This window comes from Pseudomonas sp. GW821-FHT11D10 (assembly GCF_058808435.1).
On sequence record NZ_JBXARR010000004.1, the window covers coordinates 367,259 to 422,148 of the forward strand.

The 54,890-nt window shown below is 61.3% G+C and carries 57 protein-coding genes and 1 pseudogene (1 of these 58 cut by a window edge); 33 read left to right on the forward strand and 25 right to left on the reverse strand.

The features are described 5' to 3' along the window. Positions 1-130: 130 nt before the first annotated feature. Positions 131-349, forward strand: a complete 219-nt coding sequence (locus AC1RT4_RS15350; protein WP_007953193.1) for a bacterioferritin-associated ferredoxin — start codon at positions 131-133, stop codon at positions 347-349. Positions 350-548: 199 nt separating this feature from the next. After that, complete coding sequence (gene bfr / locus AC1RT4_RS15355) at positions 549-1,025, forward strand: bacterioferritin (protein ID WP_007953192.1); 477 nt, start codon at positions 549-551, stop codon at positions 1,023-1,025. A gap of 105 nt (positions 1,026-1,130) precedes the next feature. On the opposite strand, the gene grxD is transcribed toward bfr, so the two are convergent. From grxD to plzR, 3 genes are all read right to left on the reverse strand, one after another. Continuing rightward, positions 1,131-1,472: a Grx4 family monothiol glutaredoxin gene (gene grxD, locus AC1RT4_RS15360; protein WP_003227729.1), complete on the reverse strand. Its 342-nt coding sequence runs from the start codon at positions 1,470-1,472 to the stop codon at positions 1,131-1,133. Between the two features lie 97 nt (positions 1,473-1,569). Continuing rightward, positions 1,570-3,675 (reverse strand): molybdopterin oxidoreductase family protein, encoded by a 2,106-nt coding sequence (locus AC1RT4_RS15365; RefSeq protein WP_493086056.1) that lies wholly within the window; start codon positions 3,673-3,675, stop codon positions 1,570-1,572. Between the two features lie 129 nt (positions 3,676-3,804). Beyond that, entirely contained in the window at positions 3,805-4,095 is a 291-nt protein-coding gene (gene plzR / locus AC1RT4_RS15370) for a PlzR type 4 pili assembly inhibitor (protein WP_007953190.1), read from the reverse strand. Positions 4,096-4,501: 406 nt separating this feature from the next. Between plzR and argF the strand changes: the two genes are divergently transcribed. Both argF and AC1RT4_RS15380 read left to right on the forward strand, forming a co-directional pair. Next, positions 4,502-5,422 carry an ornithine carbamoyltransferase gene (gene argF / locus AC1RT4_RS15375; protein ID WP_115079058.1) on the forward strand — a complete coding sequence of 307 codons (921 nt, stop codon included), beginning with the start codon at positions 4,502-4,504 and terminating at the stop codon, positions 5,420-5,422. Further along, the gene (locus tag AC1RT4_RS15380; RefSeq protein ID WP_179693896.1) at positions 5,419-6,528 is read left to right on the forward strand and encodes an ABC transporter ATP-binding protein; all 1,110 of its coding nucleotides are present in this window, start codon (positions 5,419-5,421) and stop codon (positions 6,526-6,528) included. Before argF ends, AC1RT4_RS15380 begins: the two co-directional genes overlap by 4 nt. Positions 6,529-6,578: 50 nt before the next feature. On the opposite strand, the gene AC1RT4_RS15385 is transcribed toward AC1RT4_RS15380, so the two are convergent. From AC1RT4_RS15385 to AC1RT4_RS15400, 4 genes are all read right to left on the reverse strand, one after another. Continuing rightward, the gene (locus AC1RT4_RS15385; protein WP_493086059.1) at positions 6,579-7,784 is read right to left on the reverse strand and encodes an ISL3 family transposase; all 1,206 of its coding nucleotides are present in this window, start codon (positions 7,782-7,784) and stop codon (positions 6,579-6,581) included. A gap of 112 nt (positions 7,785-7,896) precedes the next feature. Then, a complete protein-coding gene (locus tag AC1RT4_RS15390) occupies positions 7,897-8,103 on the reverse strand; it encodes a hypothetical protein (protein WP_007951563.1) in 207 nt (68 codons plus the stop codon). Between the two features lie 12 nt (positions 8,104-8,115). Further along, the gene (locus tag AC1RT4_RS15395; protein WP_207983335.1) at positions 8,116-8,322 is read right to left on the reverse strand and encodes a DUF6021 family protein; all 207 of its coding nucleotides are present in this window, start codon (positions 8,320-8,322) and stop codon (positions 8,116-8,118) included. 91 nt (positions 8,323-8,413) lie between these two features. Beyond that, positions 8,414-9,085: a peptidase C39 family protein gene (locus AC1RT4_RS15400; RefSeq protein ID WP_480393662.1), complete on the reverse strand. Its 672-nt coding sequence runs from the start codon at positions 9,083-9,085 to the stop codon at positions 8,414-8,416. 231 nt (positions 9,086-9,316) lie between these two features. On the opposite strand from AC1RT4_RS15400, the gene AC1RT4_RS15405 reads away from it, so the two are divergent. Beyond that, positions 9,317-9,484: a hypothetical protein gene (locus tag AC1RT4_RS15405; RefSeq protein ID WP_493086062.1), complete on the forward strand. Its 168-nt coding sequence runs from the start codon at positions 9,317-9,319 to the stop codon at positions 9,482-9,484. 74 nt (positions 9,485-9,558) lie between these two features. Here AC1RT4_RS15405 and AC1RT4_RS15410 read toward each other — a convergent pair whose 3' ends face one another. Further along, entirely contained in the window at positions 9,559-10,308 is a 750-nt protein-coding gene (locus AC1RT4_RS15410) for a TerC family protein (protein WP_085608320.1), read from the reverse strand. A 29-nt stretch (positions 10,309-10,337) separates the two neighbouring features. After that, entirely contained in the window at positions 10,338-10,577 is a 240-nt protein-coding gene (locus tag AC1RT4_RS15415; protein ID WP_007951568.1) for a hypothetical protein, read from the reverse strand. Between the two features lie 146 nt (positions 10,578-10,723). Here AC1RT4_RS15415 and nhaR point away from each other — a divergent pair, with 146 nt between their 5' ends. Next, positions 10,724-11,623 (forward strand): transcriptional activator NhaR, encoded by a 900-nt coding sequence (gene nhaR / locus AC1RT4_RS15420; protein ID WP_007951569.1) that lies wholly within the window; start codon positions 10,724-10,726, stop codon positions 11,621-11,623. On the opposite strand, the gene AC1RT4_RS15425 is transcribed toward nhaR, so the two are convergent. Then, positions 11,620-12,780: an MFS transporter gene (locus AC1RT4_RS15425; protein WP_007951570.1), complete on the reverse strand. Its 1,161-nt coding sequence runs from the start codon at positions 12,778-12,780 to the stop codon at positions 11,620-11,622. The genes nhaR and AC1RT4_RS15425 overlap by 4 nt on opposite strands. Positions 12,781-13,118: 338 nt before the next feature. Here AC1RT4_RS15425 and sstT point away from each other — a divergent pair, with 338 nt between their 5' ends. Further along, on the forward strand, positions 13,119-14,351 hold the full coding sequence (sstT, locus tag AC1RT4_RS15430; protein ID WP_493086066.1) for a serine/threonine transporter SstT: 1,233 nt from the start codon (positions 13,119-13,121) through the stop codon (positions 14,349-14,351). A 65-nt stretch (positions 14,352-14,416) separates the two neighbouring features. On the opposite strand, the gene AC1RT4_RS15435 is transcribed toward sstT, so the two are convergent. Beyond that, positions 14,417-14,926, reverse strand: coding sequence for a DUF1993 domain-containing protein (locus AC1RT4_RS15435; protein ID WP_007951572.1), 510 nt, complete (start codon positions 14,924-14,926; stop codon positions 14,417-14,419). A 126-nt stretch (positions 14,927-15,052) separates the two neighbouring features. Between AC1RT4_RS15435 and AC1RT4_RS15440 the strand changes: the two genes are divergently transcribed. Beyond that, positions 15,053-15,703, forward strand: a complete 651-nt coding sequence (locus AC1RT4_RS15440) for a YceH family protein (protein WP_493086068.1) — start codon at positions 15,053-15,055, stop codon at positions 15,701-15,703. A gap of 16 nt (positions 15,704-15,719) precedes the next feature. On the opposite strand, the gene AC1RT4_RS15445 is transcribed toward AC1RT4_RS15440, so the two are convergent. Together AC1RT4_RS15445 and AC1RT4_RS15450 are read right to left on the reverse strand one after the other, a co-directional pair. After that, entirely contained in the window at positions 15,720-16,238 is a 519-nt protein-coding gene (locus AC1RT4_RS15445; protein ID WP_493086070.1) for a cupin domain-containing protein, read from the reverse strand. A 97-nt stretch (positions 16,239-16,335) separates the two neighbouring features. After that, positions 16,336-17,154, reverse strand: a complete 819-nt coding sequence (locus AC1RT4_RS15450) for a shikimate 5-dehydrogenase (protein ID WP_493086072.1) — start codon at positions 17,152-17,154, stop codon at positions 16,336-16,338. Positions 17,155-17,408: 254 nt separating this feature from the next. On the opposite strand from AC1RT4_RS15450, the gene AC1RT4_RS15455 reads away from it, so the two are divergent. The 3 genes from AC1RT4_RS15455 (at position 17,409) to AC1RT4_RS15465 (ending at position 18,483) form a co-directional block, all read left to right on the forward strand. Then, positions 17,409-17,759, forward strand: a complete 351-nt coding sequence (locus AC1RT4_RS15455; protein ID WP_007951578.1) for a hypothetical protein — start codon at positions 17,409-17,411, stop codon at positions 17,757-17,759. Positions 17,760-18,003: 244 nt separating this feature from the next. After that, a complete protein-coding gene (locus AC1RT4_RS15460) occupies positions 18,004-18,198 on the forward strand; it encodes a hypothetical protein (RefSeq protein WP_007951579.1) in 195 nt (64 codons plus the stop codon). A gap of 102 nt (positions 18,199-18,300) precedes the next feature. Next, positions 18,301-18,483, forward strand: a complete 183-nt coding sequence (locus AC1RT4_RS15465) for a hypothetical protein (RefSeq protein WP_493086075.1) — start codon at positions 18,301-18,303, stop codon at positions 18,481-18,483. Here AC1RT4_RS15465 and AC1RT4_RS15470 read toward each other — a convergent pair. Beyond that, positions 18,480-19,541 carry an AI-2E family transporter gene (locus AC1RT4_RS15470; protein ID WP_493086077.1) on the reverse strand — a complete coding sequence of 354 codons (1,062 nt, stop codon included), beginning with the start codon at positions 19,539-19,541 and terminating at the stop codon, positions 18,480-18,482. The two genes, AC1RT4_RS15465 and AC1RT4_RS15470, sit on opposite strands and share 4 nt — an antisense overlap. A 156-nt stretch (positions 19,542-19,697) precedes the next feature. On the opposite strand from AC1RT4_RS15470, the gene trhP reads away from it, so the two are divergent. Next, positions 19,698-21,026, forward strand: a complete 1,329-nt coding sequence (trhP, locus tag AC1RT4_RS15475) for a prephenate-dependent tRNA uridine(34) hydroxylase TrhP (RefSeq protein ID WP_493086079.1) — start codon at positions 19,698-19,700, stop codon at positions 21,024-21,026. Between the two features lie 6 nt (positions 21,027-21,032). Here the strand turns inward: trhP and AC1RT4_RS15480 are convergent, their stop codons facing one another. After that, positions 21,033-21,896, reverse strand: coding sequence for a LysR family transcriptional regulator (locus AC1RT4_RS15480; protein ID WP_085608313.1), 864 nt, complete (start codon positions 21,894-21,896; stop codon positions 21,033-21,035). Between the two features lie 102 nt (positions 21,897-21,998). On the opposite strand from AC1RT4_RS15480, the gene AC1RT4_RS15485 reads away from it, so the two are divergent. Continuing rightward, a complete protein-coding gene (locus AC1RT4_RS15485; protein ID WP_493086081.1) occupies positions 21,999-22,892 on the forward strand; it encodes a DMT family transporter in 894 nt (297 codons plus the stop codon). A gap of 12 nt (positions 22,893-22,904) precedes the next feature. On the opposite strand, the gene AC1RT4_RS15490 is transcribed toward AC1RT4_RS15485, so the two are convergent. Beyond that, positions 22,905-23,621, reverse strand: coding sequence for a FadR/GntR family transcriptional regulator (locus tag AC1RT4_RS15490; protein WP_221533189.1), 717 nt, complete (start codon positions 23,619-23,621; stop codon positions 22,905-22,907). A 364-nt stretch (positions 23,622-23,985) separates the two neighbouring features. Between AC1RT4_RS15490 and AC1RT4_RS15495 the strand changes: the two genes are divergently transcribed. Next, complete coding sequence (locus AC1RT4_RS15495) at positions 23,986-25,332, forward strand: MFS transporter (protein ID WP_127798849.1); 1,347 nt, start codon at positions 23,986-23,988, stop codon at positions 25,330-25,332. Between the two features lie 14 nt (positions 25,333-25,346). Next, complete coding sequence (gudD, locus tag AC1RT4_RS15500; RefSeq protein WP_493086084.1) at positions 25,347-26,690, forward strand: glucarate dehydratase; 1,344 nt, start codon at positions 25,347-25,349, stop codon at positions 26,688-26,690. Here gudD and AC1RT4_RS15505 read toward each other — a convergent pair. Further along, positions 26,687-27,562 carry a LysR family transcriptional regulator gene (locus AC1RT4_RS15505; protein WP_039767644.1) on the reverse strand — a complete coding sequence of 292 codons (876 nt, stop codon included), beginning with the start codon at positions 27,560-27,562 and terminating at the stop codon, positions 26,687-26,689. The two genes, gudD and AC1RT4_RS15505, sit on opposite strands and share 4 nt — an antisense overlap. A gap of 160 nt (positions 27,563-27,722) precedes the next feature. Between AC1RT4_RS15505 and ampC the strand changes: the two genes are divergently transcribed. Beyond that, positions 27,723-28,889 (forward strand): class C beta-lactamase, encoded by a 1,167-nt coding sequence (ampC, locus tag AC1RT4_RS15510; RefSeq protein WP_493086086.1) that lies wholly within the window; start codon positions 27,723-27,725, stop codon positions 28,887-28,889. Positions 28,890-28,962: 73 nt separating this feature from the next. Here ampC and AC1RT4_RS15515 read toward each other — a convergent pair whose 3' ends face one another. Continuing rightward, the gene (locus AC1RT4_RS15515; protein WP_007951594.1) at positions 28,963-29,529 is read right to left on the reverse strand and encodes a DUF4174 domain-containing protein; all 567 of its coding nucleotides are present in this window, start codon (positions 29,527-29,529) and stop codon (positions 28,963-28,965) included. Between the two features lie 210 nt (positions 29,530-29,739). Between AC1RT4_RS15515 and AC1RT4_RS15520 the strand changes: the two genes are divergently transcribed. Then, positions 29,740-30,204, forward strand: a complete 465-nt coding sequence (locus tag AC1RT4_RS15520) for a GNAT family N-acetyltransferase (RefSeq protein ID WP_493086090.1) — start codon at positions 29,740-29,742, stop codon at positions 30,202-30,204. A 4-nt stretch (positions 30,205-30,208) separates the two neighbouring features. On the opposite strand, the gene AC1RT4_RS15525 is transcribed toward AC1RT4_RS15520, so the two are convergent. The 4 genes and pseudogenes from AC1RT4_RS15525 to AC1RT4_RS15540 all read right to left on the reverse strand — a co-directional run bounded on the left by AC1RT4_RS15525 (position 30,209) and on the right by AC1RT4_RS15540 (position 33,484). Then, the gene (locus AC1RT4_RS15525) at positions 30,209-30,535 is read right to left on the reverse strand and encodes a hypothetical protein (protein ID WP_493086095.1); all 327 of its coding nucleotides are present in this window, start codon (positions 30,533-30,535) and stop codon (positions 30,209-30,211) included. A gap of 13 nt (positions 30,536-30,548) precedes the next feature. Further along, positions 30,549-31,334, reverse strand: coding sequence for a sulfite exporter TauE/SafE family protein (locus tag AC1RT4_RS15530; protein ID WP_007951595.1), 786 nt, complete (start codon positions 31,332-31,334; stop codon positions 30,549-30,551). 105 nt (positions 31,335-31,439) lie between these two features. Then, positions 31,440-32,653 (reverse strand): annotated as a pseudogene (locus AC1RT4_RS15535) (MFS transporter). 81 nt (positions 32,654-32,734) lie between these two features. Next, positions 32,735-33,484, reverse strand: coding sequence for a hypothetical protein (locus tag AC1RT4_RS15540; RefSeq protein ID WP_493086100.1), 750 nt, complete (start codon positions 33,482-33,484; stop codon positions 32,735-32,737). Positions 33,485-33,731: 247 nt separating this feature from the next. On the opposite strand from AC1RT4_RS15540, the gene AC1RT4_RS15545 reads away from it, so the two are divergent. From AC1RT4_RS15545 to AC1RT4_RS15555, 3 genes are all read left to right on the forward strand, one after another. After that, positions 33,732-34,880: an aldose epimerase family protein gene (locus AC1RT4_RS15545; protein ID WP_493086102.1), complete on the forward strand. Its 1,149-nt coding sequence runs from the start codon at positions 33,732-33,734 to the stop codon at positions 34,878-34,880. Positions 34,881-34,970: 90 nt separating this feature from the next. Continuing rightward, positions 34,971-35,792 carry an aldo/keto reductase gene (locus AC1RT4_RS15550; protein ID WP_493086104.1) on the forward strand — a complete coding sequence of 274 codons (822 nt, stop codon included), beginning with the start codon at positions 34,971-34,973 and terminating at the stop codon, positions 35,790-35,792. Positions 35,793-35,822: 30 nt separating this feature from the next. Further along, complete coding sequence (locus AC1RT4_RS15555) at positions 35,823-36,293, forward strand: DUF1810 domain-containing protein (protein ID WP_493086106.1); 471 nt, start codon at positions 35,823-35,825, stop codon at positions 36,291-36,293. Here AC1RT4_RS15555 and AC1RT4_RS15560 read toward each other — a convergent pair. Next, the gene (locus AC1RT4_RS15560; RefSeq protein ID WP_493086108.1) at positions 36,258-38,618 is read right to left on the reverse strand and encodes a DNA polymerase II; all 2,361 of its coding nucleotides are present in this window, start codon (positions 38,616-38,618) and stop codon (positions 36,258-36,260) included. The two genes, AC1RT4_RS15555 and AC1RT4_RS15560, sit on opposite strands and share 36 nt — an antisense overlap. 189 nt (positions 38,619-38,807) lie before the next feature. On the opposite strand from AC1RT4_RS15560, the gene AC1RT4_RS15565 reads away from it, so the two are divergent. Then, entirely contained in the window at positions 38,808-39,248 is a 441-nt protein-coding gene (locus AC1RT4_RS15565) for a CBS domain-containing protein (protein ID WP_007959054.1), read from the forward strand. Here AC1RT4_RS15565 and AC1RT4_RS15570 read toward each other — a convergent pair whose 3' ends face one another. Continuing rightward, the gene (locus AC1RT4_RS15570; protein ID WP_493086110.1) at positions 39,249-39,872 is read right to left on the reverse strand and encodes a glutathione S-transferase N-terminal domain-containing protein; all 624 of its coding nucleotides are present in this window, start codon (positions 39,870-39,872) and stop codon (positions 39,249-39,251) included. A gap of 1,090 nt (positions 39,873-40,962) precedes the next feature. On the opposite strand from AC1RT4_RS15570, the gene AC1RT4_RS15575 reads away from it, so the two are divergent. The 12 genes from AC1RT4_RS15575 (at position 40,963) to AC1RT4_RS15630 (ending at position 54,022) form a co-directional block, all read left to right on the forward strand. Further along, the gene (locus AC1RT4_RS15575; RefSeq protein ID WP_493086112.1) at positions 40,963-41,781 is read left to right on the forward strand and encodes an energy transducer TonB; all 819 of its coding nucleotides are present in this window, start codon (positions 40,963-40,965) and stop codon (positions 41,779-41,781) included. Between the two features lie 61 nt (positions 41,782-41,842). Continuing rightward, positions 41,843-42,547 (forward strand): MotA/TolQ/ExbB proton channel family protein, encoded by a 705-nt coding sequence (locus AC1RT4_RS15580; RefSeq protein WP_007959058.1) that lies wholly within the window; start codon positions 41,843-41,845, stop codon positions 42,545-42,547. Then, on the forward strand, positions 42,547-42,948 hold the full coding sequence (locus tag AC1RT4_RS15585) for an ExbD/TolR family protein (protein ID WP_007959059.1): 402 nt from the start codon (positions 42,547-42,549) through the stop codon (positions 42,946-42,948). The genes AC1RT4_RS15580 and AC1RT4_RS15585 overlap by 1 nt, the downstream gene beginning before the upstream one ends. A 208-nt stretch (positions 42,949-43,156) precedes the next feature. Further along, positions 43,157-45,862 carry a TonB-dependent receptor gene (locus AC1RT4_RS15590; protein ID WP_493086114.1) on the forward strand — a complete coding sequence of 902 codons (2,706 nt, stop codon included), beginning with the start codon at positions 43,157-43,159 and terminating at the stop codon, positions 45,860-45,862. Positions 45,863-45,972: 110 nt separating this feature from the next. Continuing rightward, positions 45,973-47,844, forward strand: coding sequence for an extracellular solute-binding protein (locus AC1RT4_RS15595; RefSeq protein ID WP_493086117.1), 1,872 nt, complete (start codon positions 45,973-45,975; stop codon positions 47,842-47,844). A 1-nt stretch (position 47,845) separates the two neighbouring features. Next, on the forward strand, positions 47,846-48,910 hold the full coding sequence (locus tag AC1RT4_RS15600; RefSeq protein WP_493086120.1) for a microcin C ABC transporter permease YejB: 1,065 nt from the start codon (positions 47,846-47,848) through the stop codon (positions 48,908-48,910). Continuing rightward, positions 48,910-49,932 carry an ABC transporter permease gene (locus AC1RT4_RS15605; protein ID WP_493086122.1) on the forward strand — a complete coding sequence of 341 codons (1,023 nt, stop codon included), beginning with the start codon at positions 48,910-48,912 and terminating at the stop codon, positions 49,930-49,932. Before AC1RT4_RS15600 ends, AC1RT4_RS15605 begins: the two co-directional genes overlap by 1 nt. A gap of 14 nt (positions 49,933-49,946) precedes the next feature. Beyond that, positions 49,947-51,560 (forward strand): ABC transporter ATP-binding protein, encoded by a 1,614-nt coding sequence (locus AC1RT4_RS15610; RefSeq protein WP_493086124.1) that lies wholly within the window; start codon positions 49,947-49,949, stop codon positions 51,558-51,560. Between the two features lie 118 nt (positions 51,561-51,678). Then, the gene (locus AC1RT4_RS15615) at positions 51,679-52,200 is read left to right on the forward strand and encodes a DUF3455 domain-containing protein (RefSeq protein ID WP_085686629.1); all 522 of its coding nucleotides are present in this window, start codon (positions 51,679-51,681) and stop codon (positions 52,198-52,200) included. Positions 52,201-52,242: 42 nt separating this feature from the next. Beyond that, a complete protein-coding gene (locus AC1RT4_RS15620) occupies positions 52,243-52,776 on the forward strand; it encodes a sigma-70 family RNA polymerase sigma factor (protein ID WP_493086126.1) in 534 nt (177 codons plus the stop codon). Next, a complete protein-coding gene (locus AC1RT4_RS15625; RefSeq protein ID WP_493086128.1) occupies positions 52,773-53,468 on the forward strand; it encodes an anti-sigma factor in 696 nt (231 codons plus the stop codon). The genes AC1RT4_RS15620 and AC1RT4_RS15625 overlap by 4 nt, the downstream gene beginning before the upstream one ends. A gap of 113 nt (positions 53,469-53,581) precedes the next feature. Next, the gene (locus AC1RT4_RS15630) at positions 53,582-54,022 is read left to right on the forward strand and encodes a hypothetical protein (protein WP_011335081.1); all 441 of its coding nucleotides are present in this window, start codon (positions 53,582-53,584) and stop codon (positions 54,020-54,022) included. A gap of 78 nt (positions 54,023-54,100) precedes the next feature. Here the strand turns inward: AC1RT4_RS15630 and AC1RT4_RS15635 are convergent, their stop codons facing one another. Beyond that, a protein-coding gene (locus AC1RT4_RS15635) for a DUF1615 domain-containing protein (protein WP_493086131.1) crosses the window boundary here: on the reverse strand, positions 54,101-54,890 show its 3' portion. Its footprint extends 299 nt past the window's final position; 790 of the gene's 1,089 nt are visible here — the last part of the coding sequence; the start codon falls outside the window, past its right edge — the gene reads right to left on this strand; its stop codon occupies positions 54,101-54,103.

Consider the following 54,890-nt stretch of genomic DNA (forward strand, 5'->3'; position numbering starts at 1 on the left):
CAGCCATGCACCACCGTTCGTCAGTCACAGGCGTTGGTGATGAAAACCACTGGGAAAGCACTTTGACAATCATTCTCGTTAACATTAAGATCCATCGCAATTGAGTCACAACCAGCGACGGTTCTCACTTATGTATGTTTGCCTCTGCACTGGCGTCACCGACGGACAGATCCGCGAAGCGATCTATGAAGGTTGCTGCAGCTATAAAGAAGTCCGTCAGGCCACCGGCGTAGCCAGCCAATGCGGCAAATGTGCGTGCCTGGCGAAGGAAGTGGTTCGCGAAACCCTGACCAAGCTGCAAACCGCCCAGGCAGCGATCCCCTACCCGGCAGAATTTACCGCCGCGTAATTATCCCGAATTCGAAGAGCCGGACTTATGTCCGGTTTTTTTATGCCTGAAAATCAACTGCTTAGCGTCTAGACGCGGAACACAAACATTCTTATTCCGATTAATTTTCATTTATTATTCAATAACTTAGGTTTGACACTTATAAATACCAAGCTCAAACTCTGCCTTATATACCGCTACTTAGGGCAGGACTCCCATCATGAAAGGCGACGTAACAGTCATCCAGCATCTCAACAAGATCCTTGCCAATGAGCTGGTCGCGATCAATCAGTACTTCCTGCATGCGCGCATGTATGAAGATTGGGGCCTGAACAAGCTCGGCAAGCACGAGTACAAAGAATCCATCGACGAGATGAAGCACGCGGACAAGCTGATCAAGCGCATCCTGTTCCTCGAAGGCCTGCCGAACGTGCAGGACCTGGGCAAGCTGCACATCGGCGAGCACACCAAGGAAATGCTGGAGTGCGACCTGCGTATCGAGAAGACCGGCCATGCCGACCTCAAGGTCGCCATCGCCCACTGCGAATCCGTCGGTGACTTCGGCAGCCGCGAACTGCTCGAAGACATTCTGGAATCCGAAGAAGAACATATCGACTGGCTGGAAACCCAACTGGGCCTGATCGATAAAGTCGGTCTTGAGAACTATCTGCAATCGCAGATGGGCGAAGACGAGTAATTAGCCAGCGCTAAACTCGAGACACTAAAAAGCCCCGCCCTCTTTCGAGAGGCGGGGCTTTTTATTGCCCGGACTTCAGCTCGCCGAAATCCGGGCAGAAGCCAATCAGGCTTCGGACTTGGCCGCAGCAGCCTTGGCGGATGCTTCCTTGACCAGAGTCTGCAGCTCACCGTTGGCGAACATTTCAGCCATGATGTCGCTGCCGCCGACCAGTTCACCGCCGACCCACAGTTGCGGGAAAGTCGGCCAGTTGGCGTACTTCGGCAGGTTGGCGCGGATTTCCGGGTTCTGCAGGATGTCGACGTAGGCGAACTTCTCGCCACAGCCCATCACAGCCTGCGCAGCTTTCGCGGAGAAGCCACACTGCGGGGCATTCGGCGAGCCTTTCATGTAAAGCAGAATGGTGTTGTTGGCAATCTGCTCTTTAATCGTTTCGATGATATCCATGGAGCACCTCGGCTGAACTTTCCGACTCATGGGTCGGCACGGTGGCGCATTGTAACGGAATCCCGAGCGCGCTGCTCGGTCTCCCCGACAGACTTGCTTACGCCGCCGCCACCGTCACCGGCACGCCGTTGAGCGCCGCGTTGCCCGAGAGCTCGTCGAGCTGGCACTCATCGGTCAGGTCATTGGCACTGGAGCCCGGTTGGCCGCTGGCAATCGCCATCTGCACACCCGGCCGGGCATGACCCCATCCATGCGGCAGGCTGACCACGCCCTTCATCATGTCCGCACTGCCCAGTACTTCGACCTCGATCTGGCCGACCCGTGAACTCACGCGCACAAGCTGACCGTCACTGAGCCCGCGACTGGCGAGATCGTCCGGGTTCATCAGCAGCTGATGACGTGGCTTGCCCTTCACCAGCCGATGGTAATTGTGCATCCACGAATTGTTGCTGCGCACATGACGGCGGCCGATCATCAATAGCTCATCGGCGGCGGGTGCCTGCAACGCGGCGAACCGCGCCAGGTCAGCCAGGATTTCCGGCGGCGCCGCCTGAACTCGTTGATTGGCGGTCTTCAATCGCGATGTCAGGTTGGGTTTGAGAGCTCCCAGATCAACACCGTGCGGATGATCGAACAGCGTCGCAAGCGACAATCTTTGCTCGGATGCATCGCCATACAGGCCCATGCGTAATCCCATGTCGATCATCTTCGCCGGCGCCATCGTCGGCTTCAGTTCCTTGCCGGTCTTCGCGGCGAAGGCCTTGGCCAGGCCGACGAAGATTTCCCAGTCGTGCAGCGCCCCTTCGGGTTTGGCAAGGATCGCCCGGTTGAACCGGGTGACGTTGCGCACCGCGAACAGGTTGAAGGTGGTGTCGTAGTGATCGTTCTCCAGCGCCGAGGTCGACGGCAGGATCAGGTCGGCATAGCGCGTGGTTTCGTTGATGTACAGATCGACGCTGACCATGAACTCCAGCCCGTCCAGCGCCTGCTCCAGTTGCCGGCCGTTGGGCGTGGACAGGACCGGATTGCCGGCCACGGTAATCAGCGCGCGGATCTGTCCCTCGCCTTCGGTGAGCATTTCTTCAGCCAGCGCCGAGACCGGTAGCTCACCGCCGTACTCGGGACGTCCGGACACGCGGCTCTGCCATTTGTTGAAGTGCCCGCCCGAAGTGGACGCCACCAGATCCACCGCAGGCTCGGTGCACAAGGCACCGCCGACGCGGTCCAGGTTGCCGGTGACCAGATTGATCAACTGCACGACCCAATGACACAGCGTGCCGAAGGCCTGAGTGGATACACCCATCCGGCCGTAGCAAACGGCACTTGGTGCAGCGGCGAAGTCCCGGGCCAGCTGGCGGATCTGTTCGGCGGAAACGGCGCACAACGGGCTCATGGCTTCGGCAGTGAACCCCGCCACCGCTGCGCGCACTTCGTCCAGACCGTCCACCGGCAAATGACTGTCAGACGTCAGCCCTTCGCTGAACAGTGTGTTGAGCACACCAAACAATAACGCTGCATCGCCACCGGGACGCACGAACAAATGCTGGTCGGCCATCGCCGCCGTCTCGCTGCGCCGTGGATCGACCACCACCACTTTACCGCCTCGGGCCTGGATCGCCTTCAGACGCTTCTCGACATCCGGCACAGTCATGATGCTGCCGTTGGACGCCAGCGGATTACCGCCCAGGATCAGCATGAAATCGGTGTGATCGATATCCGGGATTGGCAGCAGCAGGCCGTGGCCGTACATCAAGTAGCTGGTCAGGTGATGGGGCAGTTGATCGACCGACGTAGCCGAATAGCGGTTGCGGGTTTTCAATAGGCCGAGGAAATAATTGCTGTGGGTCATCAGCCCGTAGTTATGCACGCTGGGGTTGCCCTGATACACGGCGACCGCGTTCTGCCCATGACGCTCCTGAATCGCCGAGAGTTTTTCGGCGACCAGCTCGAACGCTTCGTCCCACTCGATGGGCAGCCATTCGCTGCCGACCCTGCGCATCGGCTGGCGCAGGCGATCCGGATCGTTCTGGATATCTTGCAGCGCCACGGCCTTGGGGCAGATGTGCCCACGACTGAACGTGTCCAGGGCATCGCCCTTGATCGAGGTGATCTGCACCTGGCCGTCGGTTTCGGTGGTTTCAATGGTCAAGCCGCAGATGGCTTCACACAGGTGGCAGGCACGGTGATGGAGAGTCTTGGTCATGGCCAGTCTCTGTCTTGTTCTGGGCAGGCAATCACGCCTGCGGGAACAAAACTATGGCCCGCGACCCGGTGCAGCGCCAGCGACGTTCGTCTTGTGAATCGGCGGCCATCAGGCCGGCCGATAGACGCGTCAGTTCGCCGGAAGCTGGGGCGGCGCAGCCAGCTGGATTTCCTGGATGGTCTCGATCTGCTCGTGGGCGACGTGGACGCCGGTGAGTTCGCCGATCAGTCGCCAGTGCTCGTCGAGCCCGGCGCTGATGGTCGCCATGCGATCGATCATCTGCCGGCTGGCGGCCTTGACCACGTCGTCATCGCTGCGCAACAGTTCGAAGGACATCGAGGTCATCGAGGCGGTTAGGTGGGTCAATGAGCGTGCCGTGTGGCCCAGCAGTTCCATTAACAGTTTTTCTTTCGATTCCATGCGGAGGCTTCCTGCGTCGCTCGTGATTTATTTATAACCCAGCACTTTGCTTTAGCAAATGTTTCAACCTGCGCATCCGACCAAGCGAACCGGTGGCTCAACGGTCGCAAACCGACCAGAGCTGTGCCATCCCCGCCGCGCCGGATTGCCAAGCCCGGTGGGGCCAGTGTACAAATGCCTCGCTGCCCTCTCGAAAACTGACCGGAAATCACAGTGTTCGCACTGTTATCACTCCGGCGCATTTGTGCAAAAACCGTAGCCTATTGGAAAAACGCGACATTTAGTGTCAATATCGCGCCTCCCCCTATTTCGTCGCCCCCGTGCGGCTTACGCCGCAGGTCTCGCCCGTTGTTCCGATAAACAAGGCTTTGAGCATCTGCGGTTTGTAGCAAAAAGGTAGTCAATGATGAGCGCAAGGCACTTTCTCTCCCTGATGGATTGCACGCCCGAAGAGCTGGTCAGCGTGATCCGTCGAGGCGTTGAGCTCAAGGACCTGCGTAACCGCGGCGTACTGTTCGAGCCTCTGAAAAACCGCGTCCTGGGGATGATCTTCGAGAAATCCTCGACCCGTACCCGGATCTCCTTCGAGGCCGGCATGATCCAGCTCGGCGGCCAGGCGATCTTCCTGTCGCCGCGCGACACCCAGCTGGGCCGTGGCGAGCCGATCGGCGACTGCGCCATCGTCATGTCGAGCATGCTCGACGCGGTGATGATCCGTACCTTTGCCCACAGCACCCTGACCGAATTTGCCGCCAACTCCCGCGTACCAGTGATCAACGGCCTGTCCGATGACCTGCACCCGTGCCAGTTGCTGGCCGACATGCAGACCTTCCTCGAACACCGCGGCTCGATCCAGGGCAAGACCGTGGCCTGGATCGGCGACGGCAACAACATGTGCAACAGCTATATAGAAGCGGCGATCCAGTTCGACTTCCAGTTGCGCGTGGCCTGCCCGGAAGGCTATGAGCCAAACCCTGAATTCGTGGCCAAGGCCGGTGACCGCGTGACCATCGTCCGCGACCCGCAAGACGCCGTGCGCGGCGCGCATCTGGTGAGCACCGACGTCTGGACCTCCATGGGCCAGGAAGAGGAAACCGCCAAGCGCCTCAAGCTGTTCGCGCCGTATCAGGTCACCCGCGCCCTGCTCGACCTCGCGGCCGAGGACGTGTTATTCCTGCACTGTCTGCCCGCCCACCGCGGCGAAGAAATCAGCCTCGACCTGCTTGATGACCCGCGCTCCGTCGCCTGGGATCAGGCAGAAAACCGTCTCCACGCACAGAAGGCCCTGCTCGAGTTCCTCGTTGAACCGGCATATCACCACGCATGAGCCATGAATTACTGCTGAACCTGCGCAACCTCGCTTGCGGCTATCAAGATCAACGTGTGGTGCAGAACCTCAATCTGCACCTCAACGCTGGCGACATCGGTTGCCTGCTCGGCTCCTCGGGCTGCGGCAAGACCACCACCCTGCGTGCGATTGCCGGTTTCGAACCGGTGCACGAAGGGGAAATCTCTCTCGGCGGTGAAGTGATCTCCAGCGCCGGTTTCACCCTCGCCCCGGAAAAACGCCGGATCGGCATGGTGTTCCAGGACTACGCGCTGTTCCCGCACCTGAGTGTCGCGGACAACATCGCCTTCGGTATCCGCAAGCACCCGAACAAGGAGCGCGTGACCGAAGAGCTGCTGGAACTGGTCAACCTGAAGAACCTCGGCAAACGCTTCCCCCACGAGTTGTCCGGCGGCCAGCAACAACGTGTCGCCCTCGCCCGCGCCCTGGCGCCGGAGCCGCAGCTGTTGCTGCTCGACGAGCCGTTCTCCAACCTCGATGGCGAGTTGCGCCGCAAGCTCAGCCACGAAGTGCGCGACATCCTCAAGGCCCGTGGCACCAGCGCGATTCTGGTGACTCACGACCAGGAAGAAGCCTTCGCCGTCAGCGATCACGTCGGCGTGTTCAAGGAAGGCCGGCTGGAGCAGTGGGATACGCCCTACAACCTCTATCACGAGCCGGCGACGCCATTTGTGGCCAGCTTTATCGGTCAGGGTTACTTCATTCGCGGCCAGCTCGGCAGCCCGGAATCGGTGCAGACCGAACTCGGCGAACTGCGCGGCAATCGCGCTTACACCTGGCCGATCGGTGGCGCAGTGGATGTGCTGCTGCGTCCGGACGACATCGTTTATGCGCCGGACAGTGGGTTGAAAGCGCGGATCGTCGGCAAGACCTTCCTCGGCGCCTCGACCCTGTATCGCCTGCAACTGCCGACCGGCGCACAGCTGGAGTCGATCTTCCCGAGCCATGCCGACCATCAGGTGGGTGCGGATGTCGGGATTCGGGTGGCAGCGGAACATCTGGTGCTGTTTCAGGCCTCCGGCAGCACCGCTGCGCAGATTCCGGCGGTGGAAAACGGCGTTCGCCGTTACAGCACCGCGCACTGATCTGCACACAAACAATGAGGGAGCCTGATGGCTCCCTTATTTTTGGTTCTTCACGGATTACCGGGAAAGACGCTCTTGATCTTCATGAAAAAGAATTCGCTATCCCGGTAACCGTACGCCATCCGCTTGATGACCTTTATTCGATTGTTTATTCCTTCCAACTGACCGGTGTGCATCGGCCAGCGAACCCGACTCACGATGCCCCGCCAGTAACCTTTTAGCCGTTTGGCAAACTGGATCAGGGCCGGAATTTCGCTTTCATGAGCATGGCGCAGCCACTGCTTCCAGGCCGATCTCCAGGCCCAGGCGGTACTCGGTGCCCAGAGTATTTTGAGTTCAGCCTTCATCAAATAGACCGTCATCAGTGATTGGTTGGCTGCCAATAAATCCTGCAAGTGAACCTCTTGTTCAGGTGTTTTCAGATTCTGCGGATTGCGCAGCAACAGCCATCGCGCTTGTTTGATGACCTTGCGAGACGGCTTGTCGTGACGTAGCCGGTTGGCTTCGTCGACGCGGACCCGGTCAATGACCTCTCGGCCGTATTTGGCCACTACGTGAAACAGGTCGTAGACCACTCGTGCTTTCGGGCAGTGCTGACGAACTTCCAGGTCAAAAGCGGTGTTCATGTCCATCGCCACCGCTTCGATTTTGGCGCAACCTTCTGGCCCAAGCTCTTCGAAGAACGGTCTGACCGCGGCCCGACTGCGGCCTTCACCGATCCACAGAACCCGTCGTGTGTCGGCATCGAGCACAACGCTGGCGTAGCGATGTCCTTTGAACAGCGCGAATTCATCCATCACCAAACGTCGTGGTTGCGCCTTCGGCAGTTCGCTCAATACCGCCTGCAAGGCGCGACGCTCCAGCAATCTAACCGTGTCCCAATGCAGACCAAACATTTGGGCCACGTGCAGGGTGGGAAGGCGCTCGCAAGCCTGAATAACCGCATCGGCCAGGCGGCGCGTCATACGCGCATAGCGATCCAGCCAACTGACGGCCTCCATGCGTTTGCCACAATCGCGGCAGCCAACTCGCCTGAGCAAAACGTTGAGGCGTACCGCACGGCCAAGAATGGGCAAATCACGAACGACTCGCTCGCAATACTCATGAGTGGTTGAACAGGTTTTTTGGCAGCTGCCACAGGAAGGGAATCGGATGGCGTGGGGGGCTAGATCGATCTGGAGGGCGTCACCATCAGGCTTGATGTTGACGACAGAAAAGCCCTCCCAAAAAGGAAGGAAAGTATTAATATCGCGCATAAGAACGCCGGTTTGTTAGATGTGTTTGCTCGCACGAACATCATCAATCAAATCGGCGTTCTTGTTTCTGTGTTTCCCGGGATTCCGTGAAGAACCTTTTTCATGGGTGCACTCAGTCGTTGGGCAACGGCATCTTGTCGTCATCGGGAATGCCGTCACCGGCGCTCGGGTCGCGGGAATGCTCCGGCGTGACCACCGCCGGACGCGCCAAGGGATCGCGCAGAGGGCTCTCCGGATCCAGCACCGGATCAACTTCCGGCTCAGGCGTGGTGGGCACACTGTCAGGTTTGTGGTCGTCGAAACTCGAATCGGTACTCATACGCACCTCGCTTCAAGGCTTGAGATCAGCCAAGGGATCGTAAGGCTTGGCCGGACGCTTGGGATCATCGCCCGGACGCACATCCTTCGGCGCCTTCGCCGGGCCGACGGGATCGACTTGTGGGTCCTCAAGATCCGGCGAGTCCGGATCGAAGCCCAAGTCGTCACCACTGCCGTGCTCGGACGAATGCGGCCCGCTGGGTGAAGGTGGAATTGCCATGTTCGCCTCCTGAACTGGCCGGAAAATACCGGACGCTACAGTTCAGAAACGCGCGATCCACGAGGGTGCCCGACAAGCGACGAACGGAACCTCAGTGCGCCGCCAGCGCCTTCCTCGCCTGCGCCGCTTCCCGCTCCTGCCCTGCCTGGGCCAGTGCGTCGGCAGCCTTGAGCCAGCGCTGTTGATCGACCGCTGCCGGAATCTGCGTCGGTTTCTGGATCAACACTGCCCAGCCGCCGGACTTTTCGAGGGCCGACTCGAACGAGCTGAAGCTCATCAATTCACGGCGATTCATCCCGGCGCGCAGTAGCACCTTCTGCTTCAGACGATCGTAGCCGGAGAGGATCGCGTAGCGCGGCTCCGCCCAAAACGCCGAACCTTCGCTGAAACGCACCATCACCGGATACCCGGCCGCCACTTGAGTCAGCAGCGCTGGCAGATTGCTGTCCAGCGGATACACGACCATCCCATACTCACGCGCAAGGCTCTGCAGATTCTGCTGCAACTTGTCCTCAGCGCCCGGCAAGTGCAGCGGCTTTTCCAGCAACCCCGGGGTAATCACGATGCCCTGCTGCGACAGCAGACTCGCCAGTACTTGCGGCCCACTTTGATTGGCCTCACCGCGATAGAACGTGCCGCTGAGCTCGACCCGCTCCGGCAGTCGCTTGACCTCCGGCGCCACACTGCCCGCACACCCCACCAATGCTGTCACGCAACCGGCCACCAGCAGCGCCGCGCGAATCCGGGAAAATAGCTGCACCATCGTTACTCTCTTGATCAGTTACCGGTCATCGTGTTCCGGCTTGGTCGAGGATCATAGGACGGCGCCACGCTGCGGTATAGCCCAAAGCGGCAGATGCATCGGCTGCATAGAGCGAACTGATTGGTCACCACCGACCTTTGGTCAATAGCCTGAAACACGCCAGCGACTAGACTGTCATTCAGACAAGAGCCAAAGAAAGAGCGCCCGACGCAGGGCAAAGAGGAGGCACAGATGAGCCTGACCATGACCATCGTAATGCTGATTGCCGGCTGGCTGGCCGTTGCCGCCGCCATGCTGTGGGGCGTGTTGCGGATTTCCCGCCGCCATCACCACCCGGTACAACCTGCACCGACCCGGAAGATCGAGAAACACGACGCCCTTCACGCCACCGCGCACTGACTTTCCGTAACCGTTACAAACAAAAAGGCCGCCTGGACTCTCTCGAGTTCAGGCGGCCTTTGGTTTTCCAGCGATTACGCTTCGGCAGTCAGTTTCTTCTGCTTGGCGCGGCGCGACATCATGTTCAGCACTTCAATCGAAGCCGAGAACGCCATGGCGGCATACACATAACCTTTCGGTACGTGGGCGCCGAAGCCTTCGGCGATCAGCGTCATGCCGATCATGATCAGGAAGCCCAGAGCCAGCATCACCACCGTCGGGTTGTCGTTGATGAACTTGGCCAGCGGATCAGCTGCAAACAGCATCACCAGCACCGAGACAACAACTGCAATCACCATGATCGGCAAGTGTTCGGTCATGCCGACAGCGGTAATGATGCTGTCGATCGAGAACACCATGTCCAGCATCAGGATCTGCCCGATGGCGGCGGCGAAGCCCAGGGTCACCTTAGACGTCGCAGTCTTCGGATCTTCCGGTGCCGGATCCATGCTGTGATGGATTTCCGTGGTGGCTTTCCACAACAGGAACAGACCGCCGGCGATCAGGATCATGTCCTTCCAGGAGAACGCGTGGCCGAGGATCTCGATGACCGGTGCGGTCAGCTGAACGATGAACGCGATGGTGCTCAACAGGGCCAGACGCATGATCAGCGCCATGCCGATCCCCAGACGACGAGCCTTCTGCCGGTACTGCTCAGGCAGCTTGTTGGTCAGGATCGAGATAAAGATCAGGTTATCGATGCCGAGCACGATCTCCATCACCACCAGTGTGGCCAAGGCAATCCAGGCGGTCGGGCTGGCGGCGAGTTCTAACAGATATTCCATGGGTCAGTCCTGACTCTGTGTAAGACGGTTTAGATTTCCTGGGAGGACGATTCGGATTTTTCTTCGTCGTCTTTCGGTTCTTTCTTGCTGATCAGATTGCCGGTGGCATCGCTGAGCGCCTCTTCGGCAGCTTTATGCGTGTCGTCGATGGCTTGTTTGGCCGCTTCGGCCGCCTGACCCATCAGTTGCTGGGCGCTCTTTTCGGCCTGGTCGCAACCGGCCAGTACCAGTAAAGACGCGATCAACAACGCCGTAGTTTTTAGTTTCATGATGCTTCCCTCGATAGAACAGACAGCGCCGTACAGACCGGCCGTCGATGGCTGGGCATTCTAGGGAGACAAACACTTCAGGAAAATTCGTATTTTTAGCGGCTATACTTCGATTTATACGAACTGTATTTGACGGACCGAACCCCATGCTCAATTACCGACAACTGCATTACTTCTGGGTGGTGGCCAAGACCGGCAGCATCGTGCGCGCCTGCGAGCAACTGAACCTGACGCCGCAGACCATCAGCGGGCAGATTTCCCTGCTCGAACAGACCTACGGCATCGAGTTGTTTCAACGGGTCGGCCGCCAACTTGAGCTCACCGAAGCCGGGCGTCAGGCCCTGCCCTATGCCGAGCAGATGTTCCAGCTCGGCGGTGAACTGGAGCTGATGCTGCGCGCCCAGCCCAACGAACAGCAGATCCTGTTCCGGGTCGGCGTGGCGGACGTGGTGCCCAAATCCATCGTCTATCGCCTGATCGCGCCGACCATGGAATTGAGTGAACCGCTGCGCATTACTTGCCGCGAAGACAAGCTTGAACGCCTGCTGGCGGACCTGGCGATCCAGCGCCTGGACCTGGTGATCTCCGACAGCCCGATGCCCTCGCACCTGGACATCAAGGGCTACAGCCAGAAACTCGGCGAATGCGGAATCAGTTTTTTCGCCACCGCCGAACTGGCAGCGCAATACGGTCAGGATTTTCCACGCAGCCTGCACGGTGCCCCGCTATTGATCCCCGGCGCAGAAACCGTGGTGCGCAGCCGATTGCAGCGCTGGTTCGCCGAGCAGCAGATTCAGCCGAGGATTGTCGGGGAGTTCGATGACAGCGCCTTGATGCAGGCGTTCGGCCAGTCCGGCAGCGGGATCTTCATCGGCCCGAGCGTGATTGCCGATGAGGTGAAGCGCCAGTACGGCGTCGAGTTGATCGGCCAGACCGATGCGGTGAGTGAGTCGTTCTACGCGATCTCGGTGGAGCGCAAGGTCAAGCACCCCGGCATCAAAGCGATCACCGAAGGTGCCCGACGCGAGCTGTTTACAGCGTTTTAAGCCGGCGCGCAGACGTCGCGCGGCTTGAGCACCATCAGCACCATGGCGAGGAAAATCGACAGCAGAATGAACCCGGCCGCGGCGAAGCCCACAAAGCCCAGACCGGCACTGTCGATCACTCGACCGCCAATGATCGCGCCCAGACCAATCCCGAGGTTGGCCCCGGCAATGTTCAGCGACGCGGCGAAGGCCGGCGCCTCAGGTGCGGCTTTCATCAAGCGCACGTGGCTGACCAGAAACAGCGCCGCCTGCGTCACGCCCCAGATGCCCATCGCCGCCGCCAGACCCAGCGACGAATTGATGTTCGGCACCAGCGCCACCATCCCGGGGATCATGAACGCGCAGAACATCACCGAAGCCATCAGTGGATGGCGATCCACCGCACGACCGCCCAGCGAGTTGCCGATCAGACCGACCGCGCCAAAGCCCATCAGGCACCAGCCGACCACGGTGCCATTGAAGCCGGCCAGACGTTCAAGGATGTCCGCCAGATAGGTGTAGGCGGTGAACATGCCGCTGAACACCAGGATCGACAGCAGCACATGGCCGAGCATCAGCGGACTGCGCAGGATCTTGAACTGCGAAGCGAAACTGACCTGATGCTGGTGCAGGCTGGTTTTCGGCAGATAGACAAACAGCAGCAACGCCTTGGCGAACGCGATCACCGCCAGAATGGCGAACGCACTGCGCCAGCCGAACGCATCGGAAATCAGCGTACCGACCGGAATCCCGAACACGGTGGCGCAGACGATGCCGAAGCCGATCTTGGCGATCGCGCGACCGGCGAAGTCCGGGCCGACGATGTCAACGGCAGTTTCGCTGGCCAGCGCCCAGAACACCGGAAGCCCCAGCGCCGGGATCAACCGGGCAATCGCCATGACCCAGATGTTCGGCGCCAATGCCGCCACGGTATTGGCCAGACCGAACATGATCAGGATGGTGATGAACAGTTTACGCCGCTCGAAGCGGGCGAAATATGCAGTCAAGAAAGGACCGAACATTGCCACGGTGAAAGCGAATAGAGTCACCAGCAGCCCGGCCTGCGGGATGGTGACGGCCAGGTCGCGAGCAATCGCCGGCAGCAGGCCGACAATGACGAACTCCGTGGTCAGCACCGTGAACCCGGCGGCAGACAACAGAAGGATGGGCAACAGCATGAGGAACTCCAGCAAAACGACGACACCAGCGCTAACCCGAGGGCCCGCCGGCAGAACTTGAAAATAAGGATGCGCAATCTTAACAGAGTGTTTCCCGAGTGACTTGCACAAACCTGTCTAAGTTGCAGAGGGATCCGGTGGCAGATCGTCACAGGTCTGAAGGATCCGGACGACGCTGTGATAAAGTCCGCGCCCTGCAAAACGTACACCCTGTTCAGCCACCCGTTTAACGGTGTGGCTGTCGCGTCAGTCCTTTCGGTTCGTGTCTGTGGCCTGCCCCCGATTCAACGCCCGGATCACGCAACCTTGCACCCTATAAAAAAACCAGAGATGCCGTTATGACCGCTTCATCCCCTTCTCTATTGCAACGTCTTAAAAGCCTCAGCCTGGTCACCCAGATCCTGATCGGCCTGATTGCCGGCATCGCCCTCGCGCTGTTCGCGCCGGAAGCGGCCAAAGGCACGGCCTTCATCGGCAAGGTGTTCGTCTCGGCGCTGAAAGCCGTGGCGCCGATCCTGGTGTTCGTGCTGGTCATGGCGTCGATCGCCAACCACAAGCACGGCCAGGAAACCCATATCCGGCCGATCCTGTTCCTGTATCTGCTGGGCACCTTCGCCGCCGCCGTGGTCGCAGTGATTGCCAGCATGATGTTCCCGTCGCATCTGGTGCTGTCCACCGACAACATCGCGGTAAGCGCGCCGGGCGGCATCAGTGAAGTGCTGCAAAGCCTGTTGCTGAGCGTGGTCGACAACCCGGTGAGCGCACTGATGAACGCCAACTTCATCGGCATTCTGGCCTGGGCCATCGGCATGGGCGTGGCGATCCGTCACGCCGGCGACACCACCCGCGAAGTGGTCAGTGACCTGTCCAACGGCGTGACCCTGATCGTGCGCGTAGTGATCCGCTTTGCGCCGCTGGGGATTTTCGGCCTGGTGGCCTCGACCCTGGCCACCTCCGGTTTCGGCGCGCTGGTCGGTTACGCGCACCTGCTGGCGGTATTGCTGGGCTGCATGCTGTTCGTGGCGCTGGTGATGAACCCGTTGATCGTGTTCTGGAAGCTGCGTCGCAATCCGTACCCGCTGACGCTGAAATGCCTGCGTGAAAGCGGCATCACCGCGTTCTTCACCCGCAGCTCGGCGGCGAACATTCCGGTCAACCTGGAATTGAGCAAGCGTCTGGGCCTGCATGAAGACACCTACTCGGTATCGATTCCGCTCGGCGCCACCATCAACATGGCCGGCGCCTCGATCACCATCACCGTGTTGACCCTCGCGGCCGTGTACACCCTGGGCATCGCCGTGGACATCCCGACCGCGATCCTGCTCAGCGTTGTCGCCGCGATCTGCGCCTGTGGGGCGTCGGGCGTGGCCGGTGGCTCGTTGCTGCTGATTCCGCTGGCGTGCAGCCTGTTCGGCATCCCGAGCGAAATCGCCATGCAGGTGGTGGCGGTCGGTTTCATCATCGGCGTGCTGCAGGATTCGGCCGAGACGGCGCTGAATTCCTCCACCGACGTGCTGTTCACCGCCGCCGCATGCCTGGGCGAAGAACAGAAAGCTCAGCGTCCAGCGTAAAAAACCGGCGCAACAAAAAGCCCGCCAAGGCGTAAACCTTGGCGGGCTTTTTGTTGCAGAACGTTTTAGAACGCGCCCATGTAATCGCGCTTGCCCACTTCCACACCGTTGTGACGCAGCAGTGCGTAGGTGGTGGTGACGTGGAAGAAGAACTGCGGCAGACCGTAGCTCAGCAGGTAAGCCTGGCCACTGAAGCGCTTCTCTTTCGGGGTGCCCGGGCGGGTCACGATTTCAATCCCTTCCTTGCCATTGATCTGCTCTGGCTTGATCTCGCCGATGAAAGCCAGAACCTTGGCGATCAGCGCTTGCAGCTCGGCGAAGGTGGTTTCGGTGTCGTCATATTTCGGGATTTCGATTTCGGCCAGACGCGAGGAAACGCCTTTGGCGAAGTCCACGGCGATCTGCACCTGACGCACCAGCGGGAACATGTCCGGGTACAGACGCGCTTGCAGGAAGGCGTTCGGGTCGATGTTTTTCTCGGTGGCGTGGGCTTCAGCCTTTTTCAGCACATCGCTCACGGCGTTGAGCATTTGTTGGAAAACCGGGACGGATGCGGCGTACAGGGAAATGGTCATGGCAGTCTCACGTGGTGGCTGGGTGAATCGTGGGGGCGATTATAGCCATGCTCGCATGGCGGCGCGGCTTGTCTTTTATCCAGCAAGGATTAGGCTAGGCGCCTTCGACTGCAGAGGGAACGCGCGATGACCACAGAATTTGAAACCCGCTCCGACGAACCACGGCTCAACGCCACGGAAATCCGCATTCTGGGCTCGTTGATCGAGAAACAGGCCACCAGCCCGGAAACCTACCCGTTGACCCTCAACGCGCTGGTGCTGGCCTGCAACCAGAAAACCAGCCGGGAACCGGTGATGAACCTGACCCAGGGCCAGGTCGGCCAGAGCCTGCGCGCCCTCGAAAGCCGCGGTTTCGCCAAACTGGTGATGGGCAGTCGCGCCGACCGCTGGGAGCACAAGGTCGACAAGGCGCTGGAGCTGGTGCCGGCGCAATTGATCCTGACCGGGTTGATGTTCCTGCGCGGCCCGCAGACCGTCAACGAACTGCTGACCCGCAGCGGTCGCATGCATGAATTCGAAGACGCCGAACAAGTGGTGCATCAGCTGGAACGCCTGATCGCCCGGGAGCTGGCGGTGTTGATTCCGCGTCAGGCCGGTCAGCGCGAAGATCGCTACACCCACGCGCTGGGCGATCCGGCGGACATCGAGGCGATTATCGCGGCGCGCCAGAATCCGAGTGATCGCGGGGCTGCCAGCGGTGTGTCAGCGGAGCGTATCGAAGAGCTGGAAGCGCGGATTGCGGCGCTGGAAGAGCGCTTGGCCCGCCTCGAAGAATAAAAGCACCGGGACGGCGTTATTCGCCGTCCCAGTAATCCACGCCGTCCGCCTGCCGCGCCACCGCCACGAAGCCCGAGGCATTGCCTTCGGCATCGACGTTGAAGTTGTCCATCACCGCGTATTTGTTCGAATCCGGGTACTCGCAGATTTCCGGTTGCTGCTGGGTACTGACGGCCAGATAACGCAGTTCCGCAGCACTGGTGTTGATGATCTGATGCGCCGCTTCCGGGCCGCCCGGCGGGCAGGCGATCACGTCGCCGGCGCGGATCGGGAAACGTTCGGCGCCGAGGCGCACCTCCCCTTCCCCGGCCACCACGTAAAACATTTCTTCATTGACCCGATGACTGTGAAACGGGCTGCCACGCATGCCCGGCGGCAGCGCATACAGGCGATATCCGAGCTTTTGCGCGCCCAATTGCTGGCCGACCCGGGCGAAGCGTTGCTGATAACGCCCGGCAGTTTCGCCCTCGGGGGCCAATGATTCGGGAAGCGGTTCGAGTTCGACGTCATTCAGGTTGAGAATGGGCGGATGCATGCAAACCTCGGCTTTTGTGATGGGCAAGTCTGTGCTTGCTGATCCGGCAGTATAGGCAACGGCAAATCCGGGCGGATATGCCGTTTCTCAGGCTCCATCAGCTACGGGCAAACGCCACCGCTGCATCGAATTGCTCGACCGTCGGCCGCACGCCGGTGTACAGCACGAACTGCTCCAGCGCCTGGATCGCGATCACTTCCAGTCCGGTGATCACCTTTTTACCTTCGGCACGACCGCGCACGATCAGCGGGGTTTCCGAGGGGATCGCGACCACATCGAATACGGTGTCGGCTGACTTGATCACATCCGCTTCAAACGACAGCTGCCCTGCTTCCGGGCCTCCGTCCATGCCCACTGGGGTCACGTTGATCAGCATCTGCGGACGCTCGTCGCCCAATTCCGCCTGCCAGCGATAACCCAGAGAATCCGCCAGCGCGCGCCCGGCGCGCTCGTTGCGGGCCACGATCAAACCGTTTTTGTAACCGCCATCGCGCAAGGCACTGGCCACCGCCTTGGCCATGCCGCCGCTGCCGCGCAGGGCGAAAGTCGTGTCCTTCGGCACCGCGTGGGTTTCCAGCAACTGGGCGATGGCAATGTAATCGGTGTTGTAGGCCTTGAGATGGCCACTGGTGTTGACGATGGTGTTGATCGACTGGATCGCTGCCGCCGAGGCATCCAGTTCATCGACCAGCGCAATGCTGGCTTCCTTGAACGGCATCGACACCCCGCAACCGCGAATCCCCAGCGCGCGGATCCCGCCGACTGCACCGGGCAGGTCCTTGCTGCTGAACGCCTTGTAGTAGAAATTCAGGCCCAGTTGTTCATACAAATGGTTATGAAAACGCAGACCGAAATTCCCGGGACGCCCAGACAGGGACATGCACAATTGGGTGTCTTTGTTGGGGTTCATCTGCATGGGAGGCTCCTTCGAATGCACTTTCGGATGGACGGGATTAGCCAGCCCATCGGGTTCTGAACGATCATAAGGCGGTCTGTTCCGGGCATCACAGCCGATGCCGAAAATCCGGTAAACAAACCGGTACAGACCTTACACAAAATTTACCTAGCGGCCGTGCTGTTTTTCAAAATGTTGCTGTCTTAGAAGTATCCCCGCGCCATTCCGGGCCTGTTGCAGATTCGGACGCCGGGTCGAAGAACCGAGGAATTATCATGATTCGTAAACTCCCCATCGTGGCCTTGTTGATTGGTGCATTCGCGATCACGGGTCAGGCAGAAGCCCACGGCGGTGGCTGGCAGGGCCCGGCGGTATTTGGTGCGATCGTCGGCTCGGCCATCATCGGCTCGGCGCTCATCAACCAGGATCGGCCGGTGTACGTCCAACAGCCTGTTTACGCTCAACCGGCACCGGTCTACGTGCAGCAACCGCCGCCACCGGTCTACTACCAGCCGGCCCCGGTTTATGTGCAGCAACCGGTCTACGTCCAACCGGCCCCGGTCTATTACGGCCCGCCGCGCGGTTATTACGGCCGGCCACACTATTACGGTGGCCCGCGCTGGTAACCGGTAAACGAAGCCCCGCTTAATAGCGGGGCTTTTTATTGCCTCCAGAAAAGCCAACCGTCCGTCGGCCAAGGTCTGAAAAAATCTCGCCAAGGTCGCTGTGGGGACAGTTTGAACCGTTAAAGTCGGCATGATGGACTCGACCGTCGGGGGCAAAACACAAACGGTCATCTATTTGTCATGACGGAACCGCACTCTGAATCCGTCCGCATACAACAGGTTGATAACAACAAGGACGACTTGAATGCCTACACAGAATCCACACCGCATCGTCGGCTTATGCACCTCGAGCAAGGTCTACAACGCCCTGACCGAACTCAAGCACCTGGAAGGCCACCGCACGGCGAAGTTTCTCTCGCTGCTGGCGGAAAACCTGGTGCGCAAGGGGTTTCTCAATGAACACGAGATCGTGCACATGCTCGATCAAGTGGTGGATTGAGCCAGCCCTCAGCGGCGTCAATGTCCACTATCGAAAGCGTTGATTGTCCCTGAAACGGCCAACTCCCTAAGGTAGCTCCATAGATTGATGGAGGTACTTCTCATGGCTCAGGTTCAAATCATGTCCGTTGTCGGCAGCGCCGTTCCCGCATCCCTCAGAGAGTTGGGACTGCTCGCCTGCTGGTATCTGGTACGCGACGGCGAGCCGGTCAGCGGCCCGCTCACGTCCTTGCCGGCGGCGCAGGCACTGTCGCAACAATTGCTCGACGGCCCGTTCAAGGCTTAAGGCAGCTGCACTTTCGGTTTGCTTTCGATGAACAGCGCCCAACTCGACATGAACAGCGCCGCGATCAGCGGCCCGATCACGAAGCCGTTGAGCCCGAACACCGCCAGCCCGCCCAGGGTCGAGATCAGGATCATGTAGTCCGGCATCCGGGTGTCCTTGCCCACCAGAATCGGGCGCAGCAGGTTATCCACCAGACCGATCACGAACACCCCGAACAACCCCAGCACCACGCCCTGCCAGATCATTCCGCTAAGCAGGAAGTAAGCCGCGACCGGCACCCAGACAATCCCCGCCCCGACCGCCGGCAGCAACGACAGAAACGCCATCAACACCGCCCAGAGCAACGCGCTGGGAATGTCGAGAAACCAGAAAATCGCCCCGCCCAGCGCACCCTGCGTGATCGCCACCAGCAGATTGCCCTTCACCGTCGCGCGCACCACGCGGTTGAATTTCAGCTGCAAACGACGTTTGTGATGCTCCTCCAGCGGTATCGCCGTGCGCACCTTGCGCGCCAGTTCGGCGCCATCGCGCAGAAAGAAAAACAGCAGGTACAGCATGATGAAAAAACTCACCACAAAATCGAACGTGCCCTGGCCGAAGCTGAACGCCTGGCTCGCCAGCACCTGACTGCCCTGCATCGAGGCTTTGACAATCTTCTCGCGCAAGGCATTGAGCTCACCCAAGCCGAAGCGATCGAGCAAGTGCTGAAAATACGGCGGCAGGCTGTGTTTGAACTGCGCCAGATAGGCGCCGACATCGAGCTTGCCGCTCTCGATATTGTCGTAGAGCGTCGCCCCTTCCTGCACCAGCAACACGCTGATGACGATCACCGGCAGGATCGCGATCACCAGACACACACTCAAGGTGCATAGCGAAGTGAGGTTGCGTTGCCAGCCGAATTTCAGCTGCAACTGGCGCTGCATCGGCGCGAACAGGATGCCGAGAATCACCGCCCAGAACACCGCGCCGTAGAACGGCAGCAGGATCCAGATAAAGGCGACCGTCACCAGAAACAGCAGCACGGTGAGGGATTTGAATTGCAGACTCTTTTGGTTCATGTCCGGTCCAGGTCAGTCAGGCGCCACCCGCGCCCGTCCCGTTTAGTCAGCCAGCGTCAGCGCGAGTGCCCTGTTTCTTCATGGAGCATAGATCCAGATCAATAAACCCTCGGCGCAACTGCTCTACCCTGCCGCGCTTTTGCGACCGACGCCGCCATGACGACCTCCTTCACCCCCGAACTGCTCGCCCCCGCCGGCACCCTGAAAAACATGCGCTACGCCTTCGCCTATGGGGCCGATGCGGTGTATGCCGGCCAGCCGCGCTACAGCCTGCGGGTACGCAACAACGAGTTCGATCACGCCAACCTCGCACTCGGTATTCGTGAAGCTCAGGCCCAGGGCAAGCGCTTCTACGTGGTGGTCAACATTGCGCCGCACAACGCCAAGCTGAAGACCTTCCTCAAGGATCTGGCGCCGGTGATCGAGATGGCGCCGGACGCGCTGATCATGTCCGACCCGGGCCTGATCATGCTGGTACGCCGGCACTTCCCGCAGATGCCGATCCACCTGTCGGTGCAGGCCAACACGGTGAACTGGGCGAGCGTCGAGTTCTGGCAGCAACAGGGCTTGAGCCGGATCATCCTGTCCCGTGAACTGTCGCTGGAAGAAATCGGCGAAATCCGCGAGCAAGTGCCGGGCATGGAGCTGGAAGTGTTCGTCCACGGCGCACTGTGCATGGCCTATTCCGGCCGCTGCCTGCTCTCGGGTTACATGAACAAGCGCGATGCCAATCAGGGCACCTGCACCAACGCCTGCCGCTGGAAATACTCGGCGCAGGAAGCGACCGAAAACCAGCTCGGCGAAATCGTGCAGACCTTCGAACCGCAACCGACCCTCGGCCTCGGCGCCCCCACCGATCAGGTGTTCCTGTTGCAGGAAGCCAACCGTCCCGGCGAGTTGATGCCGGCCTTCGAAGACGAACACGGCACCTACATCATGAATGCCAAGGACCTGCGTGCGGTGCAACACGTCGAACGCCTGACCCGCATGGGCGTGCACTCACTGAAGATCGAAGGCCGGACCAAATCGCACTTCTATTGCGCACGCACCACTCAGGTCTATCGTCGGGCCATCGACGATGCGGTGGCCGGCCGCGAATTCGACCGCAGCCTGATGACCGATCTGGAATCCCTCGCCCAGCGCGGCTACACCGAAGGTTTCCTGCGCCGCCATGTGCATGACGAATACCAGAACTACCAGAACGGCAGCTCGGTGTCGGAGCGTCAGCAGTTCGTGGGAGAGCTGACCGGCGAACGCCGGGATCGACTCGCCGAGGTCAAGGCGAAGAACCGCTTTGCCCGGGGCGATCATCTGGAACTGATGACACCCAAGGGCAACTTCCATTTTGACCTGCATGAACTGCAGAACCTTAAAGGCGAAGCCATCGACGTGGCGCCGGGGGACGGGCATACGGTGTATCTGCCGATTCCGGATGCGGTGGATTTGCGCTTCGGCTTGTTGATGCGCGACGTGAGCGGCGGCTGATCCGGCTCAGACAAACTCCTCGCGCAACATCGCCACAAATGCCTCACGCGCCGGGTGCACCCCGGCGTTTTCATGCCAGTAGAACAAGTTGTCGATGGCCGTCAGTTCCGGAAATTCGTAACCCGCACAACCCGCGCCTTTGGCGTATTGCTCGAATACGCCTTTGGGCACCAGCGCCACGCCGGCGCCGGCACTCACGCAACCGACAATCGCCCCGTAACTGGCCAGACTGACAATCGGCAGTGCCAGCCCCTGACGCAACAACCAGTGCTCCAGCGCGGCGCGATACGGACAGCCCTGCGGCCACATGAATACGGTTTTGTCCTGCAAATCGTCGAGGTCGCGCACCGGCCCGAACGAGGTTGATGCGATCAGCAGCAATTCTTCGCGATACATCGGCGTGCGTTTGAGCTGCGAGCGCTCGACGTCCACCGCAACGATGGCGCCGTCGAGTCGATGGCTGACGGTATCGTCGAGCAGTTGCCCCCAGGTGCCGGTGGTCAGTTCCAAGGCCACGTTCGGATAGCGTTTGTGAAATTTCGCCAGCAGGCGCGGCAGACGCCCGGTCGCCGAAGATTCGATGGCGCCGATGCGCAGTGGCCCGGACGGCTCGGCAGCGGGATCGACTGCGCGTTTGGCTTCGGCAGTCAGTGCCAGAATCTTTTCTGCATAGGCGAGAAAAGTCTGACCCGCAGGACTGATCCGCAGCCCGCGCCCTTCGCGCAGAAACAGCGCCACCCCGAGCTCCGCTTCCAGGGATTTGATCCGCGCCGTGATATTCGACGGCACGCAAAACAGCTTTTCAGCCGCTTTGGCGATGCTGCCGACCTCGGCCACGGTCTTGAACATGCGGATCTGCGCCAGCTCCATAATTCGTCACTCACAGTGAATGGTTGGCGCAGTATAAGTCAGTTGTGGCGAATGATTGACCGCCCGGATACTCGGCGCATCAACCCTCCTGGTGCCTCGCTCATGCCTTCCACTTCACCTTTGAAAATCCTGTTGGCAATGGCCTTCGTCGTCGGCTGCTGGGCCTATTCGCCCACCGGTATCCACATCGGCCTGCAAGCCTACGATCCCGGTCATCTGGCGCTGCTGCGGTTTCTGCTGGCTTCGTTGTTCATGGCAGTGATTGCGGGTTTCAAGGGCATTCATCTGCCGCGCCTGCAGGATTTGCCGCTGTTGTTTGCCCTGGGCTTCTTTGCCGTCAGCCTGCATCACGTCGTGCTGAACATCGGTCAGCAAAGCGTCAGCGCCGGCGCGTCGAGTGTGCTGGCGCAATCGACGCCGCTGTTCAGCACGTTGCTGGCGCGGTTTCTGTTCAAGGATCGGGTCAGCGTCTGGCGCTGGGGTTGTGTGTTGCTGGGATTCGTCGGCGTGGTGATTGTGGTCAGCGGCGATCGCGGCCTCGGCAGCATCGACGCCCACGGCTTGCTGATTCTGCTGGCCGCCGTGTCGTGGAGCGTTTACTTCGCCCTGCAAAAACACCACGCCCGGCGCTACGACGGGCTGACGCTGGTTTGTTACACCGTGTGGTCCGGCACGCTGTTGCTGTTGATCTACTTGCCGGGGCTGGCCGACAGCGTGGCCAGTGCGCCACTGCGGGTGCAATGGGCGGTGCTGGGTCTGGGTGTGTTTCCCAGCGCCCTCGCCTATCTGGCGTGGGCATTCGTGCTCAAGCATGTGGACCTGAGCCGGGCGACGATGACGCTGTACCTGATTCCGCCAACCGCAATGTGCATTGCTTCCGTGGGATTGGGCGAACGACCGACGCTGTTGGTACTGGTGGGTTCGGCGGTGGTGTTGATCAGTGTGCTGGCGTTGAATCTGGAGCGGCCCGCGGCGGTGCGGGCCATTGAGACTTGAGTTGCGACACCGTTATGCGCCGCCTGCTGAAAACCGGTCGCGACTGTTGGTCAGGTGCAGCCACATCGCCGCACGCGCGGCGTCCGGGTCCTGACGCTTGATCGCGTTGAGGATCGCCTCGTGCTCCAGATTCGCCAGTTGCCCAAGCTTGCTCAAATCCACCGCCCCGCGCTCGGCCGCGTTGACCCGGGTGCGCGGGATCATCGCGCTGCCCAGGTGCTGCATGATTTCGGTGAAGCAGACATTGCCGGTGGCTTCGGCAATAAGCAGATGGAAGCGTCGATCGGCTTCGACGCAACTGTCGTTGTTGGCCAATAGACGCTGATAGTCGTCCAGTGCCTGACGCATCTGCACCAGTTGTTGCTCGGTTCGGCGCTGCGCCGCCAGTGCCACCGCTTGCGTCTCCAGGCCCATGCGCAATTCGAGAATGCTGCGCACCCCCAGCGCGGTGTCGACATTCAGCCGCAATCCCTGCTCCGGCGCGCGCTCGATCACGAAGGTGCCGATGCCGTGCCGCGTCTCCACCAGCCCCGACGCCTGCAATTTGGAAATCGCCTCGCGCACCACGGTGCGACTGACGCCGTGTTCCTGAACGATCGAGTTTTCCGACGGCAACTTGTCACCGGGCAACATCTGGCCGAGCAGGATGCTCTGGGTGAGTTTTTCCACCAGGTCATGGGCCAGGTTGTGTGCGCGTTTACGGGCGGGAGCGTCGAGGTCTTCTTGCATGGTCGGTTCCGGTGATCGGGGCAAATCGATCGTAGCACTGGAGGCGATGACTTGTATGAGCTCCTATGAATTCCGGGGCTTAACTTGTATGACAACATTCGATTTTAGCTAAAAACCCTCTCACTTCGCCGAACAATCGCCCCACGATCACTGGCATAGAATGCTCTGCCATATCTGACACAACCCTTACAAAAGCCAACAAACACGGAACTTAAAATCTTAAAAAGCATAAAAACCGCCTCCCGTAGACAAATTTGATTGAGCACTCCCGCTTGTAGGACAAAAAAATCTAGTTGTATGATGTCTATCAACAACGCAACACCAGACACACCCCGCATAAAAATAACGAGTGGGAGAAAACCAAGTGAAATCATCCATTGCCGGGATGAACGAGGGCACCGATTCCGTGCTGTCCTCCGCCATTGCCAAAGTCAAACGCCACGTCCTGCCGCTGTTCGTCATCATGTTCATCGTCAATTACATTGACCGGGTGAACATCGGCTTCGTCCGCACCCACATGGAACACGACCTCGGCATCGGTGCCGCGGCCTACGGTTTCGGTGCCGGGCTGTTCTTCATCGGTTACGCGCTGTTCGAAGTCCCCTCCAACATGCTGCTGCAAAAGGTCGGCGCGCGAATCTGGCTGACCCGCATCATGTTCACCTGGGGCCTGGTGGCCGCCGGCATGGCGTTCATCCAGAACGAAACCCACTTCTACATCCTGCGTTTTCTGCTCGGCGTGGCCGAGGCCGGGTTCTTTCCCGGGGTGATCTACTACTTCACGCGCTGGTTGCCGGGGGCCGAGCGCGGCAAGGCGATTGCGATTTTCTTGAGCGGTTCGGCCGTGGCCTCGCTGATTTCCGGCCCGTTGTCCGGCCTGTTGTTGCAGATCGAAGGTCTGGGTATGCACGGCTGGCAGTGGATGTATTTCATTGAAGGGATGTTCTCGGTCGGCCTGTGCGTATTCGTCTGGTTCTGGCTCGACGCCAAACCCCACGACGCCAAGTGGCTGACCCGCGCCGAGCAGGACGCGCTGGTCAAGGCCATCGACGATGAACAGAAGGCCCGCGAGGCCGCAACGCCGATCCGGCCGTCGCTGGGCAAACTGCTCAAGGATCGCCAGATCATCCTGTTCTGCCTGATCTACTTCTTCATTCAATTGACGATCTACGCCGCGACGTTCTGGCTGCCGAGCATCATCAAGAAAATGGGCGAGATGAGCGACTTCCAGGTCGGCCTGTTCAACTCGATTCCGTGGCTGCTGTCGATCATCGGCATGTACGCGTTCGCCTCGTTCTCGGCGAAGTGGAAACACCAGCAGGCGTGGGTGGCCACTGCATTGCTGATCGCCGCCGCGGGGATGTTCATGTCCACCACCGGCGGGCCGATCTTCGCTTTTGTCGCGATCTGCTTTGCCGCACTGGGTTTCAAATCCGCGTCTTCGCTGTTCTGGCCGATTCCGCAGGCTTATCTCGACGCACGGATCGCCGCTGCCGTCATCGCGCTGATCAACTCGGTGGGCAACCTCGGCGGTTTCGTCGCCCCGACCACCTTCGGCCTGCTGGAACAACACACCGGTTCGATCCAGGGCGGCCTCTATGGTCTGGCCGCGACCTCGATCATCGCCGCGATCATCGTGTTCGCCGCCCGCATGACACCCAAATCCGCACCTGACGTCGCCGTGGCCGATGCCGCGCCGAAACACGCTTGAAAGGACAATCCCAAATGACCGCACACGACATCGCCAAAGCCCCGATCATCACCGAGATGCAAGTCATCCCGGTGGCCGGCCACGACGGCATGCTGCTCAACCTGAGCGGCGCCCACGGGCCGTTTTTCACCCGCAACATCGTCATTCTCAAGGACAACGCCGGCCACACCGGCGTCGGTGAAGTGCCCGGCGGCGAGCGTATCCGCCAGACCCTCGAAGACGCGCGCAGCCTGGTGGTCGGCAGCCCGATCAGCACTTATCAGAAGATCCTCAACCAGGTGCGCCAGACCTTCGCTGACCGCGATGCCGGCGGTCGTGGCCTGCAAACCTTCGACCTGCGCATCACCATTCACGCGGTCACCGGGCTGGAAGCCGCGCTGCTCGACCTGCTCGGCCAGCACCTCGACGTACCGGTGGCCGCTTTGCTCGGCGAAGGCCAGCAGCGCGATGAAGTGAAGATGCTCGGTTATCTGTTCTACGTGGGCGATCGCCGGGAAACCGACCTCGCCTACCGCAGCGAACCGGATGCCGACAACGACTGGTTCCGCGTGCGTCACGAAAAAGCCATGACCGCCGATGCCGTGGTGCGTCTGGCCGAGGCTGCCCACGCGCGCTATGGCTTCAAGGACTTCAAGCTTAAGGGCGGCGTACTCAGCGGCGATGCCGAAATCGAAGCGGTGACCGCACTGGCCGAACGCTTCCCCGATGCCCGCATTACCCTCGATCCGAACGGCGCGTGGTCACTGAAAGAAGCGATCCGTCTGTGCCGCGACCAGCATCACGTGCTCGCTTACGCCGAAGACCCGTGCGGTGCGGAAAACGGCTATTCGGGCCGTGAAGTGATGGCTGAATTCCGTCGCGCCACCGGGCTGAAAACCGCCACCAACATGATCGCCACCGACTGGCGTGAAATGGGTCACGCGATTCAATTGCAGTCGGTCGATATTCCGCTGGCCGACCCGCATTTCTGGACCATGCAGGGTTCGGTGCGCGTGGCGCAGATGTGTCATGAATGGGGCCTGACCTGGGGCTCGCACTCCAACAACCACTTCGACATTTCCCTGGCGATGTTCACCCACGTCGCGGCCGCTGCACCGGGCGACATCACCGCGATCGACACCCACTGGATCTGGCAGGACGGCCAGCGCCTGACCAAGGCACCGCTGCAAATCGTCGACGGCTGCGTGCAGGTGCCGAAGAAACCGGGACTGGGTGTGGAACTGGATATGGATCAGTTGGCCAAGGCCCACGAACTCTATAAAGGCATGGGGCTCGGCGCGCGGGATGACAGCGTGGCGATGCAGTTTCTGATTCCGGGCTGGACGTTCGATAACAAGAAGCCGTGCCTGGTGCGCTAGGCCTGCGCAGCCTCCAATAGCCAGTGCCTGAACGCCGCCATTGCCGACGTCTCAGGCCGTGACTGCAAACGCGTCAGCCAATAGCTGCCGGTGGTGATTTCGATGGCAAAGGGTTGGCGAATCAGATCCGCCGCCAGTTGCCGGGCAAACATCAACGGCGGCGCCAGTGCCACCCCGCCCCCCTGCAACGCCGCCTCCATCATCGCCAGCGACGAGTCGAACACGATGCTCTGGGGCGGCGCGGCATGGGTCGCCAGTCCCGCCGCATGAAACCATTCCGGCCACTCATCGGTGCGATAGGAGCGCAACAAACGCTGCTGCAAAAGATCCCCCGGCGTGTGCAATTGCCGGGCGATTTCCGGCACGCAGAGCACCGACAACGGCGCCTCCAGCAAACGGGTCGCCTCGATACCGTGCCACGCGCCGGCGCCAAACCGGATCGCGTAATCCAGCCCTTCGGCGGCGACGTCCACCCGATTGTTGTTGGTCGACAGCCGCAAATCTATGAGCGGATGTTTCGCCTGAAAGTCCGCCAGCCTCGGCAACAACCAGCCCACGGCGAAGGTGCCCACCGCGCCGACCGTGAGCATTTCCCGATATTGCCCGCCCGCCAGACGCTCAAGCATCTGCGCGATATGATCGAATGACGTGGTCAGCACCGGCAGCAGAGTTTCGCCCTCGCCGGTCAGCATCAGCCCACGGGGCAGGCGTTTGAACAGGATCACGCCGAGTTGCGCCTCCAGGCTTTTGACCTGATGGCTGACGGCCGCCTGGGTCACGCACAACTCCACCGCAGCACGGGTGAAGCTCAGGTGGCGCGCAGAAGCTTCAAAGGCGCGTAATGCATTCAAGGGCAATTGAGGTCGAATCATGCCAGGTCCCAAATTTTTCTAATGGCTCGTCCGAGATTTCATCGTTTGTCGAAAGACGCCGGACTGCCTAGATTTGGCGGCGCCGATCAGCTGGCCCGACGGAAAACGCTCGCAGTGTAGCGGGATAACACCATCAACACTCATGGAGAGTGGTTCACGCATGTCTTCGATCAACTTGAACAAACTCAAGTCCTTCAGCGCTTTCGGACTTTTCTTCAGCGCCGCCACCTGCCTGGCCGCCCCTCAAACCGACGATCAGTTGCAGGCGCTGGTCAAGGCCACCGTGACCCCGGTCATGCAGCAACAGGATATCGCCGGTCTGGCAGTGGCCGTGACCGTCGATGGCAAGGCGCATTACTTTAACTACGGTGTCGCCGACAAAAGCACCGGGCAAGCGGTGAGTGAAAACACCCTGTTCGAAATCGGCTCGGTGAGCAAAACCTTCACCGCGACCCTCGCCGCCTACGCCCAGGCCAGCGGCAAACTGCAATTCTCTGACAAGGCCAGCCAGCACTGGCCCGAACTGAAAGGCAGCGCCTTCGACCACATCAGCCTGCTGCAACTGGGCACCTACAGCGCGGGCGGCCTGCCGCTGCAATTCCCGGACGCCGCGGATTCTGCCGACAAGATGCTCGGCTATTACCAACAGTGGAAACCGACCTTTCCGGCCGGCAGCCAGCGCCTGTATTCCAACCCGAGCATCGGCCTGTTCGGTTACCTGGCAGCAAAAAGCCTCGGCCAGCCGTTCAATCAGGTCATGACCGAAACCCTGCTGCCGAAACTCGGGCTCAAGCACACCTTCCTGTCGGTACCGGCGTCTGAACAAAAGCTCTACGCCCAGGGCTATGACAAGAACAACAAACCGGTTCGAGTCAGCCCCGGCGCACTGGATTCCGAAGCTTACGGGGTGAAAACCAGCGCTGCCGACCTGCTGCAATACGTCCAGGCCAACCTCGACACCGCCAAACTCGAAACCCCGCTGCAAAAAGCCATCGCCCTCACCCACACCGGCTACTACACCGTCGGCGACATGACCCAGGGCCTGGGCTGGGAACGCTACACCTACCCGATCAGCCTCGACCGCCTGCTGGACGGCAACTCGACGCCGATGGCCATGGAACCGCACACGGTCAAATGGCTGAATCCGCCACAGCCGGAACCGGCGAACGTGCTGCTGAACAAGACCGGCTCCACCGCTGGCTACGGCGCGTATGTCGCGTTCGTGCCGTCGAAGAAAGTCGGGATCGTGATTCTGGCAAACCGCAATTATCCGAATGGAGAGCGGGTGAAGATTGCGCACAAGATTCTGGGTGAGTTGACCCGGTAATCACGCCATAAAAAACGGGCGACCTTCTCAGGTCGCCCGTTTTTTCTTTTCTGATCACCCCTGAATCAGAACATCAATCATCCGGCATTTCCGGCGGCTTGGCCGGTTTGGTCGGCTTCGCCGGTTTTGTCCCTTTTGCACCTTTGGCCGGTGCCGGTTCTGCAGCAGCCGGGGCCGTCACCACGGTGGAAGTGGTCTCTTTCTCGGCGGCCGGCAGCGCATCAATCGTGTCGAAGATTTTCTTCAAATCGACCGCCGCCGCTTCATCCCCCGAAGCCGTCAGTTTGGTCTCGCCATCCTTGCCCACCAGAAAGACCTTCGGATACGCCCCGGCGCCCAGCTTCAGCGAGCGCAGCAACGCCATGGTTTGCTGCTGCTCGAGGCTTTTGCCATCGACCTGACCGCTCATGCTCAGGATGGTGTAAACCTTGATCTTGCGGTCGGCGATACCTTGTTTGTTGGCCGGGTCGTCCAGCGCTTTTTTCAGGCTGACCCAATAAGAATCGACCGTACTGGAAGCGATCACGATCACCGGGCGGTTGATGCCCTTGTCGACGTCCAGAGGGGAATCGCCGTCTGCGGCGAACAGGGGGCCGGCAATCGCCAGCAAGAGTGTCAGGGTCAGTGACCTGATGAGCATGCGCATCTCCTTTTGATATCCACGCTCTAATGATTGCGCATCGCGGCGATTGTTCCGGGGGGTGCCCGGCAAAAGTGTTTCGCCTTGCCCAAAGCTTAGGTCAGCACCGATTTTGCGCAACCGGTTGGGCGCGATCATGTCGCGCATTTGATTACCTTTTATGACCGCATTAGGGTGGAGGTTCAGCCTGTGAAATGGAGTTCAACGCGCATGCACATCGACTACCTCTGCCATCACCCGCAACTGATCGAGGAACTGGCCGAACTCAACTTCAAGGAATGGGGACAGTACAAACCCGAAGACACCCTCGCCAGCCGCACCGAACGCATGCGCGCCGCCTGCGGCAAAGGCGCGATCCCCAGCGTGGTGGTGGCGATCGAAGACGGAAAACTGCTCGGTGGTGCGCTGCTGATCGACAGTGACATGGACACTCGCCCGCAACTGACGCCTTGGCTGGCCGGGGTCTACGTGAAGGCCGAACAGCGTGGCCGTGGGATCGCCTCGCAACTGGTCAACCGCATCGTCGAGGAAGCCGCCGCACTGGGCGTGCCGCAGCTGTACCTGTACACCGATGCCGCGCAATCGCTGTATGCGCGGCTGGGTTGGGAGGTGGTGGAAGAAACGGAGTACGACGGATTGCCGGTGACGGTGATGAAGCGCTCGCTCGGCCAATAAGCACTTAGCTCAGCGCCAAATCGAGCGCCGCTTCCAGCCCCGACGGATCAACGCATCGGCCGTCAAGGCCAAGTATTCCGTCATCAAGGCTGACGCTCAAGGTCACAGTTGGCTTGTCGCCCGGATATTTGCGCATCAGGAGATCAATACCACCAGCGGTTTCATTAGTAGTGGAAATCAGGTCCCACTGGCTATCGCTCAGGTCCAGCAGCGTGTGTTGGCGCTGCTGATCGACCACCCGCGGCGCGTAGAGCCAGTGGCTCATGCGCATTTCCCGGGGCTCGACCGTGATGGCGAGACGGCCATTGCAATGGAATGTGGTTTCGCTCATGGCTGCCTGCCGATCAGAACGCCAGCTTGTAACCGATCAACACCAGCATCGTCGCCAGGCATGGGCGCAGCAGTTCATCGGAGACCCGGCCGGTCAGGTGGCTGCCGAGCCAGATGCCCGGCAACGAGCCGATCAACAGAAAGCCCAGCACGCCCCAGTCCATGTTGCCCATGCTCGCGTGGCCAAGACCCGCGACCAGGGTCAGCGGTACCGCGTGGGCGATTTCGGTGCCGACCAGGCGGCGGGTCGGCAGCAGCGGATAGAGGATGAACAGCGCGACAGTGCCGAGGGCGCCGGCGCCGATGGACGTCAGGGCGACCATGGTGCCGAGGATCAGACCGGTGATCACGGTCATGACATTCAGGCGCGCGCCGCTCGGGTTGTAGTTGCCGCCGGCACGTTTGTGGGCGAATTCCAGCAGGCGTTTCTTGAACAAAATTGCCAGCGCCGTGGCGAACAGTACGAAGCCCAGCGCTTGCTTGATGATGGCGTTCATCGCATCCGGCGCAGTGTGCAGGGTGCTGAGGAACCACAAGGTCATCGCCACCGCCGGGACACTGCCCAGGGTCAGCCAGCCAGTGATGGCCCAGTCGATGTTCTTGTTCTTCCTGTGAACCAGCACGCCGCTGGATTTGGTGATGGCCGCGTACAGCAGATCCGTGCCCACTGCCGTGGCCGGATTGATGCCGAACCACAGCAGGATCGGCGTCATCAACGAACCGCCGCCGACACCGGTCATGCCGACGATGAACCCCACGACCAGCCCGGCAATCACCAGGCCGAAATTTGCCAATTCCATTAAGACGTCCAGACAAACCACAGGAAAAATCCGGCCCGCAGCATAACCAGTTTTCTTATAACGCCCTATATCGATCGGATCTATCGTTATGCCATTTCTTGAGCGTCAATGCTGCCGCCGACCCGGTTTGAAACTATGGCTGCTGTTGAGCCAGACCGTCGCCAGCGCGATCAGCGACAGGATCAGCAACGCCCACGGAAACGACATCGCTCCTGCCCGGTCCAGCAGCAAGCCGCCAAACAATCCGCCGCCGGCAATCGCCACGTTCCAGGAAGTGGTAAGCATCGCCTGCACCACATCCACATGCTCCCCGGCGGAGTCCGCTGCGGCGGTGAGCAGCAACGTCGCCGAGCCGCCGAACGACAGGCCCCAAACCGCCATGCACGCATAAATCAGCCAGGGCGACGGCGCGACCAGTGCCAGCACCAGCGCGGTCACGGCAAACACCGCGAGGCTGATCAGCGCCAGCCCGCGCAACCAGCGATCCACCAGCAGACCGATGATCCAGATCCCCAGCAGCGAGCACAGACCGAAGACCAGCAGCACCAGATCGACCCGTTCGCCAAGACCGGCCTGCGTCAGAAACGGCGCGATGTAGGTGTAGAGAATGTTGTGGCCGAGCATCCAGGTCAGCACCACGAACAGCACCGGGCGCACGCCAGGCAAACGCAGCGACTGCATCAGCGGCAAGCGCTCGGCGCGGGCCTGGCCCGGGCGATCCGGCACGGCGATAAGGATCCACGCCGCCAGCACCAGCGCCAGTGCCGACATAATCCCGAACGAGGCGCGCCAGCCGATCACATTGCCCAGCCAGGTGCCGGCCGGCGTGCCCAGCGACAACGCCACCGGCGTGCCAAGCATGGCAATCGCCAGCGCCCGGCCCTGCTGATGCACCGGCACGATTCCGCGCGCGTAACCGGCCATGATCCCCCACGACAGCCCTGCCGCCATCCCGGCCAGAAACCGCGATGCCAGGGTCAAGCCGTAATGGCTGGAAAACGTGGTGATGGTGTTGAACAGCAGAAACCCGCCGACCGTCATCAGCAGCACCCGCTTGCGCCCCAGCCGCGGGTAGCGACCGTCAGCGGAATCGCCGCGACAATCGAACCCAGCGCATACAGCGTCACCAATTGCCCGGCCAACACTTCGCTGACGTTGAGGCCGGCGCCGATCTGCGGCAACAAACCGGCCGGCAGGGTTTCGGTGAGGATGGCGATGAAGCCGGTCATGGCAAACGCCAGCAACGCGGCGTAAGGCAGTTTGTCCGTGCGGGTGGCACGTTCCAGGCTCGAGTATTCGGCGCTTGCGGGGTCGGTCATGACAGGTGCAGCTCCCTTTGAGTCAAATCGGACGACGGATTGTATACAAATACGCTCGTCCGCCACTCTACCCGACTTGGCTCACTGCACTGGCAAAAAATTCAAAAACAGCAGGCTCTGGGCGTAATTCAGGCCGATGCGCCGGTAGCGCTCGTCGAGCATCTGGGTCAGCAGATCCAGGCGCGCCACGACTTTGCCGAACTCCGTGGCGAAACTCAGGTTGCTGCCCTCCTCGGAAATCTCGTTGGAGAACAACAGCGGCTGGCCTTCCTTGTTCTGCCGCTGAGCGAGGATCCACGTGGCTTTCTCGATGTTGCGCGCGGCGTTGTTGACGAAGGTCGGGTTGATCGCATCGGTCATGTAGAACTCGGTGCGGTTGCCGTGGGCGGTGACCAGCATGCTGCCGATGGCGTAGATGAACGCGCCGACCCGGTCGCCGAGGAACTCCGGGCTCATGGCGTAGCTCAGCGCTGCGAGGTCTTTTTTGCCGCCCAACGTCGGCAGCGGTTGCTGCTGCTCGATGGCCAGCCGCACCTGTTTGACCGCCGTGCGAACGTCGAGGAAGCCGGATTTGCGCAGCTCGTCCGGGTTGCGCAGGTACAACTTGCCCATCAAGCGATAGAGGCTATCGAGGTTGTCGCGCATCGCCAGCGTGGCCATGCGATCGACACTGGTCTGGAGAAGTTCCTGAGGCCTGCCCTCGCGCATCTGGGTGATGAAATTGTTGCCGTCCTGATGGCTGCAACCGCCGAGCAACAGCGTCGACAAAAAGGCCAGCAGCAGGCACGGGCGATGAATGAATGCAGCGATGGGGTGCAAAACTCTCGGCATGAATTCTTTGACGGACACGTTCCTGTGCGGCGGAAGTCACCGCACCCTGGCCATGGATAGAGCCGGGGATTGCGCAAAAGTGCAGTGCCGGCGTGGATTCCCGACCTTCGGCGCAAACCGCCCAAGCAATTTAGTCCGACTTTATTTTTGAATTAATCGTTTCATCCGCTATAAATCTTCACGCAACCATCAATTAGCATGACTATTGAGAGATTTTCAAAACAACAACAAAAAGGAAGGTCAACCCATGCTTCAATCCCGTCACTCACTCTGCGGCCTCGGACTGTCCCTGATGATCGCCACCCTCTCCGCCCAGGCCGCCGGCCTGACCAGCGAACACAAAGCCTTCGGCAAAACCAATGACGGCACGCCCGTCGAGCAATACATCCTGCGCAACAGCCACGGCATGCAGGCCACGGTCATCACCTACGGCGCGACCTTGCAGGCACTGCAAGTGCCGGACAAACACGGCAAGCTCGACGACATCGTCCTCGGTTTCGACGATGTGCAGGGTTACCAGAAAGGCACCGCGTACTTCGGCGCGACCATCGGCCGCTTCGGCAATCGCCTGGCCGACGGCGCCTTCGAACTCGACGGTAAACGCTACCAAGTGCCGCAGAATGACAAGACCAATGCCTTGCACGGCGGCACTCAGGGCTTTGACAAAAAGGTCTGGAAGGCAACGGAAACCAAAGACCAGGATTCGGTCGGCGTGACCCTGACCTACCTGTCGGCGGATGGAGAAATGGGTTTCCCCGGCAACCTCACCACTGAAGTGACCTACCGCCTCACCGACAGCAACGAGCTGCGCATCGACTACAAGGCCAGCACCGACAAACCGACGGTGCTCAACCTGACCAACCACAGCTACTTCAACCTTGCCGGCGCCGGCAATGGCGACATCCTCAAGCAAGTCGCCACCCTGCATGCCAGCCATTACACCCCGGTCACCGCCAAGCTGATCCCGACCGGCGAACTGGCGCCCGTGGCCGGCACGCCGATGGACTTCACCAAACCGACCGCCATCGGCCAGCACATCAAGGCCGATCATCCGCAATTGAAATTCGCCGAAGAGAAACAAGGTGGCTTCGATTTCAACTGGGCGCTGGACACCAAGGGTGACGTCAGCAAACTCGCCGCCGAAGTCAGCGACCCACAATCCGGTCGCCACTTGCAGCTGTTCACCAACGAGCCGGGCGTGCAGTTCTACACCAGCAACTTCCTCGACGGCACGGTCAAGGGCAAGGGTGGCAAGGTCTATCCGCACTGGGGCGCGTTCACCCTGGAGACCCAGCACTATCCGGACTCGCCGAACCAGCCGAACTTCCCGAGCACCCGCCTCGATCCCGGTCAGACCTACACCCAGAACGTGGTGTTGAAGTTCTCCGCCAAGTAAGCACCTGACCTCCTTTCTGGAACCGGACGGAACCCGTGGGCTATCCTGCTGCCCACCCAAGGTATCGACCGTTTCAGAAAGGAGGTTTGAATGCGTACCCTCGAATTGGCTGGCGTGCAGGTTCCGGTGATCGGCCAGGGCACCTGGCGCATGGGCGAAGACCGCTCGGCGCACAAGCGTGAAGTGGCGGCCCTGCGCAGCGGCATCGAACTGGGCATGACCCTGATCGACACCGCCGAAATGTACGCCGAGGGCGGTGCCGAAAGCGTGGTCGGCGAAGCCATCGCCGGCCTGCGCGATCAAGTGTTTCTGGTGAGCAAGGTCTACCCGCACAACGCCAGCCGCAAAGGCATTCCCCAAGCTTGCGAGCGAAGTCTGCGCCGGCTCGACACCGATTACATCGACCTCTATCTGCTGCATTGGCGCGGCCAGTATCCGCTGGAAGAAACCGTCGAAGCCTTCGAGCGTCTGCGCGAGGAAGGCAAGATCGGTCGCTGGGGCGTGTCGAACTTCGACGTTGGCGATCTTGAAGAGCTGTCGAACTCGGCGTGCGCGACCAATCAGGTGCTGTACAACCTGGAGGAACGCGGCATCGAATTCGACCTGCTGCCGTGGTGCCAGCAACAGCGCATGCCGTTGATGGCGTACTGCCCGATCGGCCAGCGCGGCGCGATGCTTGCCGAGCCGGTGCTGAAACAGATTGCCGCTCGTCACGGCGTGACCCCGGCACAGGTTTCGCTGGCGTGGATTCTGCGTCAGGATGGGGTGATTGCGATTCCCAAGGCCGTGCGCCCGGAACACGTGCAGCTCAATGCACAAGCGGCGCAGCTGCAACTCGAGGCCGGGGATCTGGCGGCGCTGGACCAGGCGTTTCACGCGCCACAACGCAAGCAGCGGCTGGCCATGGTCTGAGCCACCCGCCGACTGACAGAGGGCTTCGCCATGAGAAGCACTGATCAGGACGATCCATTCAACCTGCAACGCTTCGTGCTCGCCCAGGATCCGGTGTTCGAACGGGTCCAGCGCGAGCTCGGCGAGGGCCACAAGCGCAGCCACTGGATGTGGTTTGTGTTCCCGCAGTTCGCCGGGCTCGGGGGCAGCGAGATGTCGCGGCGGTTTGCGATCAACTCGGCGCCAGAAACCCGCGCCTATCTCGATCACTCGTTGCTCGGCGCTCGACTGCGGACCTGCACGCAGCTTGTGCTGAACGTGCAGCAGCGTTCGATTGCCGAGATTTTCGGCCATCCGGACGACCTGAAATTCCACTCATCGATGACCCTGTTCGCCCAGTTCGCCGACGAAGACAGCCTCTGGCATCAGGCGCTGGAGCGTTACTTCCACGGCATTCAGGACGAATGGACCCTGCAACTGCTGGACTCAAAACAGGCCCAGTTGCCCCCCGATCAGGGTTGAGAAATCGTCGTCGACAAACGGCAGGATCGCATCCGCCACCGGTTGCAGCTGGCGGGTGATGTAGTGGTCGTAATCGATGGCGGCGCGGCGCACTTCCAGCGGTTCGGGCCCGGCCAGGGTGATGACGTAGCTGATCCAGCCGCCGTTCTGGTACTGGCGTGGACGACCGTGCTGCGCGTTGTAATCGTCCGCCAGCCGCGCGGCGCGCACGTGGGGCGGCACGTTGCGTTCGTAGTCGTCGAGGGTGCGGCGCAGGCGCTTGCGGTAGACCAGTCGCTCGTCGAACTCGCCGGCCAACGTCTTGCGCACGTACTCACGCACGTAATCCTGATACGGCTTGCGCTGGAAGATCCGCTCGTACAGCTCCTGCTGGAATTGCCGGGCCAGCAGCGACCAGTCGGTGCGCACGGTTTCCAGGCCTTTGTAGACCATTTCTTCGCTGCCGTCGGCGCGGGTCACCAGACCGGCATAGCGCTTTTTGCTGCCCTCTTCCGCGCCGCGAATGGTCGGCATCAGGAAGCGTTTGTAGTGGGTTTCGAACTGCAATTCGAGGGCGCTTTCCAGCCCGTATTGCTCACGCACATGCTCGCGCCACCAGTCGTTGACGTGCTGCACCAGCGCCCGGCCGATGGTCGCTGCCTCTTCCTGACCGTGGGGGCGACGCAGCCAGACGAAGGTCGAGTCGGTGTCGCCATAGATCACCGCATGCCCCTGAGCCTCGATCAACTGCCGGGTGCGCAGCATGATTTCGTGGCCGCGCAGGGTGATCGATGACGCCAGCCGCGTATCGAAAAACCGGCAACCGCTGGAACCGAGCACGCCGTAGAAAGCGTTCATGATGATCTTCAGCGCCTGGGACAGCGGCGCGTTGTGCTCGCGCTTGGCGGTCTCGCGGCCCTCGGCGACCCGGGCGACGATGGACGGCAGGCAATGCCGGGTGCGAGAGAAACGAGCACCGCGAAAACCCGGCACCGAGTCGCTGTCATCAGGGTGCTGCAAGCCTTCGATCAACCCCACCGGGTCGATCAGAAAGGTGCGGATGATCGACGGATAAAGGCTCTTGTAGTCGAGCACCAGCACCGATTCGTACAGCCCCGGTTGCGAGTCCATGACAAACCCGCCGGGGCTGGCCTGCGGCGGATTGGTGCCGAGGTTCGGCGCCACAAAACCCTGACGGTGCATCAACGGCATGTACAAATGGGTGAACGCCGCCACCGAACCGCCGCTGCGATCCGCCGGCAGGCCAGTCACGCTGGCGCGCTCCAGCAAAAACTTCAGCAGCTCGGTCTTGGCGAAGATCCGCGTGACCAGTTCGCAATCCTTGAGGTTGTACTTGGCCAGCGCCGGTTTGTCCTCGGCGAACATGCGGTTGATCTCGTCCATGCGCTGGTACGGGTTGTCGATCGACTTGCCCTCGCCGAGCAGGGTCTGGGCGACGTTTTCCAGACTGAACGACGGAAAGCTCCAGGTCGCCGAACGCAGGGATTCGATGCCGTCGATGATCAGCCGCCCCGCCGCTGCCGCGAAGTAATGAGTACGGCTGCCGTGCTCGCGCCACTGCATTTCCTCGCCGCCGCGCCCGAGCTTGAGCGGCACACCGAGGCGCCGGGCGTGTTCGTGGAGGATGCGCAGGTCGAACTGCACGAGGTTCCAGCCGATGATCGCGTCGGGGTCGTGGCGGGCGAACCAGTCGTTAAGCTTCTTGAGGATCAGGGTGCGCGATTCGCAGTACTCGAGGTCGAAATCGACAATGCTGTGATCGCCGTTCGGCGCACCGAGCATGTACACCTGCCGCTCGCCGCAGCCTTCCAGCGCGATGGAATACAACTCGCCCTGCTCGGTGGTTTCGATGTCCAGCGAGACCAGCCGCAGTTGCGGACGATAGTCGGGTGCGGGCTTGAGGTGCGCGTCGATCAGCACACCCTCGGCATCGGGCGTGCCGCTGAACCACACCGGCGCGGTGATGAAACGCTCCATCAGATAACGCTCGGGCGGTCGCACATCGGCTTCGAAGACGTCGACACTGTGGCGGTTGAGCGCGGTTTCCAGACGCATCAACTGACCGTGCTGCTGGCAATACAGACCGAGCACCGGCCGATGCTCGAAATCCTGCAGGGCCAGGGGGCGCAGTTCGACGTTCTTTTCGTCCGCCAGCACCCGCTCGGCCTGCTCGCGCTGCGCCGCCGGGATGAACGCCACCGACGGCTGATGCGGCAGGCGCACACGGCGCGGCCCGGCGTCGGTCGCCAGCCAGAACTCGACTTCGGTGCCGGCCGGGGTGTCGCGCCAATGCCGGGTCAGGACGAAGCCCTGCTGTAAATCCACCACTGCGACCTCAAGAATTGATTCAGACGGGCATTCTACGCGGCATTGCCGAAACCCGTGACAAAGGCCTCGCCATGAAAAACCCCGTCAAATGACGTTTTTTGCGTGTTATCTGCCGTTTTGCGGCCTTGCTCTGTGCGCCTGCGTCTACGATGCTTGGAGAACAACGACAACACCTGAGTAACCGCCATGAAAACCGTCGCCCAGCTGCTCAAGCTCAAAGATCAGAAAAATCAGGAAGTGCACCAGATCAAACCCGATCACATGGTGCTCGAAGCGCTGATGAAAATGGCCGAGAAGAACGTCGGCGCCCTGCTCGTGGTGGAAGACGACAAAGTGGTGGGCATCATCAGCGAGCGCGATTACGCGCGCAAACTGGTGCTGCACGGGCGCTCTTCGGTGGGCACGCCGGTGCGCGACATCATGGTGGCGAACGTGATCACGGTGGACACCCACCAGACCGTCGACACCTGCCTTGGCATCATGTCCGACAAACGCCTGCGCCACTTGCCCGTGGTGGAGGACGGCAAGCTGATCGGCCTGCTGTCGATCGGCGACCTGGTCAAGGAAGCGATTGCCGAACAGGCCGAGCTGATCAAGCAGCTGGAGCAGTACATTCGCGGGGAGTAATCAGCCGGGCCAATGTCGCGCAAAGACCGGCGCCAGCACCGGGTGCCGGTCGATGCGTTGCAGCCACGCATGGAAACCGGGTCGGGCCTGGCGCAGGTGTTCGCGGGCACCGGCCCAGCGCGTGACCACCGCCGCCAGCACGTCCAGCGCCCCCGGCGTTTCATCGTCCAGGTACAGCTCGGCGGAGAACTGGTCGGCAAACACCTCCCAGGTCCAGTGCAGTCGTTCCCGCGCACCCGCCATCAGATTCTGCCGCGATGCCTCGTCCGGCATCACCAGCCAGCGCTCGGGGTAATCAATGACGCCGATGGCCGCGTAGCAATTGCTGACGATGTACACCAGCCCGCGTATCGCCTGATCCCGGTCAGCGCCCTTGGCAGGCAACAGGCCGGATTGCGCAAAGTTCAGCCCCAGATGAATCAGGATCGCCGCACTTTCGGTGATTGCACTGCCGTCCGGCAGTTGCAGGGTCGGGATCTGTTTGAGCGGATTGAGCCGCGCCAACTCCTGCGCCGCTTCCGCGCTGGCCTCGATATCGATGAAGCGGTAAGCCACCTGGCACAGCTCGAGCGCCGCCTCGATGGCCGCGGCCCCTGAGTTGCGATGTCCGTAGAGCTGATACATATCCCCTCCTCCACTGCGAAAGGCATCCTGCCTGGCCCTATTTATAGCTGTTGTATCGAATTTGGCACGGATTGCGCATTCATCGGCAGCTTGCGAATCCCTGATCTCGCAAAACAGCGCTGGCGGTGCCCATCCCGCACCAAGAGCAATCAGCGAACGCTATCCGCGTTCTTGTAAGGTGCGATACCGAACCAAAAGTTCGCGTATCCGAGCTGGCAACAAGGAGTTCACCGCGTGAATCTTCATCTGCTGCGCCACACTCATCTCTCCGTGCCCCTGTACCTGCGCCGTGTTCGTCCTGCGAACAGTCCGTGCATTCCTTTTATTACCTGAACGCCTGCACTATTTATTTTTTAAATAGCACGCAAGAAGTCATTGCGTGCGCGCTGCATTAATGAATGCAACAACGCATTGTTCGACAATAACTTCCAGACAGCACACCGCTACAACTTTTGCTGTTCGGCGTTAATGTCCGAAGCGCACCAAAACTGCACTTTCAGCCATTACACCGAACAAGCGGAACAACCGACTTTACTTAGACAAGAACAAGGAACATCGCCTGTGACCCGCTAAAACACTGACCCGCACCAAATCAGTCCGCCACGCACCATCACGCGTCCTGGCCGACACGAGAACAGCCGCTCTATCTCGCTGAACAGCGCGATACCGCGCCCGGCCTGTCTCGCCCTTGAAAAAGCCCTGCAAACAGGGCCGTCGGGAGGTTATGCGCCCATGAAAACCCGCGTACCTGATGAAACTTATATAAATGCGACATACGTATCATCCGTGAAATAACCGCTACACATTTGTTTACTGTTTGGCACAGCGGTTGCTATTGCATCCACCATGAGGGCAAGAATGACGTTCGCCACTCAACTGCACACTCACTTATAAAAGAACAGCCACGGACCGGATCAATGAACCATCGAAATCGACGTTACTGAAGCAATAAGCTGCACAAGCCCTATTCAATAGATAGTTCAACTATCGGCTTCTGCACACCTGTATGAAAGTTGCGACCACTCACTCGAACAACGCTGTGTTGTTCGAACGGCACCTTATTGCCCTTCATCCACCCGAGGGAGCTTTAATGAACGATGCGGTAAAGCACAGAACGCCGCCGGGGCCAGTACCGAACGCAGCGCTTGCGTCGGTGGCGGGTCGGCCCGTCTACAAGGCCAACACTTCTCAGCCCGGCGGCCTGAACAAACAGCAGATGCTGTTGCTGGTGGCGGTGTCGGCGCTGATACACGGCGGCGCCTGGTGGTTTTTCCAGCAGGCGCGGGCCGAGCCACTGCCCACGCCACCGGAAATTCCTGAAATGACCGTCGAGCTCACCAGCCCGACACCCCCGGCCCCGCCGACACCGGAGCCACCGCCCCCACCACCGCCACCGCCCGAACCGGAACAACCGGTGGAAGACGAGGACGCGGTCAAGCCGCCGCCCAAACCGGTGGAGAAACCCAAGCCGATCGAAAAACCGAAACCGGTCGAGAAACCCAAACCGGTGAAAAAGGCCGAACCGCCGAAAGCGCCGCCCGCCCCTGCGCAACCGGCAGCGCCTGCCGTCCCGGCCACCCCGAGTGCGCCACCGGCACCTGCGGCGGCACCGGGTCCGGTGAAAGAGTCGGCGGCGATTTCCGGCCTCGCCAGCCTCGGCAACCCGCCGCCGGAATACCCGTCGCTGGCCCTGCGGCGCAACTGGGAAGGCAGCGTGGTGCTGCGGATTCAGGTGCTGGCCAACGGTCGCGCAGGCTCGGTGACGGTGACCAAATCCAGCGGCAAGCCGCAACTGGATGACGCGGCGGTTGCAGCGGTGAAGGCCTGGAAGTTCATCCCGGCCAAGCGCGGCGACACACCGATCGACGGCTTCGCCACCCAGACCATCGATTTCAAATTGCCGCAATGACGGCGCGACAACCGAACTCACAACCGAACTCACAACCGATTAACGCAAGCGAGGTGTAGCCATGAACGATTCTTTGTCTTCGATGATTGTCCCCGGCGTGCTCTGGGGGCTGGTGCTGTTTTCCGTGGTCAGCTGGGCAATTCTGCTGGTCAAGTCGGCGCAATACCTGCGCCAGAAAACCCAGAACCGGCAGTTCAGCAAAGCCTTCTGGGGCGCGCCGGATCTGCTCACTGCCGCCGAACACGCCAGCCAGTACCCGGGTTCACTGGCGCGGATCGCCAGCAGCGGTTTTGAAGCCTTGCTGGTGGAAGAATCCCCGCGCACCACCCAGCAACTGGCGCACACCATCAACCGCTCCGACCGACTGGAACGCAACCTGCGCCAACAGATCCAGAAGGAACGCCGCTCGCTGGAAAACGGCCAGGCGATCCTCGCCAGTATCGGCAGCACCGCGCCGTTCATTGGCCTGTTCGGCACCGTGTGGGGAATCATGGAAGCCCTGCAAAGCATCGGCGCCAGCGGTTCGGCCAGCCTGGAAACCGTGGCCGGGCCCATCGGCCACGCGCTGATCGCCACCGGCGTGGGCATTGCCGTCGCGGTACCGGCGGTGCTGATCTACAACTTCTTCCTGCGGCGCCTGAAGCTGGCCTCGGCGGACATGGATGACTTCGCCCACGACTTCGACGCCCTCGCTTCGCGCAGCGCGTTTTCCATCAGCCGCCAGGCCATCGCCAAATCCACGGCCGCCGTGCGGGAGGCCAGCTGATGTCCTTTTCCACTCAAGACAGCGATGAAGTGCTCAGCGAAATGAACGTCACGCCACTGGTGGACGTGATGCTCGTGTTGCTGGTGGTGTTCATCGTCACCGCGCCGCTGATGACCAACGCGATCAAGGTCAACCTGCCAAAAACCGACGCCGTGGCCCCCGCCGAAAAGAAGGATCCGGTGGTGGTCAGCGTCGATCAAGACGGCAAGTTCTTCCTGGCCAAGACCGAGCTGGCGCCGGAATCACTGGAGGCCAGCCTCAAGGAGGTCAAGGCCAAGGACGCCGAAGTGCGCGTGCAGCTGCAGGCCGACTCCGCCGTGAATTACGGCCAGGTCGCCAAAGCCATGGCGTCCATCGAGCGCTCGGGCATCACCAAAATATCGGTGATGACCACCCGCTGACGGCGGTGCCGGGCGCGCAGTGAGGGACGCGCCCGACACCGCTCGTTGAATCCCGTCGCAATCGGCCGACCGAAAAAACGCAGCGCGTCTTCGGAGGGGATCGGCTTGCTTGAAGAAAGTGGTTTTCGCGGCGCGGCACCACCGTGCTCCGTGCAAAGAGGGCTCACAAGGCCATTTCGATAAACGTCTAACAAAGTCGGAAACAACCATGCTGATGAACACTCCACGCTTCACGCTCAAACCCTTGGTGGCGACGATTTCCCGCCACCGTTTCGTTCCGTTGTACCTGGTGGCCATGGGGATGGGCGCCGGGGTTCAGGCTGCCGAGGACGACAACAGCGTCCCGGCCGCTGCGGCGGTGGTCGCGCCGACCACGCAACTGCAACGGGTCGAAGTGACCGGTTCGGCGATCCGTCGGGTCGACGCGGAAACGGCGGTGCCGATCACCGTGCTCAAGGCCGAAGAGCTGCGCAAACAGGGCGTGACCACCACCGCCGAACTGGTGCAGCGCATCACCGGCAGCCAGTCGATCAACAACAGCGCAGGCTCGGTCGGCGCGGCCACCGGCGGCGCCTCGTTCGCCGACATGCGCGGCATCGGCGCGAACAAGACGCTGGTGCTGCTCAACGGTCGCCGGCTGGCCAACAACGCCCTGTCGGGCACCAACTCGGCCGGCGGCGCGGTGGATCTGAACATGATCCCGTTTGCTGCGATCGAGCGCGTGGAAGTGCTGCGCGATGGCGCCTCGGCCCTGTACGGCACCGACGCCATCGGCGGCGTGATCAACTTCATCACCAAAAAATCCATGACCGACGGCCAGCTCACCCTCGGCGGCGAAACCCCGACCCACAGCGGCGGCGGAGCCACCAAAGACATGAGCGCCAGCTGGGGCTACGGTGACCTGGAGCAGGACCGCTTCAACGTGCTCGGCGTGTTCAACTACAACAAGCAGCAGAACCTCGACGCCAACGACCGCTCCTTCGCCCGCGACTACGTGCCCGGCCGTGGCCTGGACCAGACTTCCGGCACCGCGTTCCCCGGCAACTACAGCCAGAACGGCAACGCCACCAACCCGCTGGCCAACAGCAACTGCAACGGCCCCAACCTGGTGGCCCGTGACGGTCTGTGCCGCTTCAGCACCCGCGAGTACATCGACCTGGTGCCGCAGACCGAGAAGACTTCGTTCTTCGGCAAGACCACCGGCAAACTGGCCGACGACCACAACGTCAACCTCGAATACTTCTGGTCGCGCAACAACAACGCCACCGCCGTCGGCCCGGCGCCATTGACCGGCCTGAGCCTGGATTCGTCCTCGCCCTACTACCCCGGCAACGGCATCACCCCGGCGCCCACCGGTTTCGCCCTCGACCCGACGCAACCGGTGGACGTGAACTGGCGCGAAACCGCCGCCGGCCCGCGCGAATCGAAAGACCAGAACACCAGCCAGCGCTTCTTGCTGAGCTTCGACGGTCTGGTCGGCGGCTGGGACTACAACGTCGGCGCCTCGTACAACCAGAACAAGATCGTCTCCAGCGTCACCAGCGGCTACGTCAGCGATCAGGCGATGATCGACGGTCTGGCCAGCGGTCTGCTCAACCCGTTCGGCCCGCAGACCAGTGCTGGTCAGCAATACATCGACCAGGCTGCTTACCACGGCGCCTATTCCACGGCGGTCGGTCGGGTCGCCGGTTTCGACGGGCGGATCAGCCGCGAAATCGGTGACTGGTTCGGTGCCGGCCCGTCGGGTCTGGCGCTGGGCGGCGAGTACCGCAAAGAGAAATTCCATCAGGACTTCGAAGCCTTCGCCGGCGACATCCAGAGCCTGGGCATCGACCCGGCCGGCAGCGTCGAGGGCGACCGCAGCGTGAAAGCCGCCTACGCGGAAATCAACGTGCCGGTGCTCGACAGCCTGGAATTGTCCGCCGCCGTACGTCACGACAAATACAGCGACTTCGGCAGCACCACCAACCCGAAATACTCGTTCCGTTATCAGCCGCTCAAGGAGCTGGTGGTCCGCGGCGCCTACAGCGAAGGCTTCCGCGCGCCGTCGCTGTATGAGTTGTATTCGCCGCGCAGCATCACCTACACCCAGGGCTACTACAACGACCCGGTGCTGTGTACCGGCGGCGTGGTGCAACCGGGCGGCAACGGCGGGCGTGATTGCGGTCAGCAGTTCCTCAACCAGATCGGCGGCAATGAAGACCTGGCCCCGGAGAAGGCCCGCAACGTGACGCTGGGCTTCGTCTATCAGCCGGTCAGCAATCTGTCCGTGGGCCTGGATTTCTGGTGGATTCACATCTCCAACCAGATCCAGCCGTTCCCGGAATCCACCGTGTTCGATCAGGCCGGCAGCTACCCCGACCGTTTCGTGCGCAACGCCGATGGCACGCTCAACTACATCGTCACCGGCAACGCCAACCTCGGCATCGTCGAAACCAACGGCGTCGATGTGTCGCTGGACTATCGCTTCCCGAACACGCCGTATGGTCAATTCGGTCTGGGCCTGCAAGGCACTTATGTCGACGAGTACGACTTCCAGAGCACCATCAAGGGCCCGTTCACCGACAAGGTCGGCGACTTCAGGGGCGACGGTGTGATTGCCCGCTGGAAACACAACCTGACCGGTTCCTGGACCTTCGGCGCGGCCCGCGCGGCGCTGACCAACCGTTTCACCACCGGCTACAACGACTACGACCGCGAGACCAACGCGCGGGTCGCGTCGTATTCGGTGTGGGACCTGTCGGCCGGCTACACCTTCGACAAGGTGCTGGACGTGGATGCCGGGGTGAAAAACCTGTTCGACCGCGATCCGCCGTTCTCCAACCAGGCCTACAACTTCCAGAGCGGTTATGACCCACGCTACACCGATCCGCTGGGCCGCACGCTGTTTGCGCGGATGACGTACCACTTCTGAGTCCCGGTCGGGGCCGCGCAAGACTCCGGCCGGCCCCTTCCCCTTGCGAATTCGCATCCCGCAGCGGCCAGCCGCCGCTCCGGGTTTTTCCGGCTCAGAGGAACGACTTCATGACATTCATGCGCAACATGGCCGGCCTGCTGCTCGGCAGCGCGCTGCTGTGCAACGCGGCAGCTGCGCTGGCCGGCGGCAGCTATGCGATGACGGTGTACGGCGAGGCGCCGAAATATCCCGCTGGTTTCCAGCACTTCGATTTCGTCAATCCCGACGCCCCCAAGGGTGGCTCGCTCAGCCGCGCTTCGATGGAGATCGGTCAGTACAACTACATCACTCCGTACGCCGATCAGGGCATTTCCGTGGTGCAGGTCAACGACTGGGTGTATTCGCCGCTGGCGTTCCGCTCGCTGGACGAGCCCTACACCGTCTACGGTCTGGTGGCGCAATCCATGGAGCGCGATCCCGGTGGTCTGTGGGTGCGTTTCAACCTGAATCCCGAGGCGCGTTTCGCCGACGGCACGCCGATTACCGCCGAGGACGTGCGCTACACCTTCGAGCTGTTGATGACCAAGGGCAGCCTGAGTTATCGCCAGCAATACGCCGACGTGCAGGACGTGCAGATCGAAGGCCCGCGGCAGATTCGCTTCACCTTCAAGAACAACCTCAACCGCACCCTGGCGCTGGATCTGGCGTCGCTGCGACCGGTGCCCGAGCACTGGTGGAAAACCCGCGACTTCGCCAACGGCGGCGGCTTCGAACCCCCGCTGGGCAGCGGCCCGTACCGTGTCAGCAAGGTCGACGCCGGGCGCAGCATCGGTTTCCAGCGCGATCCGGATTGGTGGGGCAAAGACCTGCCGGTCAGTCGCGGGCTGTACAACTTCGACAGCCTGACCGTGAATTTCTACGGCGACACCGACGTCGCCCGACAACTGCTGCAAGCCGGCGCGTTCGACTACAACCGCGAGTTTTCCTCGTCCGGCTACGTGGTCGGCTACGACAGCCCGGCCCTGCGCGACGGTCGCCTGCAACAGGCGATTCTCGCCCCGGACAAACCGACCAGCGCTCAGGGGTTTGTGTTCAATCTGCAGAACCCGCTGTTCAAGGATCGTCGCGTGCGACAGGCGCTGAGCCTGCTGTGGGATTTCGAGTGGACCAACAAGCAGATGATGCGCGGCTTCTACGTGCGCCAGAACAGCTACTGGCCGAAGAGTGAAATGGCCGCCACCGCCCTGCCCGACGCCGGGGAACTGGCGATCCTCGAACCGCTGCGCGGACAGATTCCGGACGAGGTTTTCAGCCGGGTCTATCAGGCGCCGAAAACCGATGGCAGCGGCTACATCCGCGACAAGCAGTTGCAGGCCCTGAAGCTGCTGGCCGAAGCCGGATGGACGCCGAAAAACAATCGGCTGGTGAACGCCGCCAGCGAGCCATTCGAATTCACCTTCCTCGACGGTCAGGGTGGCTTCGACCGTATGCTGCTGCCGTACAAACGCACCCTGGCGCAGATCGGCATCACCCTGAATCTGCGACGCATCGATTCGGCGCAATACATCAACCGGCTCAACGCCCGGGACTACGACATGATCGTCACCAGTTTCCCGCGCAGCGGCGATCCGATCGTCTCGCCGGGCCGCGAGTTGTACAGCCTGTATGCCTCACAGAGCGCCACGCAGGTCGGCAGTTCCAATTCGATGGTGCTGGCCGACCCGGCCGTGGACCGGCTGATCGACGGCCTGGTCCAGGCCAATACCCGCGACGCCATGGTGCGTTACGCCCGCGCCCTCGACCGGGTGCTGCAATGGGGTGACTACATGATTCCCAACTACTACTCCAAGGGCACGCCGACGGTGTTTCAGAACCGCTTCGGCAGGCCGCCGGTGCAGCCGGTCTACAGCGAAGGCCTCGACACCTGGTGGGAGGTCTCGGCCAAGCCGCTGACCAACCAACAGATGAGCGCCCTGCACTCGCTCGCGGGGGGCCAATGACATGTGGCGTTATCTGAGTCGACGTCTGTTGCTGATCATCCCGACGCTGCTGTGCATTCTGGTGGTCAACTTCGTCATCGTGCAGGCCGCGCCCGGCGGCCCGGTGGAACAGGCCATCGCCCGCCTGCAAGGCTTCGGCGGGCACAGCATGGGCGGCACCAGCGAAGTCACCGCCATCGGCGGTGCCGGGCGCAGCAGCCGTGGCCTGGACCCGGCGCTGATCGAAGAGATCAAGCACCACTACGGCTTCGACAAGCCGATGCACGAACGCCTGTGGTTGATGCTCAAGAACTACGCGCAACTGGATCTGGGCAGCAGTTTCTTTCGCGGTGCGAAGGTCACCGATCTGATCGTGCAGAAGCTGCCGGTGTCGCTGTCCCTCGGCCTGTGGGCGACCTTAATCACCTACCTGATCTCGATCCCGCTGGGCATTCGCAAGGCGATCAAAAACGGCAGCGCATTCGATGTCTGGAGCAGCACGGCGATCATCGTCGGTTACGCGATGCCGGCGTTTCTGTTCGCGATCCTGTTGATCGTGGTGTTCGCCGGGGGCAGCTACGTCAACTGGTTTCCGGTGCAGGGCCTGGTGTCGGACAACTTCGACAGCCTGAGCCTGTGGGGCAAGGTCGGCGACTACCTCTGGCACCTGGTATTGCCGGTGACGGCGCTGGTGATCGGCGGTTTTGCGACGCTGACGATCCTGACCAAGAACAGCTTCCTCAACGAGATCAGCCGCCAGTACGTGATCACCGCGCGCGCCAAAGGCCTGACCGAAAGACGCGTGCTCTACGGCCATGTGTTTCGCAACGCGATGCTGTTGGTGGTGGCCGGTGTGCCGTCGGCATTGATCGAGGTGTTTTTCGCCGGTTCGCTGCTGATCGAAACCATCTTCAACCTCGACGGCCTCGGGCGCATGAGCTACGAAGCGGCGGTGTCGCGGGACTATCCGGTGGTGTTCGGCACGCTGTTCCTGTTCACCCTGTTCGGCCTGTTGATCAAGCTGATCGGCGACCTCTGCTACACCCTGCTCGACCCGCGCATCGACTTCTCGGCGAGGACTGCCTGATGTTCACACTTTCCCCTCTGGGCCGGCGGCGCATCGCGCAATTCAAGGCCAACCGTCGCGGGCGCTGGTCGCTGTGGCTGTTCATCGGGCTGTGCCTGATCTGCCTCGGCGGCGAACTGATCGCCAACGACAAACCGCTGGTGATCCGCTACCACAACGCCTTTTACTTCCCGATCCTCAGCGATTATCAGGAAACCGATTTCGGCGGTGAACTGCCGTTCCAGCCGGATTACGCCAGCAATTACGTGCACAAACTGATCGAGGATCAGGGCGGTTGGATGCTGTTCCCGCCGATCCCGTTCAGCTACGACACGGTCAATTACGACCTCACGGAACCGGCGCCAAGCCCGCCGTCCTCCAGCAACTGGCTGGGCACCGACGATCAGGCGCGGGACGTGTTGGCGCGGGTGATTTTCGGCACGCGGATTTCGATTCTGTTCGCGCTGATCCTCACCGCCGTCAGTGCGCTGGTCGGCATCGTCGCCGGAGCGTTGCAGGGTTATTACGGCGGCTGGGTCGACCTGCTCGGGCAACGGGTGCTGGAGATCTGGTCGGGGCTGCCGGTGCTTTACCTGCTGATCATTTTGTCGGGGTTCGTCTCGCCGAGTTTCTGGTGGCTGCTGGGGATCATGGCGCTGTTTTCCTGGCTGGCGCTGGTGGACGTGGTGCGCGCCGAGTTCCTGCGCGGGCGCAGCCTGGAATACGTCAAGGCCGCACGAGCGCTGGGCCTGACGGACAGCGAACTGATGCGCCGGCACATTCTGCCCAACGCTATGACCTCCACCCTCACCTACCTGCCGTTCATTCTGACCGGCGCCATCGCCACCCTCACCGCGCTGGATTTTCTCGGCTTCGGCATGCCCGCCGGCACCGCGTCGCTGGGTGAACTGATCGGCCAGGCCAAGCGCAATCTGCAAGCGCCGTGGCTGGGGCTGACGGCGTTTTTTGCCCTGGCGCTGATTCTGTCCTTGCTGGTGTTTATCGGCGAAGCCTGCCGTGACGCGTTCAATCCGCGATCCTGATCCCCGGAGCTGAAATGACCGACAACCTGATTGAAATCCGCGACCTGCGCGTCGCCTTCGCCGGGCACGAAGTGGTGCACGGCGTGAACCTCGACATCCGCCGTGGCGAGTGCCTGGCACTGGTCGGCGAATCCGGCTCGGGCAAGTCGGTGACGGCCCATTCGATTCTGCGCTTGCTGCCAGGCAAAACCGTCAGCAGCACGGGCAGCATCCGCTACAACGGTGTGGACTTGCTGCACGCCAGCGAACAGCAGCTGCGCGGCTTGCGCGGCAACCGCATCGCGATGATTTTCCAGGAACCGATGACCTCGTTGAACCCGCTGCACACGGTGGAAAAGCAGATCAGCGAAGTGCTGGAGATCCACAAGGGACTCAAGGGTCGCGCCGCGCGCCAGCGCACGCTGGAACTGCTGGAACTGGTCGGCATTCGCCAGCCGTTGCAGCGTTTGAAGGCCTATCCACACCAGCTCTCCGGCGGCCAGCGGCAACGGGTGATGATCGCCATGGCGCTGGCCAACGAACCGGAATTGCTGATCGCCGATGAGCCGACCACAGCGCTGGATGTGACCGTGCAGCAGAAGATTCTGGAGCTGCTGATCGAGTTGCAGCAACGCCTCGGCATGTCGCTGCTGCTGATCAGTCATGACCTCAATCTGGTGCGGCGCATCGCCCAACGGGTGTGCGTGATGCGCCACGGGGAAATCGTCGAACAGGCCGACTGCGAAACGCTGTTCCGCACGCCGCAGCATCCTTACAGCCGCTTGCTGATCGAGGCGGAACCGTCCGGCGCGCCGGTGCCGAGCCGCTACGATCACAACCTGTTGGAAGTGGACGATCTGAAAGTCTGGTTCCCGCTGCCCAAGGCGTTGTTCAGTCGCACCCAGGAATACATCAAGGCCGTGGACGGCGTGAGTTTCCGTCTGCAACGTGGCAAGACCCTGGGCATTGTCGGCGAGTCCGGCTCGGGCAAGTCGACGCTGGGCCAGGCGATTCTGCGGCTGGTTGAATCCGAGGGCGACATTCGCTTCGGCAACAAGCAACTGAGCCTGCTCAATCAGCGTTTGATGCGCCCGTTGCGCCGGCAGATCCAGGTGGTGTTCCAGGACCCGTTCGGCAGCCTCAGCCCTCGGATGTCGGTGCAGCAGATCATCGCCGAAGGCCTGCTGACCCACGGCATCGGCACGGCCGAGGAACGCGAAGCGGCGGTGATCCGCGTATTGGAGGAAGTCGGCCTCGACCCGCAGAGCCGGCATCGCTATCCCCACGAATTCTCCGGCGGCCAGCGCCAGCGCATTTCCATCGCCCGGGCGCTGGTGCTGGAACCGGCGCTGATTCTGCTCGACGAACCGACCTCGGCGCTGGATCGCACGGTGCAGAAACAGGTGGTGGAATTGCTGCGGCAGTTGCAGATCCGCCATGGGCTGACGTACCTGTTCATCAGCCATGACCTGGCGGTGGTGCATGCGCTGGCGCACGACTTGATGGTGATCAAGGACGGCAAGGTGGTGGAACAGGGAGCCTCGCGCCAGATTTTTGCGGCGCCGCAACATGCGTATACCCAGGAACTGCTGAAAGCCTCCGGCCTGGCATTGGCAAAAACCGGGAAAGAGCTGGTTACAGCAATCTGACTTTCAGTGCTTTCAGATTTATTTTCCGGCCACTGCATCCAAACCGCTCCGTCACGGGTAGTCCCTGTAACAGCCCTCTTTCGGCTGTCAGCGGTTTACCCTTTTCGGAGAAACACTGATGAACATCACCCAACTGATTGGCCTCACCGGTTTGCTCGCCGTCGCCTCGACGAGTTTTGCCCAAAGCAGTTATCCCGACGCGATCAAGGTGCCGGACGGCCACAAGATCGCGATGGAAACCACCGGGGTCGGCGAGATCACCTACGAATGCCGGGACAAGGCCAACGTCGCCGGCCAGACCGAGTGGGTGTTCGTCGGCCCGAAAGCAGTGCTCAACGATCGCAGCGGCAAACAGGTCGGCACCTACTTCGGCCCGCCCGCCACCTGGCAGGCGCAGGACGGTTCGAAAGTCACCGGCACGCAACTGGCCGTAGCGCCGTCGAGCCCGGGCAACCTGCCCTATCAACTGGTCAAGGCCAACCCCGCTGAAGGCAAAGGCGCCATGAGCGGCGTGAGCTACATCCAGCGCGTCGCGCTCAAGGGCGGCGTGGCACCGGGCAGCGAATGCACGGCGGCAAACAAGGGCAAACAGGAAGTGGTGAAGTACCAGGCCGACTACATTTTCTGGGCCGCGAACTGACCCTGACTGGACGTTTGGCCGATGCTTGCTAGATTGCAGGACATGCCCTTGCCCGAAAACCTGTTCGATTACGAAGCCTGCCTCGCCGCCTGTTCTCGCGGCGAGCGCGAGGCCCTGCGCGAATTGTATGTGCAGGAAGGTCCGCGGCTGCTCGGTGTGGCCCGGCGTCTGGTGCGTGATACGGCGCTGGCGGAGGACATCGTCCATGATGCGTTCATCAAGATCTGGGCCGGCGCGTCGGGGTTCGATCCGGCGCGCGGTTCGGCCCGGGGCTGGATGTTCAGCGTGACCCGGCATCTGGCGCTGAATCTGTTGCGCAATCACGACCGGGAAACGCCGTTGAACGACAGCAACGAATCACCCGCGAGCGATGACGGCTTCGACGCGCTCGCGCAATCGACCCGCATCCATCGCTGCCTGCATCAACTGGAACCGCAACGCCGCCGCTGCATCCTTCACGCCTACGTCGACGGTTACAGCCACGCGCAGATCGCCCAACGCCTCGACACGCCGCTGGGCACCGTCAAAGCCTGGATCAAGCGCAGCCTCAATGCGTTGCGGGAGTGCATGGGATGACCACCGAATCGGCGCAGGAACGCGATGAACTGGCCAGCGAATACGTGCTCGGGACCCTCTCGGCCGAGGCGCGCGCCGAAGTGCAACGGCGCTTGCCCAACGAGCCCAAGCTGCAAGCGGCGGTGGATGCCTGGGAGCGGCGTCTGCTGGAACTGACCGACCTCGCCCCGGCGCATCAGCCCTCGTCGCAGCTGTGGCAACGCATCGAACGCAGTGTCGGGCAACTCACCCATAAGGTGGCGCCCGAGATTTCCTGGTGGAACCGCCTGTCGCTGTGGCGCGGTTTGAGCGCTGCCGGGCTGGCCGCGACCTTGTTGCTGGGTTCGATCCTGCTGACCCAAACCACACCGAAACCGAGCTTTCTGGTGGTGCTGGTCGCCCCGCAGGACAAGGCGCCGGGCTGGGTAATCCAGGCCAGCAGTCCACGAGAGATTCAGTTGATTCCGCTGGGCGTGGTCGAGGTGCCGGCCGACAAGGCGCTGGAATTCTGGACCAAGGCCGACGGCTGGCAGGGCCCGGTGTCGCTGGGCCTGGTCAAACCGGGTCAGGCGCTATCGATCCCGCTGGACAAGCTGCCGCCGCTGCAACCTAACCAGTTGTTCGAGCTGACGCTGGAAGGCGCCAACGGTTCGCCGATCGGCAAACCTACCGGGCCGATCCAGGCAATCGGCCGCGCGGTAAAGGTGTTGTGACAAACCATCATCGGCGTCGATGTTCACCATCACGTCAATGAAGTTCTCTAAAAAAATCCCGGGCGTAACATCGGCTCCATACCAAACAAACAACACCCCCGGAGCAAAAAATCATGAAACGCCAAGTCATCCTCAGCATTGCCCTTTCGGTTCTGGCATTCAACGCATTTGCCGCCAAACCGGCCCACACCATGATCGCCGAAGGTGGTTCGGATCGGTTGATCGAGCGTCGCGTTGCTGAAGGTGGTTCGGATCGTCTGATTGAACGTCGCGTTGCCGAAGGTGGTTCGGATCGTCTGATCGAACGTCGCGTTGCTGAAGGTGGCTCGGATCGTCTGATCGAACGTCGCGTTGCTGAAGGTGGCTCGGATCGTCTGATTGAACGTCGCGTTGCCGAAGGTGGCTCGGATCGTCTGATCGAACGTCGCGTTGCCGAAGGTGGCTCGGATCGTCTGATTGAACGTCGCGTCGCTGAAGGTGGCTCGGATCGTCTGATTGAACGTCGCGTCGCTGAAGGTGGATCGGATCGTCTGATTGAACGTCGCGTTGCCTGAATGAATGGCTTGACCGCAACAACCCAGAAAAAACCCGGCTCCCGTCAGCCGGGTTTTTTTATATCTTTTTGATCGTCCTCAGCCCTTGGCCATGCAGCGCCGATAGCGCTCGTCGACCCGTTTGGCAAACCACGCCGTGGTCAGTTTGCGGGTGATCTTCGGGCTCTGCAGCACAATGCCCGGCAACACCGCACGGGGCAGTGACTTGCCTTCCGCACGCTCCGCCAGCTCGAAAACCCGTTGATACAGTTTGGTCTCCTCGAAAGCCAGGCTATCGCCCTTCTCCAGTTGATCGCGGATCACCGGATTGCGCATGCCCAGTGATTTGCCGAGGGCGCGCACCGCCAGTTCAGTGCTGCCCGGCATGATCGCGCCCGGGCGGATCAGGTCGCCATCCAGCGCCAGCGGAATCCCCGACGCCCGGCTGACCGCGTTCTGAAACGCCGCATTGCGGCTGGCGTACCAGCCGGCGTTGAAATCAGCGAAGCGGTACAGCGGCTCGCGATAACTCACCGGATAACCGAGCAAATGGGCGATACCGAAATACATCCCGCCGCGACGACTGAACACCTCGCGGCGAATTGTCCCGTCCACCGGGTACGGATAGTCCTTGGCATGCTGCTCGGCGAACTCGATGCTGACCTGCATCGGCCCGCCGGTGTGCACCGGGTTGAAACCGCTGAACAGCGTGCGGCCCATCGGCACCGAACCGATGAAGTCGTCGAAAATCGCGCTCAATTCCTTTTCGCTGCGGGCGGCGCTCAGGCGTTCGCGGTAAGTCTTGCCGTTCGGCGAGCGCACCTGCAAGGCGCCGCTGACCAACAGGCTCGGTATGTGCACCTTGGCGGCGCGGCGGTCGATTTCGTCA

Coding starts and splice junctions, on each gene's coding strand:
- AC1RT4_RS15425 (WP_007951570.1), bottom strand. CDS start 12,780: ATGCTGTTGCCCATCCTTCTGTTGTCTGCCGCCGGGTTCACGGTGCTG.
- AC1RT4_RS15350 (WP_007953193.1), top strand. CDS start 131: ATGTATGTTTGCCTCTGCACTGGCGTCACCGACGGACAGATCCGCGAA.
- AC1RT4_RS15575 (WP_493086112.1), top strand. CDS start 40,963: ATGAACGATGCGGTAAAGCACAGAACGCCGCCGGGGCCAGTACCGAAC.
- AC1RT4_RS15595 (WP_493086117.1), top strand. CDS start 45,973: ATGACATTCATGCGCAACATGGCCGGCCTGCTGCTCGGCAGCGCGCTG.
- AC1RT4_RS15390 (WP_007951563.1), bottom strand. CDS start 8,103: ATGAGTACCGATTCGAGTTTCGACGACCACAAACCTGACAGTGTGCCC.
- AC1RT4_RS15520 (WP_493086090.1), top strand. CDS start 29,740: ATGCACATCGACTACCTCTGCCATCACCCGCAACTGATCGAGGAACTG.
- AC1RT4_RS15555 (WP_493086106.1), top strand. CDS start 35,823: ATGAGAAGCACTGATCAGGACGATCCATTCAACCTGCAACGCTTCGTG.
- argF (WP_115079058.1), top strand. CDS start 4,502: ATGAGCGCAAGGCACTTTCTCTCCCTGATGGATTGCACGCCCGAAGAG.
- AC1RT4_RS15385 (WP_493086059.1), bottom strand. CDS start 7,784: ATGCGCGATATTAATACTTTCCTTCCTTTTTGGGAGGGCTTTTCTGTC.
- AC1RT4_RS15490 (WP_221533189.1), bottom strand. CDS start 23,621: ATGCAAGAAGACCTCGACGCTCCCGCCCGTAAACGCGCACACAACCTG.
- AC1RT4_RS15440 (WP_493086068.1), top strand. CDS start 15,053: ATGACCACAGAATTTGAAACCCGCTCCGACGAACCACGGCTCAACGCC.
- AC1RT4_RS15435 (WP_007951572.1), bottom strand. CDS start 14,926: ATGACCATTTCCCTGTACGCCGCATCCGTCCCGGTTTTCCAACAAATG.
- AC1RT4_RS15480 (WP_085608313.1), bottom strand. CDS start 21,896: ATGGAGCTGGCGCAGATCCGCATGTTCAAGACCGTGGCCGAGGTCGGC.
- plzR (WP_007953190.1), bottom strand. CDS start 4,095: ATGGAATCGAAAGAAAAACTGTTAATGGAACTGCTGGGCCACACGGCA.
- AC1RT4_RS15395 (WP_207983335.1), bottom strand. CDS start 8,322: ATGGCAATTCCACCTTCACCCAGCGGGCCGCATTCGTCCGAGCACGGC.
- AC1RT4_RS15545 (WP_493086102.1), top strand. CDS start 33,732: ATGCTTCAATCCCGTCACTCACTCTGCGGCCTCGGACTGTCCCTGATG.
- AC1RT4_RS15625 (WP_493086128.1), top strand. CDS start 52,773: ATGACCACCGAATCGGCGCAGGAACGCGATGAACTGGCCAGCGAATAC.
- grxD (WP_003227729.1), bottom strand. CDS start 1,472: ATGGATATCATCGAAACGATTAAAGAGCAGATTGCCAACAACACCATT.
- trhP (WP_493086079.1), top strand. CDS start 19,698: ATGACGACCTCCTTCACCCCCGAACTGCTCGCCCCCGCCGGCACCCTG.
- AC1RT4_RS15620 (WP_493086126.1), top strand. CDS start 52,243: ATGCCCTTGCCCGAAAACCTGTTCGATTACGAAGCCTGCCTCGCCGCC.
- AC1RT4_RS15585 (WP_007959059.1), top strand. CDS start 42,547: ATGTCCTTTTCCACTCAAGACAGCGATGAAGTGCTCAGCGAAATGAAC.
- AC1RT4_RS15445 (WP_493086070.1), bottom strand. CDS start 16,238: ATGCATCCGCCCATTCTCAACCTGAATGACGTCGAACTCGAACCGCTT.
- AC1RT4_RS15465 (WP_493086075.1), top strand. CDS start 18,301: ATGGCTCAGGTTCAAATCATGTCCGTTGTCGGCAGCGCCGTTCCCGCA.
- AC1RT4_RS15540 (WP_493086100.1), bottom strand. CDS start 33,484: ATGCCGAGAGTTTTGCACCCCATCGCTGCATTCATTCATCGCCCGTGC.
- AC1RT4_RS15615 (WP_085686629.1), top strand. CDS start 51,679: ATGAACATCACCCAACTGATTGGCCTCACCGGTTTGCTCGCCGTCGCC.
- AC1RT4_RS15590 (WP_493086114.1), top strand. CDS start 43,157: ATGCTGATGAACACTCCACGCTTCACGCTCAAACCCTTGGTGGCGACG.
- AC1RT4_RS15405 (WP_493086062.1), top strand. CDS start 9,317: ATGAGCCTGACCATGACCATCGTAATGCTGATTGCCGGCTGGCTGGCC.
- nhaR (WP_007951569.1), top strand. CDS start 10,724: ATGCTCAATTACCGACAACTGCATTACTTCTGGGTGGTGGCCAAGACC.
- bfr (WP_007953192.1), top strand. CDS start 549: ATGAAAGGCGACGTAACAGTCATCCAGCATCTCAACAAGATCCTTGCC.
- AC1RT4_RS15380 (WP_179693896.1), top strand. CDS start 5,419: ATGAGCCATGAATTACTGCTGAACCTGCGCAACCTCGCTTGCGGCTAT.
- AC1RT4_RS15485 (WP_493086081.1), top strand. CDS start 21,999: ATGCCTTCCACTTCACCTTTGAAAATCCTGTTGGCAATGGCCTTCGTC.
- AC1RT4_RS15530 (WP_007951595.1), bottom strand. CDS start 31,334: ATGGAATTGGCAAATTTCGGCCTGGTGATTGCCGGGCTGGTCGTGGGG.
- AC1RT4_RS15415 (WP_007951568.1), bottom strand. CDS start 10,577: ATGAAACTAAAAACTACGGCGTTGTTGATCGCGTCTTTACTGGTACTG.
- AC1RT4_RS15610 (WP_493086124.1), top strand. CDS start 49,947: ATGACCGACAACCTGATTGAAATCCGCGACCTGCGCGTCGCCTTCGCC.
- AC1RT4_RS15565 (WP_007959054.1), top strand. CDS start 38,808: ATGAAAACCGTCGCCCAGCTGCTCAAGCTCAAAGATCAGAAAAATCAG.
- ampC (WP_493086086.1), top strand. CDS start 27,723: ATGTCTTCGATCAACTTGAACAAACTCAAGTCCTTCAGCGCTTTCGGA.
- AC1RT4_RS15400 (WP_480393662.1), bottom strand. CDS start 9,085: ATGGTGCAGCTATTTTCCCGGATTCGCGCGGCGCTGCTGGTGGCCGGT.
- AC1RT4_RS15515 (WP_007951594.1), bottom strand. CDS start 29,529: ATGCTCATCAGGTCACTGACCCTGACACTCTTGCTGGCGATTGCCGGC.
- AC1RT4_RS15550 (WP_493086104.1), top strand. CDS start 34,971: ATGCGTACCCTCGAATTGGCTGGCGTGCAGGTTCCGGTGATCGGCCAG.
- AC1RT4_RS15605 (WP_493086122.1), top strand. CDS start 48,910: ATGTTCACACTTTCCCCTCTGGGCCGGCGGCGCATCGCGCAATTCAAG.
- AC1RT4_RS15450 (WP_493086072.1), bottom strand. CDS start 17,154: ATGCAGATGAACCCCAACAAAGACACCCAATTGTGCATGTCCCTGTCT.
- AC1RT4_RS15365 (WP_493086056.1), bottom strand. CDS start 3,675: ATGACCAAGACTCTCCATCACCGTGCCTGCCACCTGTGTGAAGCCATC.
- AC1RT4_RS15470 (WP_493086077.1), bottom strand. CDS start 19,541: ATGAACCAAAAGAGTCTGCAATTCAAATCCCTCACCGTGCTGCTGTTT.
- sstT (WP_493086066.1), top strand. CDS start 13,119: ATGACCGCTTCATCCCCTTCTCTATTGCAACGTCTTAAAAGCCTCAGC.
- AC1RT4_RS15505 (WP_039767644.1), bottom strand. CDS start 27,562: ATGATTCGACCTCAATTGCCCTTGAATGCATTACGCGCCTTTGAAGCT.
- AC1RT4_RS15525 (WP_493086095.1), bottom strand. CDS start 30,535: ATGAGCGAAACCACATTCCATTGCAATGGCCGTCTCGCCATCACGGTC.
- AC1RT4_RS15410 (WP_085608320.1), bottom strand. CDS start 10,308: ATGGAATATCTGTTAGAACTCGCCGCCAGCCCGACCGCCTGGATTGCC.
- AC1RT4_RS15600 (WP_493086120.1), top strand. CDS start 47,846: ATGTGGCGTTATCTGAGTCGACGTCTGTTGCTGATCATCCCGACGCTG.
- AC1RT4_RS15455 (WP_007951578.1), top strand. CDS start 17,409: ATGATTCGTAAACTCCCCATCGTGGCCTTGTTGATTGGTGCATTCGCG.
- gudD (WP_493086084.1), top strand. CDS start 25,347: ATGACCGCACACGACATCGCCAAAGCCCCGATCATCACCGAGATGCAA.
- AC1RT4_RS15570 (WP_493086110.1), bottom strand. CDS start 39,872: ATGTATCAGCTCTACGGACATCGCAACTCAGGGGCCGCGGCCATCGAG.
- AC1RT4_RS15460 (WP_007951579.1), top strand. CDS start 18,004: ATGCCTACACAGAATCCACACCGCATCGTCGGCTTATGCACCTCGAGC.
- AC1RT4_RS15580 (WP_007959058.1), top strand. CDS start 41,843: ATGAACGATTCTTTGTCTTCGATGATTGTCCCCGGCGTGCTCTGGGGG.
- AC1RT4_RS15630 (WP_011335081.1), top strand. CDS start 53,582: ATGAAACGCCAAGTCATCCTCAGCATTGCCCTTTCGGTTCTGGCATTC.